We start from the raw sequence: 55257 nt of genomic DNA, 5'->3' as shown, positions 1-55257 counted from the left end.
CGCAACGGCCCTGTGCGGGTAAGCAACCTGCCGGAGTGAAGCCGTGGCAAGGTCGGGTTTGCGCCAGCCATGTATTCATGGCCTGCAGTTGGTCTGCGTGCGCAGCCGTATTGTTCCGGGCATGGCTGGCCAGCGACAAGCAGATTTACAAAATTTGATGCGTCAGCCAGCTGCCCGCGCCGGGGTGCAGCGCTCTTGTCAGTCAGCAGGCAAGACGGCAAGATCAGGCGATTGTCCCCAGTCGGAGACAGCACATGGCCTGCCGGCCATGGCTGAATACAACGATGCACCCGGAGCGGCCCGCCAGTCCTGACCCTGTTGCCCCACCCGGCCACGACAACCCTTCCAGTCGGCCGGTGTCCTTGCATGCCATTGTCACCACAGTGAATGTACTGGCCGAGCAGGGCATTGCCGCGGCCGAGGTGCTGGCCGGCAGCGGCATTCCGCCGGAGCGCCTGCTGGAACCAGCGCGACTGATCAACCACCATCAGGAACTCACCGTCTTCGACACCGCGCGTCGCCTGTCGCAGGACGATGCCCTTGGCCTGCGGCTGGGCCATGCCATGCATACCTCCAACTACGGCATTCTGGGTTACACCATGCTGGTGAGCCCCACCTTGCGGGTGGCACTGGAAACCGCCATCCGCTTTCCCTTGCTGCTGGCCAGCTATTTCACCTTGCGGCTGGAAGAGCGGGGCAAGGATGCCTGCCTGCTGGCCGAAGGCTACCGCTACCGCGAGGATCTGCTCAGCTTCAATGCCGAAATGTGCCTGTCCTCGATGTGGACCATCGCCCGCGACTGCATGGGTGTGCGCTGGTCGCCCAAGGCGGTACACATGTGCTTTGCCCCGCCCGCGCATGCCGGGCTTTATCCGGCCATTTTCGGTCAGGCGGGCAGCTTTGACATGGCGGAAAACGCGCTGCTGTTTCCGGCCAAATGGCTGGACCGGCCCCAGCCGCTGGCCGATGCGGTCAGCTTTCACATGGCGCTGGAGCAATGCCAGCGCCAGCAGCAGCAATGGGCCAGCAGTCACGGCTCGGCACTGGTGGCGCGGGTGTTGCGCCTGATGCAGTCCGACCCGGTGCGCTTTGCCCGGCTGGACGAGCTGACCGCCACCTTGCACATGTCCGAGCGCACCCTGCGGCGCAAGCTGTCAGCACTGGGAACCTCCTTCCAGGCCTTGCTGGATCAGGCGCGGCACCAGCAAGCGCTGCATCTGCTGCAGGAAAGCAGCCTGTCCATCGGCATGATTGCCGAGCGGCTGGGCTTTGCCGAATCCGCCAGTTTCCGCCACGCCTTTGCCCGCTGGACCGGCAAGCGACCCTCTGATTTGCGGCGCTGACACCGCTGCGTATTCCTGCCTTTCTACCCCTGCCGACCCTGCTGCCGGACCGTAGGGTTGCCCTGTCCTGAATGGCCTGTCCAAAGCGATAGCTGTTGTCCTGCGCGCGGTGCGCACGCCATTTTTGGCCGTATTTATCCCATAGTTGACCGCTTTGTATCTTTTCGTCGCAGCACTTGTTGGCAGAATGAATAAAAAAAAGACGGACCACTCGATGTCATTGCCAAGGCCAGTTCTCCCTCGCCAGGAGAGTGCCACGCGGCTGCCCGGCCTACAGGCAATGCCATGTCCGATCACACAACACGGAGGAGAAACCATGAGCAAGCCAGGCTTTGCCGCCCGCAAGATGGCGCAGCCCCCGGCCTCGTACCAGCCGCAATGCCCATCCGGCAGCCTGCCCGGGCGAGACCGTTTCCCGATCTGCCACGGCAGTTCCTTCCTGTGCGATGACCCGGCTGCACGGCTGATGCCGTGCGGTCATGCCCGCCCGCCCGGCGTGTAGCGCCAGGCTTTTCCAGATTCTGACAGCAACCCGACACCATCGCCGCGCGGCGTGGTGCGGGGGCGTGTTTTCACAGCATTTGCACCGGAGGACTGCCATGACCGGCAATCGTGTGGCAATTGACGTCGACCATGTCTGCAAGCGTTTTGGCCATGATGAACATGCGGTACTGGCGCTGGATCATATTGCGCTGAGCATCCGCGAGAACGAATTCTTTACCCTGCTGGGCCCGTCCGGCTGTGGCAAGACCACCTTGCTGCGCATGATTGCCGGTTTCGAGGACGTCAGCAGCGGCGACATCCGCCTGTATGGCGAATCGCTGTCCGGCAAGCTGCCCTTCCAGCGCCCGGTAAATACCGTATTCCAGAGCTATGCCTTGTTTCCACACCTGACCGTGGAAGAAAACGTGGCCTTCGGGTTGGAAATGCGCGGTGTCAAAGCCGCCGACATCAAGCCCATCGTGGCGGAAAAGCTGGAGCTGGTGAAGCTGTCCGGCTTTGCCCGCCGCCGCCCGCACCAGTTGTCCGGCGGTCAGCAGCAGCGGGTGGCGCTGGCCCGTGCGCTGGCACCGTCGCCCAAGGTCTTGCTGCTGGATGAATCCCTGTCCGCGCTGGACCTGAAACTGCGCAAGGAAATGCAGGTGGAGCTCAAGCGCCTGCAACGCGAAACCGGCATTACCTTTGTGTTTGTCACCCACGATCAGGAAGAAGCGCTCACCATGTCCGACCGCATCGCGGTGATGTCGGCGGGCAAGCTGCAACAGGTGGGCAGCCCGGAGGACATTTACGACCGTCCGGCCAACCGCTTCGTGGCGGACTTCATCGGCGAAACTTCCTTCCTGCAAGGCCGGGTGGCTGATGGCCTGCTGCACTTTGGCGATGCTGGCAGCCTGCCCGGCACCGTGCTGGACCAAAGCCACGACGGCCATGCCGCGCTGGCGGTGCGGCCCGAGCGCCTGCAACTGTCCACCAGCGGCAGCGGCCTGCACGGCGTGGTGTCCGAGGTGGTGTATCGCGGTGTGGATACCGTTTACACCGTGCAACTGGCCGACGGTCAGCCTTGCCGGGTGCGCAATACCAACGACAGCGGAGCAGTGCGGCTGGCCCGGGTGGGCGAGCGCGTGCAGCTGTCGGCGCAGCCGGGTGCCTTCCACCGTTTGCAGGAGGCCGACCATGTCGCTTGATCCGCATCGGCGCTGGCGCCGTCGCCTGCTGCTGGCACCCACCACGCTCACCCTGTTGCTGTTCATGCTGCTGCCCATGCTGCTGATGGCCTGGATGTCGGTGTTGGCCCCCGACACCTACGGCGGCGTGCGCTGGCATGAATGGAGTGTGGATGCCTATGTGCAATTCCTGTACGAGCGCGATCTGGACGACAGCCTCACGCTCAACAGCGACTACCTGCAAATCTTCGGCCGTTCGTTTTTGCTGGCCGGTTTTGCCACGGTGGTGACGTTGCTGATCGGCTTTCCCACTGCGCTCTACATCGCACTGAAAGAGGAAAAAACCCGCCAGCGGCTGATCCTGCTGATTTCCATCCCCTTCTGGACCAACCTGCTGGTACGCACCTACGCCTGGATGCTGCTGCTGCGCAACGGCGGGCTGATCGACAGCAGCCTGTCGGCGCTCGGCCTGAGTGAGGGCGCGCTGGATGTGCTGTACACCCCCACCGCGGTGGCCATCGGCTTTGTCTATTCCTTCCTGCCCTTCATGGTGCTGCCCATCTACACCAGTCTGGAAAAAATGGACTGGCGGCTGGTGGAGGCGGCCTTCGACCTGGGCGCCAACCGCTGGCAGGCGCTACGGCGGGTGATTCTGCCGCTGGCCATGCCCGGCATCGTGGCGGGCTGCCTGCTGGTGTTCATCCCGGCCATCGGCTCCTATTACATCCCGGAGCTATTGGGCGGCGGCAAGAGCCTGATGATAGGCAACCTGATCCAGAACCAGTTTGGCACTGCGCGTAACTGGCCGTTCGGTGCTGCCTTGTCCTTCATGTTGCTGGCGCTGGTGCTGCTGGCGATGTGGGTTTACACCAGGCGCTTCCAGCGCCCTCCGGGAGAATGACATGCAGGCAAGCAATAACTTGTGGCGCTTCCGTGGCGTCACCCCCACCGCCATGCTGGCCTTTGTCTACCTCTACCTGCCCATCGTGGTGCTGGTGGTGCTCTCCTTCAACGCCAACCGCATTGCCACCTTGTGGACCGGTTTTTCCTTCGACTGGTATCTGAAGGTGATGGACAACGACAACATCCTGCGGGCCACCAAAAACTCGCTGATCATCGCCTGCGGTGCCACGGTGCTGGCCACCAGCTTTGCCACCATGGCGGCGCTGGCCATGGCGGGCAGGCGCTTTCGCGGCCAGGCCTTCATCAATGCCATGCTGGGCCTGCCGCTGCTGGTGCCGGAAATCGTCACTGCCGTGGCGTCCTTGCTGTTTTTCCTCGCGCTGGGGCTGGACCTGGGGCTGATGACGGTGCTGATTGCCCATACCGTGTTCTGCATTCCCTTTGCCTACCTGCCCATCCGCGCCCGGCTGGAAGGGCTGGACCCACGGCTGGCGGAAGCCGCGGCGGACCTGTACGCCGGGCCGTTTGCCACCTTCCGCCGGGTGACCCTGCCCTTGATCCTGCCCGGTGTGCTGTCCGGCGCCATGCTGGCCTTCATCGTATCGCTGGACGATTTCGTCATCACCTTTTTTGTGGCCGGTGCCGGTGCCACCACGCTGCCGGTGTACATCTTCGGCCTGATCCGCATGGGCATCACCCCGGAAGTGAATGCGGTGTCGGCGCTGATGCTGCTGGTGTCCATTGCCTTTGTCGCGCTGTCCTACTGGATGGGCCAGCGCAAGTCCTGAACCGGGTCGGCGGCTGTTCCGCCCCTCATGTTTCGCTTGTTGCACAACATACGAAGGAGAAATGCCATGAAAGTCTGCAAACTGCATTCGCTGGCCCTGGCGGCTGGCCTGCTGGTATCCGCCTCGGCCATGGCCGGGGGCGAATTGAACCTGTACAACTGGTCCGACTACATCCCGCAGGATTTGCTCAAGCGCTTCGAGAAGGAAACCGGCATCAAGGTGAACCTGGATGTGTTTGACTCCAACGAATCCCTGCTGGCCAAGCTGAAGGCCGGGGCCAAGGGCTACGACGTGGTGGTGCCGTCCGATTACATGGTGAAGATCATGCGCGACGAAGGCCTGCTGGAGAAAATCGACGTCAGCAAGATGCCCAATTTCAAGCTGGTGCAGGCTCCGCTCAACAAGCCGGACTTCGACCCGCAACGCGAATACTCCGCGCCATACATGTGGGGGGTAACCGGCTTTACCTATGACGCCAGCCGTGTGCCGGGCGGCAAGCTGGACAATAGCTGGAAGAGCTTCTTCACCCCGCCGGCCGCGCTCAAGGGCAAGGTGGTGGCGCTCAATGACGTGGCCGAGCTGTACAAGGCCGCCGCCATCTACCTGAAAGTGGACCAGTGTACCGAGGACCCGAAGCAGGCCAAGCGTATCCAGGACCTGCTGGAAGCCCAAAAGCCCATGCTGGCCATGTATAACTCCGACGGCACCATCGAGCGCATGCAGGCGCAGGAAGTCATCATGCACCAGCAATGGAACGGTGCCGCCTACCGCACCCGCCAGAAGCTGAAGTCCGCCGTGTTTGTCTATCCGAAAGAAGGCATCCCGTTCTGGAACGACAATCTGGTCATCCCCAAGGGTGCCAAGAACCGCGATAACGCGCTCAAGTTCATCAACTGGATGATGGAGCCGAAGAATATCGCCGAGGCCTCCAACTTCACCGGCTACAACAACGCCATCAAGGGCAGCTCTGCCTATTTTGTCGCCGACCTCAAGGCCGACCCGGCCATCAACCCCACAGCCGCCATGCGCGCGCTGTTTGTGCCCAACAAGAACTGTTCGGCCAAGGCCAATGCCCTGCGCGACCGGGTGTGGACCAAGCTGAAGAAATAAGTGTCGCCGACTGAGGCCGGCTTTTCCTTGCAAACACAACACAATGCCGCCGGTTCCCCACCCGCGGCAAGGAGACCTGCATGCTGACGATTTACAGTGACGACCACCACCTGCACCACGGCAATGCCGAGCTGATCGACGGCACCCTCAAACCCTGCTTCGAGATGCCCAGCCGTGCCGACATGGTGTTGCAGCGGGTACGGCAAACCGGGCTGGGCGACATCATTGCTCCCACCGAACACGGGCTGGAGCCGCTGTTGCGCGTGCATGACGCGGGCTATGTGCGTTTTCTGGAGCAGGCCTGGAGCCTGTGGCAGGCCGAAGGCCGCAACCACGACGCGCTACCGCTGGTATGGCCGGTGCGCGGCCTGCGTACCGACCGCATTCCGCAGGACATCGACGGCCTGATGGGCTATTACTCCTTCGATGCCGGGGTGCCCATCACCGCCGGCACCTGGCAGGCCATCCGTTCCTCGGCCAATGTGGCGCTGACCGGGCTGGATGTGATGCAGTCGACCGGTCACAGCACTTTTGCGCTGTGCCGTCCGCCCGGCCACCATGCTGCGGCGGATTACATGGGCGGCTATTGCTACCTCAACAATGCCGCCATCGCCGCCCAGGCCATGCTGGACCGTGGTGCCAAGCGGGTGGCGATTCTGGATGTGGATTACCACCACGGTAACGGCACGCAGAGCATTTTCTACCAGCGCAGCGATGTGCAGTTCCTGTCCCTGCATGGCGACCCGACGGTGGAATACCCCTTCTTCCTCGGGTATGCCGATGAGCCGGGCGAGGGCGCCGGGCTGGGCTTCAATCACAACTACCCGCTGGCCCATGGCACGGACTGGTCGCACTACGGCCCGGCCCTGGCGGATGCCTGCAGCAAGATTGCCGCCTACGCACCGGACGCACTGGTGGTGTCGCTGGGGGTGGATACCTTCGAGCAGGACCCGATCTCCCGATTCCTTCTGAAAAATGCCGACTACCTGCGCATGGGCGAGGCCATTGGCGGACTGGGCCTGCCCACGCTGTTCGTGATGGAAGGCGGCTATGCAGTGGAGGACATCGGCGTGAATGCGGTGAACGTGTTGTCCGGCTTTGAAAGCGTGGCGGACTGAGGATGACGGGGAGGCCGGCTGGCCTCCCTGACTGCTGTTTCAGGCATGGGCCGGCGCAAAGCTGCCCGCCTGCGCCATACGCCACATGCGGCCATAGAACTCGGCCTTGATGTCACTGCCCAGCAGTTCGCCCGGCTGCAAAAACACATGCAGCTGCGAGAACAGGCGGATTTCGGTATCGCTTACCCTGCGTACCAGATGGTGGGCTTCCAGTTGTTCCGGATGGGTGAGGCCAGCGGCGGCCAGCATCTCGGACAGCGCATGCAGGGTGTTGCGGTGGAAGTGATACACCCGCTCGGCCTTGTCCGGCACCACCAGTGCGCGCTGGCGCAGCGGGTCCTGTGTGGCCACGCCGGTGGGGCAGCGGTTGGTGTGGCAGCTCTGGCTCTGGATGCAGCCCACGGCAAACATGAAGCCACGGGCGGAATTGGCCCAGTCGGCACCGATGGCCAGCACGCTGGCAATGTCGAAGGCGCTGATGATCTTGCCGCTGGCACCCAGCTTGATCTTGTCGCGCAGATTCAGCCCCACCAGGGTGTTGTGCACGAACAGCAGGCCCTCGCGCAGCGGCACGCCAATGTGGTCGGTAAACTCCAGCGGAGCGGCGCCGGTGCCGCCTTCCTTGCCGTCCACCACGATGAAATCCGGCAGGATGCCGCTTTCCAGCATGGCCTTGGCAATGGCCATGAATTCCCATGGATGGCCCAGGCAAAACTTGAAGCCCACCGGCTTGCCGCCGGACAGTTCACGCAGCCGGGCAATGAAGGCCATCATCTCCAGCGGAGTGGAAAACGCGCTGTGGCTGGAGGGCGACACGCAATCCTGCCCCAGCGGCACGCCACGGGTGGCGGCAATTTCCGGCGTCACCTTGTGCTTGGGCAGAATGCCGCCGTGGCCGGGCTTGGCTCCCTGGCTGAGCTTGATTTCAATCATCTTCACCTGCGGGTTTTGCGCCTGTCGGGCAAAGCGCTCCGGGTCGAAACGGCCTTGCTCGTCACGGCAGCCAAAGTAGCCGCTGCCCAGTTCCCATACCAGGTCGCCGCCGTGTTCCAGATGATAAGGGCTGATGCTGCCCTCGCCGGTATCGTGGTAGAAGCCGCCCCGGCTGGCACCCTGATTGAGGGCGCGGATGGCATTGGCGCTGAGCGCACCAAAGCTCATTGCGGAAATATTGAATACCGAGGCCGAGTAGGGCTGCGCGCATTGCGGCCCGCCAATCTGCACCCTGAAACCGGCCGGGTCGCTGCGCGGGGCCGGGCGGATGGAGTGGCTGATGAATTCGAAGCCGCTACCATATACATCCAGCAGGGTGCCGAAGGGCTTGTCAGCCTGGGTGTTCTTGGCGCGGGCGTAAACCAGCGAGCGCTGGTCACGCGAGAAGGGCAGCTGCTCGCCATCGGCTTCCAGCAGGTACTGGCGGATTTCCGGGCGGATGGCTTCCACCAGATAGCGGATATTGCCCAGCACCGGGTAGTTGCGCCGTACCGCATGGCGGGTTTGTGTGAGGTCCAGCACCCCCAGCAGGCTGAGCGCGATGGCGGAAAGGGTGAAGGGCCACAGCCATTCGATCTGGTGCAATACCAGGCCGATCAGGCTGAGCAGGATGCAGGCGGCGAAAAAAGCATAGCGGCTGAGCAGGGACAGGTTCATGCGGGCTCCGGCAGGCGTGGGCTGAATGCGATGTGGAACAGGACAAGGCTTGAGACTTGTCCTGCCTGATCGGGTTCAGCTTAGCGCCCAGGCCGGGGCAGTGCCATGGCTGATGGCAGCGCAGTGACGGTGTCAATGAAAGCGAACGATGTCGCCGTTGCGATCGAACGCCAGATAGCGCGACACATCGCCACCGGTCTGGATGGTCTGGATCATGCGCTTGAGCGCCGCTTCGATATCGGCTGCCGCGGGCGGGCTACCGGCGCTGCCGTCCAGACAGGCGACAAACACGATTTGCCACGGCTCGCCCATGCGGGCGGATTCGGCTTGCAGGCTGGCAAAGTCCACCAGCTCTCCGGCGGCGCGGTCCAGGCACATGATGGGCAGCAGGATGCCGCCCTGGCCGCGGGCAAAGCGTTCGGCCTCCTGCGGCTGGTGGTCGTCATGCAGTACTGCCTTGGCAAATACCAGTAGCAGCTGTTGCGGGACAGGCTGCTGGCGGGCGGCAGCCAGCAGGGTGTTGAAATCGTGGATATCCATGGTCAGGCACTCGACAAGGTGGGCGCACACAGTGTGGCTGCCGGCATGACAACTGGCCATTCTCCGCAGGAACTAGTCTGGCCGCGCAGTGGAATTAGACCGCAATAAAGCGGATGCGCGGGCGGGGCTGCCCCTTTATGCTGACAGCCATCACAACAAGGGAGGCGCGACGATGAATCGCGACATGGTGGGACTGGTGGTGCTGGCGGCCCTGTGGGGCGGCTCGTTTCTGTTCATGCGGGTGGCCGTGCCCGAACTGGGAGCCGTGCCATTGATCGCCTTGCGCCTGGCGCTGGCGTCCCTGGTGTTGTTACCGGTCTTGCTGCTGCGCGGTGGCCTGCCCCTGTGGCGGCAGCACTGGCTGCGCATTGCCGTGGTGGGGGTGTTTCTGTCGGCCCTGCCGTTCTGTCTGATTGCCTGGGCCAGTCATAGCCTGCCGGCGGGCGTGGCGTCGGTACTGAATGCCACCACCCCGTTGATGACTGCCTTGTGGGCCATTCCGCTGGCGGGTGAGCGCATGCGTTTTGTGCGCGCGGCGGGCTTGCTGCTGGGTTTGGCCGGGGTGCTGGTGTTGATGCTGGGGCGTGGCGCGGCATTTGACGTGCAGTCGCTGCTGCCGGTACTGGCCATGCTGGGGGCCACCGCCTGTTACGGTTGGTCCGGTCATATGGCGCGGCGCTGGCTGCCCGGCCTGCCGCCGCTGGTCACCGCCACCGGCAGCCTGTTCAGCGGTGCCGTGCTGGTGGCACCACTGGCCTTGTTCTCGCTGCCGGCACAGGCACCCTCACCCATGGTGTGGGGCGCGGTGCTGGCCCTGGCCGTGGGCTGCACCTCGCTGGCTTATCTTATCTATTACCGTCTGATTGACCGGCTGGGCGCGACACGCGCCAGCACGGTGACCTATCTGGTGCCGGTATTCGGTGTGCTGTGGGGGGCCTTGTTTCTGCAAGAGGCGGTCAGCTGGCCGATGCTGCTTGGCGGGGTGCTGATTCTGGGCGGGGTGTTGCTGCTGGGCTGGCGACCCCGGTCCTGAGTCGCCAGTCGTTTGCCGCCGGTTTCAGGCGGTAGCGGCTGCCGTGGTGAGTGGCAACAGGATGCATACCCGGAAGCCACCGTCCGCTTCATCCACAAAGCGCAGTTGTCCGTGGTGCTGCTTTACCACGCGCGAGACGATGGCCAGCCCAAGGCCGCTGCCGCCATCGGTGCCGCGGTGTTCGGCCAGTCGTTCGAACGGTGCCAGGGCCGATTCGCGCAGCGCTGCCGGAATCCCCGCACCATGGTCAATCACACTGAGCATGGCCATATTGTCCTGGCTGGCTACTTCCACCCGGATTGGCGGTTTGCCGTAACGCCGGGCATTTTCCAGCAGGTTGGACAGCAGGCGTTCCAGCGCCAGCGCATCGGCATAGAGTTCGGGTTCGGCCAGACGATCCAGGTGGACATCCAGCCCGCTGCGGCCAAAGCGTGCCACCACGCTGTCGGCCAGCTCTGCCAGGGCAACCGGCTCCAGCCGGGCCGATTCCTCGGCGCGGGCAAAGTCGATGAACTGGCGCACAATGCGCGACAGCTCGTCGATATCGGCCAGCATGTCCGGGGTGTCCGGGCTGCTGTCCTGCAGCTCCAGCATCAGTTTCAGCCGGGTCAGCGGGGTGCGCAGGTCGTGCGACAGGCCGGCCAGCATCAGCCGGCGTTCCCGCGCAGCATTGTCCAGCGCGCTGGCCATGTGGTTGAAACCGCGCGCCAGGGCAATCAGCTCGCGCGGGCCATCTTCGGCCAATGGCGACGGAAGTTTGCCACCTGCCAGTTCGCGCGAGGCCATCACCACCTTGCTGATGGGACGGGTGATGCGCCAAGCCACCACGGATGCCAGCAGGATGGCCAGCACGGTGGCCAGCAACGCAGCCTGGATCAGCGAATAAATGGGGCGATCGCTATAGCGGCCAAACGGAATCACCAGCCAGTACGGGGTGTCCAGCACATGCACGTTCACCCACAGCTCGTTGCGGTCTTCGCGGTGCACCATGTAGCCGTGCACGGTGTCTCCCAGGCCCTTGCTCAGCCGGCTGACCAGGCTGTCGGCCACGCGGGGCAGTTCCTTGTCAAACTGTTGGCGTGGGGCAGACTCCTGCGGCAGCAGGCGTGGCAGGCCGGGGCGGTTGTAGCTGGCCAGAAAAGTGGTGCGCTGGGCCGGGCTCATGTTGTCCATCGAACCCTCCAGAAACGCCAGGGTGTCCACCACCTGGGCATACAGCTGCTTGTCCATCAGCTTGTGGCGCTCGCCTGCGGCAATGTAGACCGTCACCACCTGGGTGGTGACTACCACCACCACCACCAGCACGATCAGGCGAAACAGCAGGGAACCGGCAAGGCGTCGCAGCACGGCTTACTCCCGCTCGCTGCCGTCAGGCACAAAGACATAGCCATAACCCCACACCGTCTGGATGAAGCGCAGCGGGCTGTCGCCAGCTTCCAGTGCCTTGCGCAGGCGGGAAATATGCACGTCGATGCTGCGGTCCAGCGATTCGCCATTGCCCTTGCCCAGCGCCATTTCCATCAGCTGTTCGCGGGTGAGCGGGCGGCGCGGATGGGTGGCCAGTACGGTGAGCACGGCAAATTCCGCCGTGGTCAGCGGCAGCACCTGCTGGTTTTTTTGCAGCTCGCGGCGGCCCAGATTGAGCTGGAAGTCGCCAAACTCGATGATTTCGTCGGATTCGTGCCGGGCGGCCAGCGCCGGCGTGGCATGATGGCGGCGCAATACCGACTGGATGCGGGCGGTCAGTTCGCGCGGGTTGAACGGTTTGGGCAGGTAGTCGTCCGCGCCCATTTCCAGGCCCAGGATGCGGTCCACGTCTTCACCGCGCGCGGTCAGCATGATTACCGGCACGGTTTCGCCCTGGGCACGCAGGCGGCGTACCACGGCCAGACCGTCATCACCCGGCATCATCACGTCCAGTACCATCAGGTCGGGGCGGTTACGTGCCAGTTTTCGGTCCAGTTCGCGCGCGTCCGGCAGGGTGTCCACCACATAGCCTTGCTGGCCCAGATAGCGGGTAAGCAGTTCGCGCAGCTTGGCGTCGTCGTCGACGATCAGAATCTTGTTGTGTTCCATGATATTTTCCTTGATGGCGCGGCGGAGTGTGACAGCCGTCATGCTGATGGCAAAGCTTAACGTGCCTCGGCGCTGGCGGCGATGGGGCTTCATGAATTTCTGTTAAACCCTGATGGCCATTCACATTAGTTAACATTTGGTAACATACCGCACACGGTTGGGCAAAAACGGGCTCCTACACTGCCATTGTGTCCTGCATGCCGGAGTACATCATGAGCAACAAATCCCTGATTTGCATGACAGTCATCCTGTCTGCGCTACTGGCGCCAGCACTGGCGCGTGCCGATGAACGCGGTGGCAATGGTGCGGATATCCGCGAGGCCCGCCAGCAAGCCCATGCCCAGGTCAGCCTGGCAACGCCATCTGCCACCACCGTGGGTGAGCCGGCAGTCAGTCCGCCGTACAGCATGCGCCGTCCTGCAGACGAGAAATGAATCCCGCGGCATTTGCCGTGTATCCCACCCGCCTTCTGCCCCGATTCCCAAGCATCGTCGTGGCAGGAGGCCTGATGTCAGGTTAAAATACAGCCATGAAGTACCATGCCATTTATGTCCTGCTGTTTGCTTCGGTGACGGCATTTGCCTTGCCGGCAGCTGCACAGGGCCCGGATGGCATGCAGGACGGCGCAACCGAGTTTCCGCATCAGGGCCGGCCACCGGCTGGCGAAGAGCGTCGCTTGCGTAATCTGCGCCTGAAGGAGGCCGTGCAAGCCGGTGACTTGTCGCCGGAAGATGCGCGCCGCTGGCAGCACCGGCATTATGGCCCGCCATTGCCCCCGCCAGCCGGAAACGGCATGGAGCGGTATGGCCCGGATGGTTTCTCCCGTCCGCCTCCGCCCCCGCCGGCTCAGCGCAATTTCTGGCGTGACAAGCGGCAAAAGGCGCAGGAGCAATACCAGAACGATTGACCCGGTTGCATGGTGCGCCGGGGATTGCCAGTGGCAAGGACACGGCTTTGAACACAGCTTGGGGAAAACGGATTCGTATGCGTAGCTTGTCCTGCTTGATCGGGCTGCTGCTTTTGCCGACGGCGCTGGTCCAGGCGGGAGTTCCCGACTGTGACAAGGCCATGGCACCACAGCGCTGTGCCAGTTATCGCCAGGCCTGGCTCAGCTGTAACGATATGACTGACGGTGCGGCACGCGCCTGTATCGAACAATACACGCCTGCGCTCAGTTGCAAGCGTAGTCGCGATGCACGGCAGTGCGAGGCCTTGCAGGCGGCTCAACAGGCTTGTGACGGCACGGAAGGCGCGGCACGGCGGCTGTGCGTGCGCGAACGCATGCCGGCAGCCGATTGCAGTCATGCCAGCAACAAGGCGCGTTGCGAGCAACGTGCCGCTGCCGAGTGGCAATGTGCCGAGACCGCTGGCCAGCAGGGCCGTGAATGTGTACGCAAGGCACTGATTCCGGCACCGGCCGCAGCCGGTCGTCCGGCACCACGCCGTTAACCTTGGTGTGATTTATCCGAAAAGACCCGGCGCTGCCGGGTCTTTTGCATGGTGCCTGCCACTTGCCGTGGCCCCCGTGGCATGGTTTCAGGGCAGCAGGATCAGCGAGCCGGTGGTGCGGCGGCTTTCCAGGTCGCGGTGTGCCTGTGCCGCATCGGCCAGTGCATAGCGGGCCGAAGGTGTCACCTTGATGCTGCCGTCGCCAATGCGGGCAAACAGCGCCTGGGCAGAGGCTTCCAGTTCGCTCCGGCTGGCCACATAGTCACCCAGTTTGGGGCGGGTGAAGAACAGCGAACCCTTTTGTGACAGCAGCAGCGGCTCGAAGGCCGGTACGGCACCGGAGGCATTGCCGAAGCTGACAAAAGTGCCGCGCGGCGCCAGGCTGTTGAGCGACATTTCGAAAGTACTTTTTCCCACCGAATCGTAAACCACCGGTACGCCTTGCCCGCCGGTAATCTCGCGCACGCGCGCCACCACATCTTCCTGGTTGTAATTGATGACATGCTGGCAACCCAGTTGTCGTGCCAGTTCCCCCTTGGCGGCGGAACCGACGGTACCAATCACGTTTACCCCCAGCGCATGCAGCCATTGCACGGCAATCTGGCCCACGCCTCCGGCGGCGGCATGCCACAGCACGGTCATGCCGGGCTGCACCGCAAAGGTACGGCGGATCAGGTACTCCACGGTCATGCCCTGCAGCATGACGCAGGCAGCCACCTCGTCACTGATATGGTCCGGCAGTTTCACCAGTACGGCGGCCGGAATCAGCCGTTCGCTGCTGTAGGCACCCAGCGGGCCGCCGGCATAGGCCACCCGGTCACCCACTGCCACATGACTGACGCCTTCTCCCACCGCCAGCACGGTGCCCGCGGCTTCACTGCCCAGGCCGCTGGGCAGCGAGACCGGATACAAGCCGCCACGCTGGTAGGTATCGATGAAGTTGATGCCGATGGCACTGTGGCGCAGCAGGACTTCACCAGGCCCGGGCTGGCCTGTCGTCACGTCCTCCAGTTGCAGTACTTCCGGGCCTCCATGTTGATGGAAACGGATTGCCTGGCTCATCTTGCCTCCCTTGGCTGGCCGATTGAGGAAGTGCCGAGTCTGCGCCTGCCTGCTTTGTACCGGCAAGCGTCTTGTGCTGAACAGTCTGTTTTTTAAGGGTTACTGCTTGGTATTTGGCTGTATTTGTTTCTACATTGAATCAATCCCTGACATTGTGCTGTGCGATACAGGGGCTAGGGGCGACGGGCGGGAAACAGGAAAGGGCAGGACATGAAAGGCGTGGTATTTACCGAATTCATGGAAATGGTGGAAGCGCGTTTTTCCGCCGAAATGGTGGATGACATCATCGACGATGCGCAGATCAAGTCCGGCGGTGCATATACCGCAGTGGGCAATTACCCGTTTGCCGAGCTGGTGGCGATGATCACCGCGCTGTCGCGCCGCAGTGGCATGAGTGCATCAGAGCTGATCTTTCACTTCGGCCATTACCTGTTCGGACGTTTTGCCCTGCTCTATCCGTACAGCATTCAGTCCTGTAGCAGTTCTTTCATGGTATTCGAGGGGATAGAAAAACATATTCACGTGGAAGTGCAAAAGCTGTATCCCGACGCCCAGTTGCCGGATATCCAGGTTGTGGAGCGCGACGACAGGCGGATGATACTGCTGTACCGCTCGCCACGTTGTCTGGCACCACTGGCCACCGGGCTGATCCAGGGTGCACTGGACCACTTTTCCGAACAGGGCCGCATCACCACGGAGCCATTGAATGCAGAAGGCAGTGAAGTGCGCTTTACCGTGGAGTTGCTATGAGCCAGAGCGAGCTGTCCCAGTTGCAAGAACAATTGCAGCGCTATCAAAAGCGGTATTTGCGCGAGAAGACCGCCCGCAAGGAAGCCGAAAGCCTGCTGGAGCAGCGTAGCCGAGCCTTGTATGACGCCAATTTCGAGCTGTCCACCGTGGCGGCGCAGCTGGAAAAGATTGTCGAATGGCGGATGGCGCAGCTGTCCGAGGCCTTGCTCAAGGCTGAAATGGCGGCCAAGGCCAAGTCCGAATTCCTGGCGGTGATGAGCCATGAAATCCGCACCCCGCTCAATGGCGTGCTGGGCATGGCCGAGTTGTTATCCCATAGCCAGCTGACAGCCGAGCAGGGCGATCAGGTGGCTACGCTGAAAGAATGCGGCAGTTCCCTGCTGGCCCTGATCAACGACATTCTGGACCTGTCCAAGATTGATGCCGGCAAACTCACGCTGGAGCAGCGGCCGTTCAATCTGTTCAGTTTGCTGGATAGCGTGGTCAACCTGTTTGAACCCAAGGCCATGGAGGCCGGGCTGACCGTCACCTGGCAGCGCCCGACCGGCCACGCCTGGCTGCTGGGGGACGCCACCCGTCTGCGGCAGATCACCAGCAATCTCTTGAGCAATGCCATCAAGTTCACCCATCAGGGTGGCATTACGGTGACGGTGTCGATGGCGCCGCTGGAAGATACCTTCGACATGCTGCGCTTGCAGCTGGATGTACGCGATACCGGCATCGGCATGACGCCGGAGCAGATGAACAAGGTATTCACCGCCTTTGAGCAGGCCGATTCCACCACCACCCGCCGCTATGGCGGTACCGGCCTGGGACTGGCCATTTGCCGCCGCCTGGCCGAAGCCATGGGCGGACGGATCGATGTCAGCAGCACGCCGGGCGAGGGGAGTTGTTTCAGTGTTTACTGGGTGGCCACCAAGGTGGCGGCCCCGGCGCAAGAGGCCGCGGAACAGCAGACGGTGGCCGCGCCGGTGACGGTATCATGCCAGCCGGTATCGGTGCTGGTGGCCGAGGACAATACGGTCAACCAGAAGTTGATCCTCAAGCTGCTGGACAAGCTGGGTTACCGCGATGTGCAACTGGCGGCCAATGGACGTCAGGCACTGGAGCAAGTCTGTCAGGGCGGGATAGAGCTGGTATTGATGGACATGCAAATGCCGGAAATGGATGGCCTGGATGCCACCCGTGCCATCCGTCAGGCCGCGCTGGCGCAGCAACCACACATCATTGCGCTGACAGCGAACGCCTTTGATGAAGACCGCGAGCGCTGCCAGCAGGCCGGCATGGATGACTTCCTGTCCAAACCGGTCAGCCTGGAGCGCCTGTCCGCCGCCATGCAGCGCGGGCTGGGGCGGCTCAATCCGCCTGCTGCATCCACACCAGCGTAGCCGGAAGGCACTCCGGCCAGCGTGCCAGCCGGTGATCATCACCGTTGAACACGGTCTGCCGTTGACCGCTATAACAGCGTGAAGCCTGCTGCCACGGCAGTACGGCATCGGCACTACCCAGCCACAACCAGTAACGACCCTTGGCAATTCCTTGCGGACGCATGTCGCGCAGGGCATGCATGTCGGCTGCGTCCAGCACGTATTGTTCCCCGGTGTAAGGGTTGGTTTGCGCGCCCAGATAGTGCTGCAAATCCAGATGCGGGGTGATGGCCGGGTTGATCAGCGCGGCCTTCCTGCCGTGTTTTTCCGCCAGTACCGTGGCATAGAAGCCCCCCAGCGAACTGCCGATCAAGGCGGTATTTGCCGGCAGGGACAGCAAGAGCGCTTCCGCCTCGGCAATGGCCTGGGCCGGATGGGAAGACAGGCGCGGGCAGTGCAGCTGCACCTGCGGTGCGTGCTGCAGCAGGAAACGCCGGGTTTCCTCGGCCTTGAGCGATTGTGGACCGGAATTGAATCCGTGCAGGTAAACGATATCCATGAGCTGAAATCATCATCAAAAAACGGCAAGCCCAGAGGGTTGCCGTCAAACCCCTCTCGCTTTCTGAAATGAAAGCGAGGCACCCTTGCAAGGCAAGGGCGGGGGGATTGGGAATAGATGGAAAGGCTGCGGAATCGCTAAGTTAACCGAAAGGCCCGGCTTTGCCGGGTCCAGTACCATCGCATCGGATAACTTTGTCCGCAGTCTGAAGGCAAGCCCAGAGGGTTGCCGTTTTTGTCTGGCTTGGCAAGCATTGTCTGTTTCACGTGAAACAAACTTGATGCACCGCAAGCTTGCCGGAAGCGTAAGGCTATTCGGCCTGCCAGGAGTAGGACTTGAGAATCGATTTGAGCTTGCCGCTGCGACGCATGGCGTCAATGCCCTGATTCAGGCGGTCGGTGCTGATGTGCGATTGCGGTGCAACGGCGCACATGGTGGGCATGTAGGTGACGGTAAGCGGATGTTGCTTGAACTGACGGGCTTCATCCGGATTGGTTTTGGCCCACCAGGCAATTTCCAGTTCCGATGAAATGGCTAGGTCGGTCAACTTCTTCTGCAAGGATTTCACCAGCAGGTCCAGCCGCGGTTCGTCCACCCGCGTGGTGCGCCCAACCGCCCACAGGTGCTCAAGCGTCGGGTAGCTGTAACCGCGGATGGTGCCAATGCGCTTGCCCACCATTTCGTCGGCCTGATGGATATCCGGTACGCCCTTGAGCGACAGCACCCGTTCGATCTGTGGATAGAATTCGCGCGTCCAGCCCAGCCGCGTGGCATTGCCATACCATTCCGGGTTGGCATTGCACACGATATTCACCTTGCCGGTTTCGATGGTGCTTTCCACTCGCTTGCGGGCAATCACCACATACTGTGCCTTCATGCCCAGCTCGCCGGCCAGCGCATCGCCCAGTTCCTTGATCAGCCCGCTGGCCAGGTTCTGGTTATCCGGGGTCAGCACCACGATGGGTGGTGCATCGGAGTCGGAAACGCCAATCTTCAGTATGCCCCCTGCATGGATTGGCTGACTGAGTACTGCTCCCGCAAGCAGTAACGGCCAAGTCTTATTCAAAGCAACCATAAGCTTGTACTCTCTTCTTCTTAGTTAGTTGTCTGACAGTTCCAAGTGCAATGGTAAACTGTTCGGCCGCACCATGAGTGTGCCACCTATCGTTCTTCACCATACAGCCTGTTTGCCATGACCAAAAAACCCACGCATCCGGTATTTTCCCAGCTGTCCCAGCGCATCCTGATCCTGGATGGCGGCATGGGCACCATGATCCAGCGCCATGCGCTGCAAGAAGCGGATTACCGTGGCGAGCGGTTTGCCGACTGGTCCTGTGACGTAAAAGGCAACAACGACCTGCTGGTGCTGACCCGGCCGGATGTGATTGGCGGCATTCATCAGGCGTATCTGGATGCCGGGGCCGACATCATTGAAACCAACACTTTCAATGCCACGTCGATTGCCATGGCCGACTACCGGATGGAAAGTCTGGTGTGGGAAATCAACCATGCGGCGGCCCGCTTGGTGAAGGAGCTGTGTGTTGCGCAAACCGCAAAGAACCCGGCCAGGCCGCGCTTCTGTGCCGGCGTGCTGGGGCCGACCAACCGTACCGCCAGCATCAGCCCGGATGTGAACGACCCGGGTTATCGCAATGTCAGCTTTGACGAACTGGTCACGAGCTATACCGAGGCCATTGACGGCCTGGTGGCGGGCGGGGCGGACTTCCTGCTGGTGGAGACCATTTTCGACACACTGAACGCCAAGGCGGCAGTGTTTGCCATCCACCAGTATTTTGACGATCACCCGGACATCGCCCGTCTGCCCATCATGGTGTCCGGCACCATTACCGACCAGTCCGGCCGCACCCTGACCGGTCAGACCACCGAAGCCTTCTACAACAGCCTGTCGCACGCAGATGCCCTGTCCTTCGGCCTCAACTGTGCGTTGGGGCCGGACTTGCTGCGTCCCTATGTGGAAGAACTGTCGCGCGTGTCCGCCACCTATGTGTCGGTGCATGCCAATGCCGGCCTGCCCAATGCCTTTGGCGGTTACGACCTGGAACCGGCAGCCATGGGCGAGTTCGTGCGCGAATGGGCTGAATCCGGCCTGATCAACATCGTCGGCGGCTGTTGCGGCACCACGCCGGAGCACATTGCCGCCATTGCCCGTGCCGTGGACGGCATCGCACCGCGAGCCCTGCCGCAGATTGAAGCCAAGTGCCGCCTGTCCGGGCTGGAGCCGTTCAACATTGGCGACAACGACCTGTTCGTCAACGTGGGCGAACGCACCAACGTCACCGGCAGCCGCGCCTTTGCCAAGCTGATTCTGAACGCTGACTACGCCACCGCGCTGGATGTGGCACGCCAGCAGGTGGAAAACGGCGCGCAGATCATCGACATCAATATGGACGAGGGCATGCTGGATGCGCTGGCGGCGATGGATCGCTTCCTCAAGCTGATCGCCGCCGAGCCGGACATCGCCCGCGTGCCGATCATGATCGACTCCTCCAAGTGGGAAGTGATCGAAGCCGGCCTCAAGTGCATTCAGGGCAAGGGCATCGTCAACTCCATTTCCATGAAGGAAGGGGTGGACAAGTTCAAGGAACAAGCGCGCTTGCTGCGCCGTTACGGCGCGGCGGTGATCGTGATGGCCTTCGACGAAAAAGGCCAGGCCGATACTTACGCCCGCAAGGTGGAAATCTGCGAAAAGAGCTACCGCATTCTGGTGGACGAGGTGGGTTATCCGCCGGAAGACATCATCTTCGACCCCAATATCTTTGCCGTGGCCACAGGTATCGAAGAACACGCCCGCTATGGCCTGGATTTCATCGAAGCCACCGGCTGGATTCACAATAACCTGCCGCATGCCAAGGTATCCGGCGGCGTGTCCAACGTGTCCTTCTCCTTCCGTGGCAACAACAAGGTGCGCGAGGCGATTCACGCCGTGTTCCTCTACCACGCCATCCAGCGCGGCATGACCATGGGCATCGTCAATGCCGGTGCGCTGGAAGTGTATGACGAGGTGGACAAGGAGCTGCGCGAGCGCATCGAGGACGTGGTGCTGATGCGCACACCCAAGGATGGCGGCGATGCCACCGAGCACCTGATTGCGCTGGCCGAACGCTTCAAGGGCGAAGCGGCGGGCGAGAAAAAGGGCGAGGACCTGTCCTGGCGCGAGTGGCCGGTGGAAAAGCGGCTGGAACACGCGCTGGTCAAGGGCATCACCACCTATATCGTGGAAGACACCGAAGAAGTCCGTCTCAAGAGCGCACGCCCGATCCACGTGATCGAAGGCCCGCTGATGGACGGCATGAATGTGGTGGGCGACCTGTTTGGCGCCGGCAAGATGTTCCTGCCGCAGGTAGTGAAATCCGCCCGCGTGATGAAGGCCGCCGTGGCGCACCTGGAACCCTTCATCGAGGAAGAGAAGATTGCCCTCGGTCTGGCCGATGCGCCGGCCAAGGGCGTCATCATCATGGCCACGGTGAAGGGCGATGTGCACGACATCGGCAAGAACATCGTCGGCGTGGTGCTGCGCTGTAACAACTACAAGGTGATCGACCTGGGCGTGATGGTGCCGTGCCAGACCATCCTGGACGCCGCGCGCGAGCACAAGGCCGACATCATCGGCCTCTCGGGCCTGATTACCCCGTCGCTGGAAGAAATGAGCCATGTGGCCAAGGAAATGCAGCGACAGGGCTTTGATATCCCGCTGCTGATTGGCGGTGCCACCACCTCCAAGGTGCACACGGCGGTGAAAATTGCGCCGCACTACCAGCACCCGGTGGTGTATGTGCCGGATGCCAGCCGTGCGGTAGGTGTGTGTTCCAACCTGCTGTCCGACACCCTGCGCGACGGTTTCGTGGCGGAAAACCTGGCCGAACAGGAGCGCGCACGCGAAGGACATGCCAACAAGGCCAGCCGCAAGGTAGTGAGCCTGGACGCGGCCCGCGCCAACAAGCAGGCTACCGACTGGGCCAGTTACACCCCGCCCAAGCCGCAGTGGCTGGGTGTGCGCCGCTTCGAAAACTACCCGCTGGCCGAGATTGCCACCTTCATCGACTGGACGCCCTTCTTCCAGAGCTGGGAGCTGGCCGGGCGCTTCCCGCGTATTCTGGACGATGAAATCGTTGGCGAATCGGCCCGCAGCCTGTATGCCGATGCGCAGACCATGCTCTCGCAAATCATCAGCGAAAACTGGCTTGGCGCCAATGCGGTGATCGGCCTGTTCCCGGCCGCTACGGTGAATGATGACGATATCGACATCCGCAGCGTGGACGGCAGCGCCAGCCAGATGACCTGGGTGGGCCTGCGTCAGCAGCTGCCCAAGGCGGACGGTAAGCCCAACTGGGCACTGGCCGATTACATTGCCCCGGCCGACAGCGGCGTGGAAGACTACATTGGCGCTTTTGCCGTTACCGCCGGCATTGGCATCGAGCCGCATGTGAAGCGTTTTGAAGAGGCCAATGACGACTACTCCGCCATCCTGCTCAAGGCGCTGGCCGACCGTCTGGCCGAGGCCTTTGCCGAGCTGATGCACCAGCGCGTGCGCCGCGAATTCTGGGGCTATGCCGCCGACGAGGCACTGGACAATGAAGCCTTGATCGACGAGAAATACCGTGGCATCCGCCCGGCACCGGGCTACCCGGCCTGCCCGGACCATACGGTGAAGAAAGCGCTGTTCGCCCTGCTGGACGCACCGGGCATCGGCATGACCCTGACCGAAGGCTATGCCATGCTGCCCACGGCAGCGGTGTCCGGCTTCTACTTCAGCCATCCGGAATCGCGCTATTTTGGCGTGGGCAAGGTGGAGAAGGACCAGGTTACCAGCTATGCCCAGCGCCGCGGGGTGACGCTGGAGCAGGCCGAGCGCGATCTGGCACCCAATCTGGGTTACGACGCCTGAGAGTCCGAACGCGTCACCGATAAGCCGCCTTGGGGCGGCTTTTTCTTTGCCTCTGTCCTGGCTTGTGTTGCCTGCTGAGGCAGGGCAAATTCTGCGGTCATGGCAAAGACATGGCGGTTCTTGCCATGTCGCTTGGCCTGATACAAGGCCCGGTCTGCTTCCCGCAGCGCGGCACTCAGCCCGATGCGTCCGTCCATGCTGACGATGCCGACGCTGATGGACAACTGACGTTGCTGGATGCGGCATTGATTGACCTGCCGGATGAGCTGGCAGGCCAAGGCATGCACCTGGCCATGGTCGGTCAGGCGGGTGAACAGGCCGAACTCCTCCCCGCCCAGCCGTCCGCATAGCGATACCTCCGGATGCCGGCTCAGCACGGTGGCTACTTCCTGCAATACCTGGTCGCCGACATCGTGACCAAAATCGTCATTGACGCTTTTGAAGTCATCAATATCCACCATCAGGAAATGTCCCATCTGGGCCGGGTACCAGGCTTGCAACTTCTCCAGCAGACTGCGCCGGTTGTCGATGCCGGTCAGGGCATCCTGAAAGGCCAGGGTTTCCAGTTCGCGGCGCAAGGTGAAGTCGCGCAGCCGCAGGCGGCGGAACAGGATGTTGAGCATCAGGCCGGAAGTGGTACAGATGAAGACCAGCAAGGCCAGCCAGGAGTCCTGTGCCCACAGTCGCTGATCTCCTTGCGTGCTTTGCAGCATGAGCAGCCAGATCCCGCTGCTGGCCAGCAGGAAGGCTGGTGTGCGATGGAATACCGGGGCCATGGTGAGGGTGATGCACACGGCGATGGAAATGGCCCACGGTGCAGGATCGGCCACCGTCATGATGTTAAGGCGGAACCCCAGGGTCAGGCCCGCCAGATTCAGCAACATGCCCAGCAGCAGGATGCGGTGATGGCTGGCCAGCGAGGAGAACAGGATGCCGGCCAGCATGATCAGCAAGACCAGAAAGGAATTGAGGCTGTCAACCTGCCGGTAGCGGTGACTGAACACTAGTGAGGCCAGCCAGGCAAATACGCCGAGCATTTGCAGGTATACCGCGATGGGACGCAATTCAAGAAAGGACTGATGCAGGAAATCGGCACCGTCTGCCTGGTCGTGAGGCATGGGATCTCCTTGTGAATGGGTACACGGTAATGGTGCTGGTGAAGGGCATCGCAGCATCGTGGCTGCTTGCACAGAGGTGGTCGACTGGACATAGGTGCAGGAAGTCGCACCGCGCCGACTTGCGTTGCCGGCATGGGCGGGCACAATGCAGATGTCTGCCGCGCATATGCTCTGGATCAAGAAAGCCGGCTGGCACCGGGTCTAGCATGAAATCGTAATCAGGTGGCATGACGCCACCCAGGACACCCACCAGGAGAAGCCGATGTTTCCAGAATTCCGTGAACTGATCAGCAAACTGAAAACCGAAGACGACCACTTCAGCCGCTTGTTCAACAAGCACAATGAATTGGACCAGACCATCAAGAACATCGAGGCCGGCATTGAAAAGGGCAGCCAGTTTGATGTGGAAGTGCTGAAGAAGGAAAAGCTCAAGCTCAAGGACGAGTTGTACGTGATCCTGAAAAAGGCTGATGCCTGATCACCACACAGGCAAGAAACGAAAAACCCGCCAGTTGGCGGGTTTTTGTTTGCTGCCACAAGGCGGCATCAGGCTGGGTCAAGCTCGCCGGGGCGGACATCCTCGTCGGCATCCTCACCCAGGAATCCGCCACTCTGGTGCGCCCACAGCCGGGCATACAGCCCGCCTTTGGCCAGCAGGCTGGCGTGGTCGCCTTCTTCCACCACCCGGCCCTGATCCAGCACGATCAGGCGGTCCATGGCGGCAATGGTGGACAGGCGGTGGGCAATGGCAATCACCGTCTTGCCTTCCATCAGCCGGTACAGGCTGCCCTGGATGGCGGCTTCCACTTCCGAATCCAGCGCGCTGGTGGCTTCGTCCAGCAGCAGGATGGGCGCGTCTTTCAGCATCACCCGCGCAATGGCCACCCGCTGGCGCTGGCCACCGGACAGCTTGACGCCGCGTTCACCGACATGGGCATCGAAGCCGCGCCTTCCCTTGGGGTCGGTCAGTGACTGGATGAAGTCATGCGCTTCCGCCTGGCGCGCGGCATGGATCATTTCTGCGTCGCTGGCATCCGGCCGGCCATACAGCAGGTTGTCGCGTACCGAGCGGTGCAGCAGCGAGGTGTCTTGCGTCACCATGCCGATTTGCGCCCGCAGGCTGTCCTGGGTGACGGCGGCAATATCCTGGCCATCAATCAGGATGCGGCCATGCTCGACATCGTAAAAACGCAACATCAGGTTGACGATGGTGGACTTGCCCGCGCCGCTGCGCCCGACCAGACCGATTTTCTCACCCGGGCGGATGGTCAGGTTCAGCCCGTCCACGATGGTACGCTCGCCACCATAGGAAAACCGCACCTGCTCGAAGCGTACTTCGCCGCGGGTCACCTCCAAGGCGCGGGCATCCGGGCGGTCCACAATGGCCACCGGGCGCGACAGGGTGCTGATGCCGTCATGTACGGTGCCGATGTTCTCGAACAGGCTGGACATTTCCCACATGATCCAGTGCGATACGCCATTCAGACGCAAGGCCATGGCGGTGGCGGCTGCCACCGCACCAATGCCGACTTCGCCCTGGGTCCACAGCCACAGGGTGGCACCGGCGGTGCTGGCAATCAGCCCCATGCTCAGGATGTGGTTGACGATTTCAAAGCCGCTGACCAGCCGCATCTGGCCATAGGCCGTCTGCATGAATTCCTGCATGGCGCTCTTGGTGAAGGCGGCCTCACGCTGGCCCTGGGAAAACAGCTTCACCGTGGCGATATTGGTGTAGGCATCGGTCACCCGGCCGGTCATCAAGGAACGGGCATCAGCCTGGCGCGTGGACGCCTTGCCCAGCCGTGGCACAAAAAAGGCCAGGGTGGCGACATACAGCAGCAGCCAGCCGACAAAGGGCAGCAGCAGGACACGATCGAAACTGCCCACCACGGCCACCATGGTGATGAAGTAGATCACCACGAATACCAGGATGTCGGTGATGATCAGCACGGTATCGCGTACCGCCAGCGCAGTCTGCATCACTTTGGCGGCTACCCGCCCGGCAAACTCGTCCTGATAAAAGCTCATGCTTTGCCCCAGCAGATGGCGGTGGAACTGCCAGCGCAGCCGCATGGGGAAATTGCCGAACAGGCTTTGGTATTTGAACATGGCCTGCAGCGCAATCAGTACCGGACTGGCCAGCAAAATGCCGCCCAGCAACAGCAAATGCTCGCGTTCCTGCGTCCACAGGCGGGAGGGCGCCACATGGCTTAGCCAGTCCACCACCGAGCCCAGCATGGAAAACAGCAGTGCTTCAAAGGCACCAATGGTCGCTGTCAGCAGGGTCATGCACAGGATGTAGGGGCGCATGCCACTGGTGGCGGACCAGACAAAAGGAAAGAAGCCCTTGGGAGGCTGTACGGGAGGGGTATCCGGGTAGACTTCCACCCGTTTTTCAAACCAGGAAAACATAAAGATCGTCCTTGTCCGGACATGAGGTCCGTTGAGGTTGTATGGGTGTATGACCTTAGCTTGAAGCGAAGCAATCAGCAATGCTTTTTTTGCATGGCAGATGGCGGGGCGGGTCAGCCGGGCAGCCAGATCGGCAGGAAGTAATATGTTTATGGCATGGTTGCCTGCAGGCGTGGCAAGGGTGCGGGACAAACAAAAACGCCTTGCCGGGTGGGCAAGGCGTTGTGCCTGGTCAGGCGATCAAACGTGTAGCTGCACGATCTTGAGCGGATGCTGGCCATCCAGGCTGGGGAAGTCTTCTTCCGGGGTGATCCACTCTACCGCCTGAATCGGACGGCCGGCTTTTTCTGCACTGCGTTTGAGCGCTTCCAGCCAGGCATTGCCATCCACCTGGGCCACGTTATTGCAGCAGATCAGCACCCCGCCCGGCGCGGTGCACAACAGCGCAGGCTTGAACAGGGCCTGGTAGTCGTTGATCAGGTCCACCACGCCGAAGGGGCTCTTGGCGTAGCGCGGCGGGTCGAGGAAGACCACATCGAACTGGCGCGCTTCCAGCGTGGGGAAGGGCGGCATTTTCTTGCCGCGTACCATCTTGGGCTGGCCGATGCCGGACAGCTGGCGCAGGGCAGCAAAGGCATCGCTTTGCACGCAGCGCGGACGGGTGGCCAGGCTGTTGAGCTTGGCATTGGCACGGCCCACGGCCAGGCTGGATTCGGCAAAATCCACATTCATCACGAAGCTGGCACCGCCTTTGGCTGCGGCCAGGCCCACCCCGCAGGTGTAGGCAAACAGATTGAGCACGCTCTTGCCTTCGGCCAGCTGCATCACGCGGCGGCGACCGGCGCGCAGGTCGAGGAACAGCCACGGGTCCTGGCCGCTGTGGCGGGCGCGGATGTGATAACGGATGCCCAGCTCGTGTGCCACGCGGTTTTCTTCGGCCACGGCCTGTTCCGCCAGGCTCAGGGTATTGCTGATGCGCGAGTTGGCATTGCTGCGGTCGTTGTAGACCAGTTGCAGTTCAGGCAGGCTGGCGGCGTAAAACTGGCGGATTTCGTCCAGCTCTTCGTCGCTCAGCGACTGGTGGAAGCTCTGCACCAGCAGCAAATCGCCATAGCGGTCTATGGTCAGGCCGGATACCCCTTCCACACTGCCATGAAACAGGCGGTAGCTATTGGTATCTTCTGCCAGCAGGCGACTGACAAGCTCGCTGCGGCGATCGGCGGCGGCTTGCAGCAGGGTGCTCAGGGTGTGGGACATGAGGGGCTTTCTTTCTGGAATGAGGGCAATTGTAAGCCCTCGGGGGGCATGCCTCAAAATTAGCACTAAGCTGTAAGAATTCATTGACTGGCTCGACCCATGACAGACAGCCAGATCACGGCCAGTGTGTGGCCATTTTGCGGAGCAGAGCATGCAGGCAGCGCAGGAATTACTCAAAACCCTCTACACCATGGCCATGATGGTGGAAACCCGTGACGCCTATACCGGTGGCCATTTATGGCGGGTGTCGCGTTTCTCCGGCCTGCTGGCGCAGGAAATGGGGCTGGCGCGCGGCGAGGTACTGCGTATCATGCTGGGCGGCTTTCTGCATGATCTGGGCAAGATTGGCGTACCCGATGCCATTCTCAACAAGCGCGACCGTCTGACTGACGACGAGTATGCGGTGATCAAGACCCATCCGCAGCAGGGGGCAGATTTGCTGCGCGAGCATCCGCTGGCCGCCCTGGCCATGGAAGCGGTGCTGATGCATCACGAAACCCCGGATGGCCGAGGCTATCCGGCTGGCCTCAAGGGCGATGCCATTCCCATGGTGGCGCGCATCGTCGGCATTGCCGATGCCTTTGACGCCATGACCAGCCACCGTCCCTACCGGGCAGGCATGCCGATTGCGCGGGCGCTGGACATCATTCGCGAAAATCTGGGCAGCCAGTTCGACCGCACTTGCGGCGAGCACTTCATCGCGCTGGGTGAAGCCGGCAAGCTGGAACACATCGTCGGTCACAGCGAAGCAGGCATTCCCTTGCAGCAATGCCAGGCCTGCGGTCCCATCATCGCCATCCCGCGGCGCATGCAGGATGGCGACACCGTGCATTGTCCCTCTTGCGGCGGGGGCTACCGCCTGCACCGGCAAGGGCAGGGCCTGGCACTTGCCCCCACCGGAGAGCAGGACCTCTTGCAGGTGCAACGGCCGGTGGTGGACCACGAATTGGTGGCCGAGCTGGTGCAGGAGGCATCCGCCTGCTTGCAGCCGGTGCGCCAGGCCGGCTGGCTGGCGCGGCTGTTTGCCTGAGCTGCGCCGCATGCCGTGCCGGAGGATTGTGTCAGCAAGTGTTAAGCGTGGGGTGTAAGGCTAGAGTTACAGGCGTTTAGCCGGTAGGCTTGAGTTCTTTGTCATGGCCATTCCGGCCGTCTTTACTGCTTCCATGAACGACGCGTCTGCATCCTTGCGGCATTGCCGCCCTTTCTGGCATTTCTGGTTGGCTCGTGTATTGCTGACGGCCGGTTTTCAAATTCTTACCGTCGCCATTGGCTGGCAGGTGTATGCACTGACCGGCAGTGCGCTGGACCTGGGCCTGGTGGGCCTGTTGCAGTTTTTGCCACGGGTGCTGCTGGTGCTGGTGACCGGCGCGGTGTCCGACCGCTTCGACCGGCGGCGGGTGGTGGCTGTCAGCCTGGCCATTCAGGCGGTGGCGGCAAGCGTGCTGCTGCTGGGTAATCTGGGCGCGGGCTGGCAGGTCAGTCGCGGGCTGATCTTTGCCCTGTCGGTGGTGGTGGGCTGCTGCCGTGCCTTCGACATGCCAGCCATGCAGTCCTTGTTGCCCAATATCGTGCCGCCGCGTCTGCTGGGGCAGGCCATTGCCATGGCAGCCTCGGCCAATGAGGCCGCCACCATCATCGCCCCCGCACTGGGCGGTTTTCTGTATGCGCTGGGGGCGGAACTGACTTATGGCTTGTCTGCCGCCAGCTTCCTCGCTTGCCTGCTGCTGGTCAGCCTGCTGCCTTCCAGCCGGGTGTTGCCTACCGGCCAGCGCGTGTCGCTGGACTCCCTGTTGATGGGGGTGCGTTTCATCCGCAGTCGCCCGGATATCCTGGGGGCAATATCGCTGGACCTGTTTGCCGTGCTGCTGGGTGGGGCCACGGCACTGTTGCCCATTTTTGCCCACGACATCCTGCTGACCGGCCCCTGGGGTCTGGGCCTGTTGCGCTCGGCACCGGCGGCCGGGGCCTTGCTGATGTCAGCCTGGCTGATGCGCCACCCCATCAGGCGGCGCTCCGGTCACATCATGTTTGCGGCGGTGGCGGTGTTTGGCTTCGCCACCATCCTGTTCGGCCTGTCCAGCAGTTTCCCGCTGTCCTTGCTGGCGCTGATGCTGCTGGGTTCGGCCGATGTCATCAGCGTGGTGATCCGCGGCACGCTGGTGCAGCTGGAAACACCGGATGACATGCGTGGCCGCGTCAATTCGGTGAACTCCCTGTTCATTGGTGCCTCAAACCAGCTTGGTGAATTCGAGTCCGGTGTGACGGCGGCCTGGCTGGGTGCGGTTCCGGCCGTGGTGCTGGGTGGTGTGGGGACCTTGCTGGTGGTGGTGCTGTGGATGCGCTGGTTTCCACAACTGGCACAGCGCGACCAACTGGCACCCTGACGCGTGCCGCGCATGCTGGCATCATTCATGACTTTGGTATATTAATGTCGGCCTGATGCGCTATCAGACCGACTCAGCACCCGACTCAGGAGAAGTGCCATGCATGCTGTCAGCCCAAAGCTGACTGACTGGTTGTCGCAATTGAACCAGCTTATTCGCCGTTTGCAGGAAAGCGGCTACAAACCTACCGCCATTGGTGCCCGCGAGGCCCTGGCCAATGTCACCCGTACGCTGGTGAGCCCCGGTCCGGATATTGCCTGGGTGAATGATGAAATCGTTCATGGCCGCGATTACAGCGTGCCGGTGCGCATTTATCATCCGGCACCGGACGAGGCGCGCCCGGTCTTGTTGTTCTTGCACGGCGGCGGTCATACCGCGGGCAGTGTCAGCGTGTATGACCCCATCAGCCGCAGGCTGGCAGCCGCTACCGGTTGCGTGGTGGTGGTGCCGGAATACCGGCTGGCACCGGAGAACCCTTATCCGGCGGCATTGCACGATGCTTATGCCGCTGCGCGTGGCGTGTTTGCCGCACTGGATGCCCGTGGCCTGCCCTTTGTGCGGCAACTGTCCCTGGCGGGCGACTCGGCCGGGGCGGCGCTGGCTGCCACTGTCAGTGCGCGTTCGCAGCACGATACCGCCTTGCAGATTGCTGCCCAGATACTGATTTACCCCAGTCTGGACTACAGCATGAGCCTGCCGTCGATTACCGAGAATGGCGAAGGCTATTTCCTCAACAGCGATCGCATTGCCTGGTATTTCGACAATTATTTCCAGCGTGGCGAGGACCGGCTGGCAGCGTCCCCGCTGCACATGACCGTGACGCCGCGCATGCCCGCCACCCTGGTGGTATCCGCCGGTTTCGACCCGCTGCGCGACGAAGCACTACGCTATCTGGACAAGTTGCAGGCTGCGGGCGTGGTGTGCGAGCACCTGCATTTTGATGACCTGATCCATGCCTTCCTGAACATGGAGCAGCTGGTCGCCGACGAGTGCGCCCGCACTTACCGGCACATTGCCGGCTTCCTGGCGCGCCAGCTGGCGCAGGTGGAGGCCTGAGCCGCCTTGCGGCATGCTCAGCCCTGCGGCAGTTCGCGCAGGGTGAGCCATAGCCGGGTGTCGAACTCCAGCTGGTGGTAGTCCGGTTCCATATGGCAACACAGCTGGTAGAAGGCCTTGTCGTGGTTCTTTTCGCGCAGATGGGCCAGTTCGTGCACCACGATCATGCGCAAAAACGGCTCTGGCGCGTCGCGGAACAGGCTGGCAATGCGGATTTCATGCTTGGCCTTGAGCTTGCCGCCTTGTATGCGGGAAATCTGGGTATTGGTGCCCAGCGTGCCCTTGACCGGATGCTGCTGGTTGTCGAACAGCACCTTGGTGGGCGCCGGGGCATTCTTCAGGTAGCGCTGCTTGAGCGCGCTGACATACTGGTACAGCGCATTATCGCTTTGTACCTGATGACTGGCGGGGTAACGGGCAGCCAGCCACTGGCCGAGGCTGCCGTCATCCAGACGGGCCTGAACCTGGGCAAGCAGGGCGGGCGGGTAATGCAGCAGATATTTGAGGGCAGACATGCCGCCAGTGTAGCAAAGCGCTGGCGGCTGCGGCGGATCAGGCTGCCACGCTGCCGCTGCCGGCCAGCAGTGCCGGCTGCTTCCAGCGGTAGCACAGCGCAACGGCCTTGCTGCCATCCGGAGCCAGCACACTTTCGCGGTCTACCATTTCCCCACCCATGCGGTTGTAGAAGCGGCGGGCATCGCTATTGGCTTCGTACACCCACAAGTGCATGGGGGTGCCGGATTGCAGGCGATGCGCCTCGGCGGCGGCAGCCAGTAACAGGGTGCGCCCCACGCCACGGCCTTGCTGACCGGGCAGCACATGCAGATTGTCCAGCAACAGGCCGCGCTCGGTTTCGCCATCGGGCAGCAGGCAGACAAAACCTACCGGCTCACTATCCCACAAGGCCAGTTGTACCCACAGGTGATTGTCGTAATGAAAGCGGCGGGTCCACATGGTGTGGCGTTCCGTCGGGGCGACATGGTCCAGATAGTCGTCGGACAGGATTTTGCGATAGCTGTTTTGCCAGCTTTCGGTATGTAGCCGGGCAATCAGTGCGGCGTCGTCGAAAGTGGCAGGGCGCAAGGTCAGCGAAGTCATGGAGCGTGTCAGAGGGGTGTGGATCTTGGGATTTTACGACAGGCAGATGACATTAAGGTTCGGCTTACATACAAATTAACGTGGTTGTCGCAAGGCTTGCTGGCTGATGGGGGTGGACAGGATGATGGAGGTGCGGGTTTCGCCCAGATGGTTCACCCGTGCCACCAGCGCTTCCAGATGCGCCACATCGCGCGCCAGCAGTCGGAACAGGTAGGAATCGGCACCGGTGACGTGATGACATTCCATCACTTCCGGCATGCTGCCCAGCAAATCCAGCAGTTTCTTCTTGTAGGGTTGCGGCACGGTGATGCCCACCATGGCCGACAAGGTATAGCCGGCCTTTTGCGGTGCCAGCCGCGCATGATAGCCCTGAATCACGCCGGACTCTTCCAGCCGCCGCACCCGTTCGGACACCGCCGGCACTGACATTTCCACAGCCCGCGCCAGCTCGGTGAGCGACAGCCGTGCGTCCTGTTGCAGGCACTCCAGAATCTTCCATGACTTGCTGTCTATTTCCATGCTGTGCCTCTTTTGCTGCCATCAAGGGAAATTGCCTTAATTTATCAGCTCTGATTGGTATTTGGCCTGAAAAACAGCATGTGCAGGACGGATGTGGCCGGGCAGACTATCTGCATCAAGCGGAGGAAATACCATGTTGCTTGCAGAACTGTTTGTCCAGGCCATGCTGGTGGGGGTGGCCATTGCCGCACCGGTAGGCCCCATCGGCCTGCTATGTATTGAGCGCACCTTGCAGCAAGGAGCGTGGATGGGACTGGCCACCGGACTTGGGGCCGCCACAGCGGATGGTATTTACGCCACGCTGGGGGCGATGGGGATGACGGTGTTGATCAGCCAGCTGACGGCACTGGCCCTGCCGCTGTCGCTGGCGGGCAGCCTGTTTCTGGCCTGGATGGCAGTGGGCATGCTTGGACGTTCTGTCCGGCCGGAGGCAGACACCGGCGGCAGTGTGGCTGCCAGTCTGCTACGGGCTTATGCCTCCACCCTGGCGCTGACGCTGGGCAACCCGATGACCATCTTGTCCTTCGTGGCGGTTTTTTCCAGCTTGTCCGGCCATGCCCGGCCCGGGGCGGCAGAGGCCTGGGTGATGGTGCTGGGTGTGGTGACCGGCTCGGCATTGTGGTGGTGTGTGCTGGCGTTTGGTCTGGGCAGCGTATTGCGGCGCGTGGGGCCGCGTGGCAGGCAATGGCTGGACCGTGGCTGTGGCCTGTTGTTGCTGGGCATGGCCGGCTGGATGTTGTGGCAGGCATGGCCGCACTGAAACCGACGGGTGATGCTGGCAGATTGGTTCCTTCCATATGATCACGATTGGCTCTGTGATGGAGCCGCTTATTGCCCGGATAATGAGCCGGTCCCGTTGAGGAGTTACCAATATGTCGAATTTGCGCCTGCCCTATGTCGAGCTGTCTGCCCCTGCCTTGCAGCATCTACGTGCCATCAAGCAACAGCTGGCGGAAAGCCCGCTGGGGCGTAATCTGGTGGAGCTGGTTTACCTGCGGGTCTCGCAGATCAATGGCTGTGCATTCTGCCTCGACATGCACAGCCGGGCGCTGCGCAGCGGCGGCGAAACTGCGGCGCGGCTGGACACGCTGGCCGGCTGGCGACTGAGTCCGCACTTCAGTGCGCGGGAGAGGGCTGCGCTGGCCTGGGCCGAGTCGGTGACGCTGATTGCCGGCACACAGGCGGATGACGCGGCGTATAACCCGTTGCTGGAACACTTCAACGCTCAGGAAATCTGCGACCTGACCATGGCCATCGCCAGCATGAATGCGCTGAACCGGCTGGCCATTGCCATGCGCCAGTAGCGGCACCGGGTAGTCAACCGGATTGGCCCTTGATCAATCGTGTTGATGGAGTATCGCGATGAGCCTGTATTGCCCGTCTGCATTTCGTGCCGAAGCTGGGTATGCCGCGCGCGTGTTGGCGGATAATCCGCTGGCCACCCTGATTACCCCGGCGGCAGACGAACCGTGGATCAGCCATGTGGTGCTGTTGCCCGATCCGCAACATCCTGATTGCCTGCTGGGCCATCTGGCGCGGGCCAATCCGCATGCCGGAGTGCTGTTTGCACAAGACAGCGTAGCGGTGTTTGCCGGTGCACATGGCTATGTGTCACCGCGCTGGTATGTGTCCGATGGCATGGTGCCTACCTGGAATTACCGGGTGGCACATGCCCATGGCCGGGCAGAGCCGGTGGACGGCGCGCAGCTGGGTGAACTGTTAAGCCAGCTGGCGCGTCATTTTGAAGGCCCGGATGGATGGAGTACCGACGCCATGCCGCCAGCGGCGATGGCCGCCATGCAGCGCGGCATTGTGGGTTTCCGTTTGCGGGTGGCGCGTTGGGAGGTCAAGGCCAAGCTGAGCCAGAACCGGCTGCCGCAAGACCGGCAAGGGGTGATCCAGTCGCTGGAAGAGGGTGACGAGGCGGCACGCCAGCTGGCTGCCGCCATGCCGCGGCCTTGATGGATTGAATGGTTTAGTGGGGCACTTTCAGGGCTTCCACTTCCACCAGCACATTGCGGCTTTCATCGGCCAGCCATAGTTGGCCGTCCTGTACGGTGGCAGTCAGTTGCATGCTGCGCTGGCACAGCGCGGCCAGCTCGGCCTGGGTGGCGGTGCTGATGCGGTAGACGCTGAGCTTGTCCAGCTTGGCCAGCTTGTTTTCGATTTGCGGCCACCATACCTCGCTGGAGCGGCCGCCATAGGTGTACAACACGACCTTGTCGGCGCGGCTGCAGGCTTTCTTCAGCCGCTTTTCATCCGGTTCGCCCAGTTCTATCCACAGTTCGATTTCGTCGCTGTAATTCTTCTGCCACAGTTCGGCCTCGTCGTCGGCACTCAGGCCACGGGTAAAGCTGAGGGTTTCGCTGGCATTGAGCACAAAGGCCACCAGGCGCACCATCAGGCGCTCCACGGTTTCGGACGGGTGTTGTGCCAGGGTCAGGTTATGGCTGGCGTAATAGCCGCGGTCCATGTCGGAAATCGACAGACCGGCTTTGTAAATGGTGGCGGTAAGGGCCATGAGTGATATCCGGGTTGCAATGTTGGCTGCACACGGTCCGGTGCGGCTGCCGGCCGGTGCAGGAGTATGGACTTATTGTTCAGGCTGGCTGATGCACAGCAGGCTTTCGCCTTTCCAGTTGATGCTGGCTTCCTTGCCGCGGATGGTGAATTCGACATTCTGACCGGCATAGCGGGCACCGCCGGTGACCAGTTCCTGCTGGTGCAGGATGGCCTGGCTCTTGCCACGTACCAGCCGCGCGGTGGCGGGTTTGGTACGGTAAAAGGTGGCCAGTACGTCGTTGTTGCCGCCACCACCGCACAGATAATGCAGCGGGGTCAGCGAGGGCGCCAGTTCCCAGCTGGCCTGCAGTTCGGTAATGCGCAGGATGTAGGTATCCCCCAGACACATATGGGGGTTGTCGTTCTTCATGCATTCCTTCAGGTTGTGCGCCCAGTGGCGCTGCTCCTGTTGCAGCTTGCTGACGCTCAGCGCGCCTGCCGGCGTCTGGCGGGCCTTGTCCATGGCCTGGGTGTAGACCTTGTCCAGCCGGTTGCCCAGCCGGATCAGGCCTTCATCCTGGCACAGCATGGTTTCCATGGGGTTGGCCGGCTTGTTGCAGTCAAATTCGGTGGCCGCAATGGTGGCAATCGGCGGCGTCACCGCGGCCGGTGGCGTGCGTGTGCTGCTGATGTTGCCACGGCCTCCGCTACGGTCCTGTCCGGTACCAAGCGAATGTGCACCGTTCAGGGCATGCGCCAGGCCGGGTGCAAGCAGCAGCAAGCAGATTGCAGTGGGTACGGGACGGAATTTGAGCATGCAGTATTGTGCCACGTGCAGCCCCGTCCTGCTGCATCATTCCGCAGGATGATTTCCCAGCATGGGCAATTGTCTGTAAACTCGCCCGCTTTCGCGTCTTGCCAATCGGCGCACAATGCAGGCCTCATCCCGCGGCCACCCGCATTCAATTCAATTGTTTACCGTCAGCCTAGATTGGTGTCGCTTACTGCGATCAGGCAGTCGCAGGAGTGTTGTATGTCCGATTTAAGCTTTGCTGACCTTGGCCTGGCCCAGGATTTGTTGCGTGCCGTGGCCGATACCGGTTACACCGTGCCCACACCCATCCAGGCACAAGCCATTCCGCAGGTACTCAAGGGTGGCGATTTGCTGGCTGCCGCGCAAACCGGTACCGGCAAGACCGCCGGTTTCACCCTGCCATTGCTGCAATTGCTGATGGGCAAACCGTCGCGTCAGGCGGGTAAACCGCGCGCGCTGGTGCTGACCCCCACGCGTGAACTGGCCGCCCAGGTGGAAGAGTCGGTCCGCGAATACGGCAAATACCTGCCGCTCAAATCCATGGTGATGTTTGGTGGTGTCGGCATCAACCCGCAGATTGCCGCGCTGCGCAAGCCGGTGGACATTCTGGTGGCCACGCCGGGCCGCCTGCTCGACCATGTCAGCCAGCGCACGCTGGATCTGTCTGCCGTGGAAATCCTGGTGCTGGACGAGGCCGACCGCATGCTGGACATGGGCTTCATCCACGACATCCGCAAGGTGCTGGCCCTGCTGCCGGCCAAGCGGCAGAACCTGCTGTTTTCGGCCACCTTCTCCGACGAGATCAAGGCGCTGGCCGACAAGCTGCTGGATCAACCCAAGCTGGTGGAAGTGGCGCGCCGCAACACCACCAACGAGCTGGTGGACCAGCGCGTGCATCTGGTGGACCGCGACAAGAAGACCGATCTGCTGATCAAGCTGATCCGCGATCACAACTGGTATCAGGTGCTGGTGTTCACCCGCACCAAGCACGGTGCCAACCGTCTGGCGGAAAAGCTGGACAAGATCGGCATTCCGGCCGCAGCCATTCACGGCAACAAGAGCCAGAATGCCCGTACCCGCGCCTTGGCCGACTTCAAGAATTCCACCCTGCAAGTGCTGGTGGCCACTGATATCGCCGCCCGCGGCCTGGATATCGATCAGCTGCCGCACGTGGTCAACTTTGAGTTGCCGAATGTGCCGGAAGACTATGTACACCGTATCGGCCGTACCGGCCGAGCCGGCAGTCCGGGCGAAGCGGTATCGCTGGTGTGCGTCGATGAATTCAATTTCCTGCGTGACATCGAAAAGCTGACCAAGCAATCCATCGCCCGCTTTACTGTACCCGGCTTTGAAGCCGACCTGAACGTGAAGCCGGAACCCATCCCCATGGGTGGCAATAGCGGTCGTGGCCGCGGCCAGGGTGGCGGTGGCCGTCAGGGTCAGGGCGCACGTCAGGGCCAGGGTGGCGGCAAGCCGCGCCATGAGCAGCAAGCCAAGCCTACCGGCCATGGCCATCGCAGCCCGACGGGCAACACACCGCGCAACAAGCCGGCAGCGGCTCAGCCGCAAGGCTCGCGTCAGACACAAGCCGCCAAGCCTGCCGGTGGCCAGACGCAGCAACGTCGCAGCCAGCCTGCACGCCAGGTTTCGGCCTTGCTCTCGCCGGGCAAGCGCTAAACTGACAGGACATGGCAGCGGCACCTGCTGCACGCTGCCCATGCTTGCTGTCCATGGCCCGGACTCGTATCCTCTTGGATTGGTCGCCGGGCCATTTTTCCATCATAAACAAAGGCATATCCCGGCTGACGCGGGGAAGCCCGGCACAAGGTGGCCGGTTGTCAGGCACTCCTGATTCGGAGCAGGACATGATTGCAGCATGTGCAGCACCTTGGTGGTGGATGGCCAGACGGCTGGTCTGGCTGGTCCCGTGCGCTGCCGTCTTATGCGGCCTGCCGGGGCCGGTGCATGCCCAGCGTTCAGCCCCCTTGCCATCGGGGCAGATGGCCATTGTGCTCAGTGCAGATGACTGGCCGCCTTACATCGGTGCCAATCTGCCTGATAACGGCATTTTGTCCCGCGTCGTGAGTGCTGCCTTTGCCCGCAGCAGCGTGACGGTGCGTTACCGCTTCATGCCCAATAACCGCAGCCTGCAATCGGCCCGCAACGGCATGGTGGATGGCAGCCTGGGGTGGGCGCCCAGTCCGGACCGTCTGCAGGACCTGCTGTATACCAAACCGGTTCTTTCCGCGCGCATGGTGTTTTTCCAGCAGCGCAGCCATGTGGTGAGCTGGAAACAGCTGGCCGAGCTGTCCGGCATGCGTATCGGCATCACCATTGGCAACTATTACTCGGACGAATTCGACCGGCTGGTGCGTCAGGGGGTGTTGCATACCGACGGTGCCGCCGACGACCTGAGCAACTTCCGCAAGCTGCTGGCGCGGCGTATCGACCTGTTTCCCATTGAAGAAGAAGTCGGCCTGTTTCTGCTCGGTCGTCACTTCTCCCGCGCCGACGCCGCAAAACTGCAGCATTCCCAGCCCTTCTGGCTGGCTCCGATGCATGTGGTGATCTGGAAGAAGCATCCGCATGGTGCCGAGCTGATTGACCGTTTCAACCGCGGTTTGCTGGCCATACAGCGCAGCGGTGAACTGGCGCGTCTGGTGCAGGAAACCCGTCAAGCCTGCCTGCGCAGTGCTCAACCGGCTGCTGAGCCGGAATGATGGGCGATCAGCGCTTCGGCTTCCGCCAGCAACTGGCCGGATAGTGCCGGGTCGGTTACCGCCCGTGCCAGCAGCATGGCACCCACCATCAGGCTGAGCTGGGCGCAGGGTGTCAGGGGGGTGGCATCAGAATCACCATCTTGTCCGGCGGCGCTTGCCAGGGTGGCCAGCTGTTGTTGCAGGCTGGCGGTGAAGGCCTGACGCGTGGCCGGTGTATGCCGACTGAGTTCGCCGGCCAGTGCCGCAGCCACGCAGCCGGTGTCCGGGAAGTCCCGATGCTGGATGCTCAGATAATGTTGTGCCACCGACAGGCGTTTGCTGCCAGGTGTTGCCAGCTGCATCTGTTGCTGCCATTGCTGATCGACAGATTGCATGGCCTGCTGGCAGGCTTGCGCCACCAGGTCTTCCTTGTCCTTGAAATGCCAGTAAAAGCCGCCATGGGTCAGGCCCAGATCCGCCATCAGGTTGGCAATGCCAACCGCGGCAATGCCTTCGGAACGGAAACGCAGTGTGGCCATGTCCAGAATGCGCTGGCGGATGGCGGTCTTGTGCTGTTTGTCGTAACGCATGCTGAATTCTTTAGCCGGATGATATTTATATTATGGACATAATATAAATAATTGCCATGTGAATCAGCAAGATAGCGCTTAACAATAAACATGTCCCAAGTGACAGGATGGCTTGCTTTAAGCCGGTCGGGTTTCTATTCCTAAGCGTCAGGACTCACGCACATGTCCAGGAGTGTCCAGATGGTGCTCAAGCTCAGGGATTTCCGCCTTATCGTCGAACATGCCAGCGATGCCATCATGGTGACCGAAGCAGCCCCACACCGTGCTCCCGGGCCGAAAATCGTCTACGTCAATCAGGCATTTTGCCAACTGTGCGGCTACGAAAAGTCAGAAATCCTGGGTCGCAATCCACGCTTCCTGCAAGGGCCGCAAACCGACCCGGCGATGCTGCACGATATCCGTGCGGGGCTGGAGCTGGGGCGTCCGCTACGCATGCAACTGCTCAATTATCACAAGTCCGGGCGCAGCTACTGGGTTGAAATGAGCATCATGCCGCTGCATGACGATAACGGGCTGGTCAGCCACTTTGTCGCCATCGAACGGGATGTCACGCACTGGCACAGCGTGCAGGATGCACTGTATTTGCTGGCGGTCACCGACGAGCTCACCGGCCTGCCCAATCGCCGGATGTTTGCCGAACTGGGTAACAAATACCTGCACCTGGCGCAGCGGCAGGCAACGCCGCTCAGTGTGGTGATGCTGGACCTGGATTACTTCAAGCAGGTGAACGACCGCTTTGGCCACCAGATGGGTGACAGCTTGCTCCGTGTGGTGGGCCGGGTCCTGAGTCAGGGAATACGTGAAAGTGATGTTGCCGGCAGGCTGGGTGGCGAGGAGTTTGGCCTGCTGTTACCTGAAACCAGTCAACAGGAAGCCTTGCAGGTGATACACCGGGTACAGGCCATGCTGGATGCCGCATGCCGGGCCGCCAGCTTGCCTGCGGAGGCCTGTGTCACGCTCAGCGTGGGCCTGGCCATGCTCGGCGCGAAGGACAAGGCGCTGGATGACATTTTGCATCGTGCAGACGAGGCACTTTACGCTGCCAAGAAACTTGGCCGTAACCGGGTGGAAATCAGCCTTTAGCGGTGGCATGCCGTCATTTTCCGGTCCAAGGCCCGGACTATTCCGGGCTGTAACGCCTCCTGTGTCAATTCGTTACCACACAAGGGCTTGGGCTCGCAGGAAAGCGTGGATTTATCCCGTTGTCTTGGCTATTCTTGCTGCCCATACCGCACTACAAACGACGGATAAGGTTTCGTCTTTTGCCGCGGCATGGGAGAAACCGTGTTCTCATCTGGCAAATCTGCACAGCCCTGGCTGACACGGGCGAAACAAGCCCTGTGGCAGGCCCTGTCACTGTGGCTGCTGACATGGTTGTCGGTCTGTTTGCCGTACTCGGTGGACTTTGGCAGGCTGGCCCCGCCCTTGTGGCTGCCGGCCGGTTTCTGTCTGGCGCAGGTCATGTTGCGCGGCTGGTCTTGCTGGCCCGGCTTGCTACTGGGCCTCTGTCTGGGCCAGGCATGGTTGTTGCCGCAGCATATGGTGCTCGCGGTGGGCATGGCCGCAGGGCAAACCGTGGCCGCCTTGCTGGCCGGGCAGTTCCTGCGCGTGCACAGCGGGCAGGAGCCGCCATTTCACCGCCTGAGCGGTGTGCTGCTGTTCCTGTGGTGCGGCGTGCTGGCCAACACCCTGCTGGCCAACCTGCCGGCTTATCTGCTTGTCACCCCCTCCTTGCTGCCTTCTGCCGGGTCACCCTGGCCGTGGCTGTTTTCCCGCTGGCTGGGCGAGGTCAATGGCATCCTGACGCTGACGCCTGCCTTGCTGTTTCTCAGCCATGCGTCTTACCGCAAACAGCAGCTCAATCCAGCCGGCTGGCTGGAGACCGCCTTGCTCAGCCTCAGCACCCTGAGCCTGGCACTGGTAGAGTTCATCTGGGCTGATTTCCGCCACGGGGTGGCGGCGTCGCTGTGGCCATTGTTTCTGATTGCCTTGATGTGGGTGGCGTTTCGCTGTCGTCTGGCGCTGGCTTATTGCCTGCACGCAGCGGTGGTGCTGCTGGCCTTTGTCGGTGTGCTGCTGCATAACGGTGCGGCCTATCAGGACCCCGGACTCAGCGGTATTGCCACTGCCGGCATGTTGTTGCTGGTGCAGTCGCTGGGTTTGCTGGTGTTTGGTGCACTGGTGGCTGAGCGGCGTCATGCCGAAGACTGGCTGCGCCGTTCCAACCAGACGCTGGAAGCCAAGGTGGCGGAGCGCACCCGGCAACTGGCTCAAAGCGAAGCCCGGCTGAAGCTGATGGCAGATGCATCCCCCTTCCCGCTGGTGATGAGTCATCTGGACGGCGGCACGCTGATTTATGCCAATGCGCAGGCTGAAAGCCTGTTCCAGTGTCAGCTCAATGACACGGGCTGCCGGGTGCAGGATTTCTATATCGACCAGGAAGCACGCAAGCAGGTGTCGCGGCTGCTGCATGGCGAGGGTGCGGTGCGCGATCATGAAGTCCGCTTGCACGACGCGCATGGCCGTCAGTTCTGGGCACTGATTTCCTGTTCGCTGGTACATAGCGACCAATCACTGTATGTCATCAGCGGCATCAACGACATCAGCGAGCGCAAGCGGCTGGAACACAGCCTGCACGAGGCAAACGACGCCTTGCGTCAGCATGTGGCGGAAATCGAATCCATGCACGTCGGCCTGCGCGAACAGGTGCGGCGCGACCCGCTGACCGGCCTGTTCAACCGCCGTTATCTGGATGAAATCCTGCCGCGTCTGCTGGCGCACATGCTGGCACTCAATGGCACGGTGGCGGTGATGATGGTGGATGCCGATCATTTCAAGCGCATCAATGACAATCACGGCCACCCCTGCGGCGATGCCGTATTGGCGGCACTGGGTGCCTTCCTGCGAGACCGCTTCCGCAGTGGCGACGTGGTATGCCGTTATGGTGGCGAGGAGTTCTGCATCCTGATGCCGGGAATGGCGCTGGACGTGGCCAGTGAAAAAGCGGAACAACTCTGTGCCGACGTGCGGCAATTGCCCATCCAGGCGCTGGGCCAGCGTTTGCACATTACCCTGTCCATCGGCCTGTCTGTTTGCCCGCTGCATGGAGAAGACCCGGCCAGTCTGATTCAGGCTGCGGATGCCGCGCTGTACCAGGCCAAGGCACAAGGCCGCGACCGGGTGTGTCTGGCAGGCTCCAGTCAGCCCGCCCTGTTTTGAAGCAGCTGTTGCCTGACACCCATTTCCAGCCACCAGGCCAGGCTGCCCAGCAACACACCCACCAGCAGGGTATCGGCCACCCGTTCCACCACGCCATGCTGCACCTGTGCCACCGGCATGACGGAAAGCACCAGCAGGGTCAGCCCGGCAATAAAACCGCGGAAGCTGCGTTGCATCAGCATCAGCGCCGTGGTGAGAACCAGACACATGATCAGCATGTGGATGGCCGGTGGCGGCTGCCACCAGGCCAGCAGTGCCGCCAGCACGCCGCCCAGCAAGGTGCCGTATACCCGCTCCTTCACCAGCCATAGCATGCGTTGTGGCGAGGGATCGATAATGCCGACCACCAGCACCGGCAGCCACCAGGTATGGGGCAGATGCCATCTTCCCCCGGCCAGCCAGGCCAGACATCCGCACAACAGCAAGTGCCAGGCATAGCGCCGGACATCATCGCGCGCGGCACCTGGTAATACCCGGTGCCAGTCCGCCAGACCGTATCGACCCAACAACAGGCCGTAAACCGCCCCGCAAAACGCCAGCAACGCGTGTTGCCCGGCGGGCAGTGGGGACGCGGGCATCATATTGGCCAGCAGCAGGCTGAATACCCAGAACTGCATGCCCTTGTGCAAGCCGCGCCGCGAGACCCTGGCCATGATCAGCAGCATGCCCGCCAGCACCGGCAACATCAGCCAGTCCTTGCCGATACAGGCCTGACCCAGCCATTGCATGGCCGGCAAGCCTGCGAGGGAGTACAGACTCAGGCGCTTGGCCAGCAGCACGATCATCATCGAATAGGCGGCACTCAGCGTGAACGGAAAAATCCAGCTGGCGGGTTGATCGCTGAGGGCAAACAGCATGGCCGGAACAAACAGCAGCGTGCTGGTGCTCAGCGCGTGCAGTAGCCGGAACCGAACATGGCGAATGGTGGCAAGGCCGCGCAGGGCCAGGCGTGGAAAAGTCATCAGGGCTGTCCCCGCAGGTGAGTGGGATGGCGACTGTTCCATCATAGGCAAGCCTGCGGACCGGGTCATGGCCGGGCGGTAGCCATGCCGGCGGGCGGGGGGCGTGCTAACATTTCGCCATGGAACTCTACAGATTATTGCAACAGCAGGGCTTCGGCAGCCGCAAGGAATGCCGCAAGCTGGTGGAATACGGTTTGGTGGAAATCAATGGCGAAGTGGCCGAGGACTACCGCCAGGAATACCTGCCCGCCGACATCGAAGAACTGGTGGTCGATGGCGAACCGTGGCCATTGCAGGATGGCGCCATTTATATCCTGCTGCACAAGCCGGATGGCTATGAAACCTCGCACAAGCCCATGCACCATCCCAGTGTGTATACCTTGCTGCCCTGGCAATTTGGCAATCTGGGCATATCAGCAGTCGGACGACTGGACGTCGACACGACCGGCCTGCTGCTGCTGACCAATGACGGCCAGTTTGTGCATGCCCTGAGCTCGCCCAAGCGCCATGTGCCCAAGTGCTATGAAGTAACCCTCAAGCATCCGGTGGTGGACGATCTGGTACGGCATCTGCTGGCCGGGGTGTTTCTCAAGGACGACAACGAAAAGATTGCGGCAGACCAGGTCGAGGTGGTCGATGAAATCACCATCCGCATGACCATCACCCAGGGCAAATATCATCAGGTGAAGCGCATGGTGGCTGCGGCAGGTAACCGGGTAATGGATTTGCACCGCCTGAGCGTGGGTTCAGTCGTGTTGGGTGATCTGGACGAAGGGCAGTGGCGCTACCTGGAAGCGGATGAACTGGCCAGTTTCGGCTTTGGTCCAGACAAATAGGTTCAACAACGCGCGCATTTACAACAGCTGGTGCAGCTTCTGCATGGCTTCGTGCATGCCGCTGACACTCTCGATATGGGTGTAGCCAAGGCTGCGCAAGCGGGCGGCGGCCAGCTTGGCGCGCTCGCCGGTGCGGCAATACAGGGTGAACGGGGTTTCCGGTGTCGGAATGGTGCTGGCAGCCTGTTGTTCCAGCTGCTCCAGCGGGAGTGAACGTGCGCCCGGAATATGCCCGGCATGAAACTCCTCGCTCGAGCTGACATCAATCACCAGTCTGCTGGAGCCGCTCAGCAAGCGGTGTGCGAATGCCGCAGCAGTCACGCCACCAAGCAGTGCACCAAATAGATGTTTCATGATCTTGCCTGTCTCCTGACCGTGCTATCTGAACAGCAGGCACGTTCTTGTTCCATATTGCAGTTTTGCATGCCTTTGCCATAAAGCGCATTGTGGCAATTACCTAGTCAGCACTTTATTTCAAACGCCTGTTTTTTCTGCATGCACAGGGCGTGCGTAGTGTCAGGCCCAACTCCCAAGCCAACTCCCAAGCCAACTCCCAAGCTGGCTTTTGAGCCCCTGTTCCAGTGTGTGCCAATTTTCCGGCTGGCCTGGTGTTTTTGGGCACCCGTCTTCCCGGCCAATTGCTGAGTGATACCTGTCTGATCCTGGAATTCCCTGTTTTGTTGCTACATATTCATGGCGAGTTTTTCCGTATTTTTTGGATGAAAAAATCTATCAAGATCAATTTTGTTATTTATGTAATGAAATACATTAAATATTTACGTAAATTATGATGTTTCTGGTGTCGGAGAGGAACGGATCGGGATAGGGTTTGCGCATCGCTATGGATGGCAGGTCTGCTGCCGGGGCGGCCAGGTGAAGAGGAGAAGTGGGTAGTTGGGAAAATTCGCCCGTTCAATCAGAAATGCAGGCTTGCCCGGAGGGGGTGAGAAAAATAGCTTCTCACAAGCAGCGTAAGCCACTGGATGCTGTCCCATTTTCTGAGGAGATATCCTGTCATGACCCAAGCAACACACACCCCGGCCCTGCATGCCCGTCCCGATGCCGCCTTGCATACCCCCAGCGACCTGGGTTCAACGGCTTCCCGCGACATCAGCGCCGCCTTGAACGGCTTGCTGGCAGATGCCTTTGCGCTTTACCTGAAAACAAAGAACTTTCACTGGCATGTCAGTGGGCCGCATTTCCGCGATTACCATTTGCTGCTGGATGAGCAGGGCGATCAGCTATATGCGATGACCGACCCACTGGCGGAGCGGGTGCGCAAGGTGGGTGGCACGACATTGCGCTCGATCGGCCACATTGCGCGTCAGCAACGCATCAAGGATAACGATGCTGTTTATGTCACACCGGAGGATATGCTGGCGGAACTGCGCGAGGATAATGCAGCCCTGGCTGGCAGGCTGCGTGAGGCACATGCGGTATGCGAGGAGCACCGCGATATCGCGGCGGCCAGCCTGATTGAGAACTGGCTGGATGAAACCGAGCGCCGCTGCTGGTTCCTGTTTGAGGCCGGGCGGCGTTAACCACGCAGGCAGAATGAAAAACAGCCCGTCAGGGCTGTTTTTCATTATCGGCCGGATTCCCGTGATTTCCGCCTGGCAAGCGAAGCTGACTGGTCAAAAGCCCCTCCAACTTCTGCAATCTTCATCAACTGGCAGTAGAAAGGTAGTGGCGCGCGGGGCCGCCTGTGAAATCAAACGGCGGACAGGACGGCCCGGCGTAGCCGGGCATAGTGCTATGGAAGTGGCAAGCCCCGCAGCAAGCTGGTCAGTGCAGATGCTTTTCTTCCACCATGCGGTCCAGTAACTGCAGGATCTGGGCACTATCCTGTTCCAGCACCCGCATGTGCTGGATGATGGCGTCTTCGTCCAGCGTCTGCTTGTTGCTGGCGGTGGACAGCGCCAGTTCAGCGCCTTTGCCGACACGTTCATCCGCTGGTGCCAGCTGACCGAAGGCGCGGGTCGCGCCGAAGCTGTTCCGGCCTTCGCCCTGACACCAGGATGTCAGGTCATTACCCAGTGGCAGCCCGGCACCTTCTTCAATGGCGTGGTAGGCCATTTGCTTGTACATGACGTGGCCGACTTTTTGTAGCGATACCTGCGACATGTCGCGCACGCGCTGGACTTGTCCCAGCACGGTATCGGACTGTTCCGCGAGGGTGGCAAAACGCTGGTGGAAGGTTTCTACCGAAGCCTTGACTTCTGCGGCTACCGTGCCGGCTTCACTGGCACGGGCATGCATGTCGCTGATGCGGCTGGACAGGCTGCCCAGCACCGACTGTACCCGGTGTGCGGTGTCCTTGCTGCGTTCGGCCAGTTTGCGTACTTCATCCGCCACCACGGCAAAGCCGCGTCCCATTTCGCCGGCGCGAGCCGCTTCAATGGCGGCATTCAGCGCCAGCAGATTGGTCTGGTCGGCAATGGCGGAAATGGCGGCCAGCGAGGATTCAATGCCCGTCCACTCCTGAGCAAGAGCGGTGCTGGCATCGTTCATGCTGACCACGCTGCCGGCAATCGTATCCATATGACCGGTCAGCAGGGTGGCACTCTCCAGGCTGTCACGCGAGGTACTGGCCGTGTCGCGGGTGATGCTGGAGACCTGATCCATGGCGGTGCTGATCTGGGTGAGATCGTTCTGATTGCTGGCCAGGTTGTTACGCAGATGCGGGTTGTTTAGGGCTGCCAGCTGGGAAGACAGGCGATTCTTGCGGATGTAACCATCGTTGTCCGCCATGGCCTGGATGGCGCTGTCCACATTCTGCAGCGATTCGGCAAACATGCCGGGCAGGCCCTGGCTGAGCGGACGTCGGCTGTAGTCGTTCTCGCTGACGCGACGGAAGCTGGTATTGATTTCCTTGAAATAGGTTTCCACCAGGTCAAGAAAATCGTTCAGCTCCCAGGCCACCAGGCCGACTTCACCCATGTCGCGGGTGCGCGAGGCGCGATGGTGCAATTCGCCATCACAGGCATAACCCAGTTGTTCGTGCAGGGTGTTCAGCACGGCAAAAATGCGCCCGCTGCCCAGCCAGATCATGCCCGAGAGCAGTAGCGACAACAAAACCAGGAACACTTCTACCGCCAGACGCCAGCTATCGGGCAGCAGCAAGGATGCCAGTACGGTGCAGATGGTGAGTACATTGAAGCCGATCAGCCAGAAGCCCAGCCGGGTTCGCAAAAAGGGTGAGGTGCGGCGGGCCATCAGGCAGACCTCCCGGTGGAAAGGTGGGGGTCCAGCAAGGACAGCACAAAGCTTTCATAGCTGTGGCCCTGCTTGTCCAGTTCGGCCAGCAGCCATTCCATGGAGGCGTCCGGTGCGCTTGCCTTGTTCAGTGTGCTTTCCAGCTGGCACATGCGGGCGTATATGGGAATCACGGTTTCCACTGCGCGCCGGCCGGGTGGACGCCGTACCGAGAAATAACCTTCCAGCTTGTTCTTGCTGTCGTAGTCCGGCGTGACATTGGCCAGCACCCAGTAGTAATTGCCGCTGGCGGTATAGTTTTTGACCACGCCGAAAAACTCGCGCCCAGCCTGCAGGGTTTTCCACATCAGCCGGTATACACCGCGTGGCATGTCCGGGTGGCGAATCAGATTGTGTGGCTTGCCGAGGAGCTCGCTTTCCGGATATTCGGCCAGCTGCATGAAGACGCGGTTGGCATAGGTAATGTGGCCGGTGCTGTCCGTCTTGGTGACAATCAGCTCATCTTCCTTCAATTGCACTTCCCGGCTTTGGGATGGGTGGATCTGGCTCGCCATGGTGGGCTTCCGCATAGATATCCGTGCTGGATATGTCGATTAAGTAGAGTTCTTGGTAACTTTACTTAGACATGCCGAAATTTTTCATGACAGCGATCAGGTTTTTCCAATCTTTTGACCAGAAAACAGTTGTGCGGTCAGAGATCCGCCCACATGCGCAGCAAGTTGTGATAACTGGCAGTCAGGGTCACCAGCTCCTTGGTGTCGCCGTGCTGCTGGCGCAGCTGTGAAATGGCCATGTCCATGTCAAACAGCAGGCTGCGTTTGGTGTCGTCCCGGATCATGCTTTGGGTCCAGAAAAACGAGGCAATGCGCGCACCGCGGGTAACCGGTTCAACGCGGTGCAGGCTGGTGGAGGGGTAGAGCACCATGTCGCCGGCAGGCAGCTTCACACTGTGCAGGCCATAGGTATCTTCCACCACCAGTTCCCCGCCGTCGTATTCATCCGGCTGGCTGAAGAACAGGGTGCAGGACACATCGGTGCGCACCCAGCTCTGGTCGAAGGGGTGGCTACGCACCGCATTGTCTACATGATTGCCAAAGTCCATGCCGCCCTGATAGCAGTTGAACAGGGGGGGAAATACGGTTTTGGGCAGGGCTGCCGAAAAAAACAGGGCATTGCGTTTGAGCGCTGCTTCCACCATGGCTTGCAGCTCGCGGGCAATGTCCAGGTGCTGGGGCAGTTGCAGATTGCGTTTGACCTGGGCGGACTGGCTGCCCGCGGTGATGCGGCCATCGGCCCAGTCGGCCTGGGAGAGCAGCATGCGGCCATGGGCCAGTTCTTCGGGGGTAAGGACGTCGGGGATGTGAAGCAGCATGGGTTTGACTCCGCGTGTACCGGGCGCTGGTTGACGACAAAAGCGCTGGCGCCGGTCAGGTAGAAAAGCGCCAGCCGCAGTGAGGCGCGGCCGGCGCAGAGGCTTAGTATTTCAGGCCGATGGTCAGCTGTGCTTCGCGTGGGGTACCCACGGTGGCATGGCCGGTATAGGCACCGTCGTAGTAGGTCTTGTTGCCCAGGTTGTTCAGGTTCAACTGCAGGCGGTAATGCTTGGTTTCATAACTGAGCATGGCATTGGCCACCGTGTAGGACGGCAGATACAAGGTGTTGGTCTCGTTGGCATAGCGCTTGCCCACGTAGGTGGCACCAATGCCGCCGGTAATCTGGTCGGTAAACTTGTACGTGGTCCAGATATTGCCGGTGGCACGCGGTGTGTAGCGTGGCATCTTGCCGGTGGTGCTGTTCAGGCCGGGTGCGGCTTTGTCGATCTTGGAATCCATGAAGGTGACACCGGCAAAGATTTCCCAGCGCTCGGTCAGGCGGCCGCTGCCTTCCAGTTCAATCCCGTTGGTGTGCCGCTTGCCGGACAAGGTGACCAGCGTGGTGTCGTCCGGGTCGGTATTGCGCTCGTTGGTTTTTTCAATGCGGAACAGTGCCGCACGCAGGCTGGCATCGCCATCCAGCAAGTCCCACTTGGCACCCAGCTCGATATTGCGGTTCTTTTCCGGGTCTACCTTGGCGGTAGCCTTGTCCAGCGAATAGGTTTCGCCAGAGGGGTTGAACGAGGTGCCGTAGCTGAAGTAGTAGGACTGGGCCATGTCCGGCTGCCAGATCAGGCCGCTGCGCCAGCTCCACACATTATCCGTGCGGGAAAGGTCGTAGGTGTTGCTGCTGTTCACGCTGCCGTTGGAATTGAAGCCGCGCACATTGTAATCCCCCTCGAAGCGGTCAAACCGTGCACCCAGCACCGCTTTCCACTGGCGGGTCAGTTCGATGGTGTCCATGCCGTACAGGGCAATGTCGCTGGCCTGGAACTTGGTATTGCTGCTGCGATAGCGGGCCGCGTTGTAGGCGGTGGAGGATACCGGGTTGCCAATGGTGGTGGTGGGCAGGGTATTGAGCAGGGCGTAACGGCTGGTGTCGGACAGCTCGTAAGTCAGTTCCAGCCCGGTCAGCAGGGTGTGGCGGATGTCACCCGTGGCAAAGCGGGTGGTCAGGTCGGTCTGGTTGTTGACGGACTGGTCCACACCGTCGCGCATCGGCTTGCTGCGGCGCATCAGGCCGGTGGCGCTGGTGTCGCTGCTGGCCAGGCGTGGCGCGGTGGGGCTGACATCACGCCAGAAGCGGTTATAGCGCAACTGGTTGCTCAGCTCGGTGCCATTGCCAAAATCGTGGGTGACTTTGGCGGTGACGATATCAGCGCTGGTCTTTTCGTAGTCACTGTCAAAACCGTAGAACTTGCTGCGATCCACGCTCAAGGGTTGGCGTGTGACCGAGTTGTACGGCACGCCGTAGTCCGGCACATTGTTTTCTTCCTGATGCATGTAGGACAGCACCACGGTGGTGGGCTCTCCCAGGCCAAATGCGACGGAAGGCGCAATGCCCCAGCGCTCGTTTTTGGCCGCGCCGCGGTCGCTGCCGTCGTGCGTGTCCATCAGGTTCAGCCGTACTGCAGAGTGATCGCCGGTCATCTGGTTGATGTCGGCCGTCACGCGCTGGTAGTCATTGGTGCCGATGGTGAGGTCGCCCTCCAGCTTGTTGCCCAGATACGGCGATTTGCTGACCTGATTCACCACCCCGCCGGTGGAACCACGGCCAAACAGCATGGAACTGGCACCCTTCAGGACTTCCACCTTTTCGTCGTTGAAGGCATCGCGGTTGTACTGGCCGATGTCACGCATGCCGTCGCGATAGGTATCGGTGGCGGCGGAGAAGCCGCGAATCACCACCTGGTCGCCGCTGCGGCCGCCTTCACCCGCCGCAAAGGTGATGCCCGGCACGTTGCGCAGTGCATCCTTGAGCGTGGCCACGCCCTGGTCCTGCATCAGCTGCTGGTTTACCACGGTGATGGATTGCGGAATGTCACGCAGCTGCTGCTTGGTTTTGCCAATGCTGGTGGTTTCCGTCTTGTAGGTGTCGCGTACCGGGGCTTCGCCCTCCACGGTAACCGTCTCCAGGGTCTGGCCGGTTTCTGCCGCCAGTGCCAGGCTGGGGCTCAGTGCCACCGCCAGCATGCCGACTGCCACGCGTGTGGGCAGCTTGCGCTGCGCAAGGTGAGGCGATTGTTGCAAGCTTTGTTTCATTTAATCCTCTTTTATTGTGTGCCAATCACAGAAAGCAACTGCAGAAAGCAAAGTCCCGGTCTGCGCATGGGCGTGACGCAGCCGTTCCCGCATGCTGAGTGGGCAGCATGGGGTGCAGCAGACAAGGACAGGGGAGTACAACAACCGGCCAGCCACCCCCGTGACGGGCCGGTTGTCAGAACAGCGGTAGGTGGCGGCTAGGGCGCTTCGGTCAGAAAGCCGATGCGGCTGATGCCGTTTTGCTGCGCGGTGGCCAGCGTGGTGGCCACCAGCTCGTAGCGCACGCTCTTGTCGGCGCGCAAGTTCAGTTCCACCTTGGGGTTGGATTGCACGGCAGCGGCAAAGCGGGCGGCCAGGGCACTCTGGCTGACCGGCTGGTCATTCCAGAACAAGGCCCCGGCGGCATTGATGGACAGGCGGATCTGCTCCGGCTTGTCCTGATGCGCCGCGGCGGCAGCCTGGGGCAGGTCCAGCTTCACGCTATTGGTCAGCAGCGGCGCGGTAATGATGAATACCACCAGCAGCACCAGCATCACATCCACCAGCGGGGTGGTGTTGATCTCGGCCATGGGCGCGCCGGGCCCTTTGTCGAAACTACCGAATGCCATGGCCAGACTCCGGCTGGGTCAGCAACTGGGCGTGCAGGTCATGGGCAAAATGGTCCAGCTGCTGTGACAGTACCCGTTGCGTACGGGTAAACGTGTTGTAAGCCAATACCGCAGGAATGGCGGCTGCCAGGCCTGCCGCAGTGGCAATCAGCGCTTCACCGATGGGGCCGGCCACCGTGGCAATGCTCACCTGGCCTGCCGTGCCGATATTCACCAGCGCGTGGTAAATCCCCCATACCGTGCCAAACAGGCCGATGAACGGCGCAGTCGAGCCGACGGATGCCAGCACGGTCATGCCGCTTTCCTGACGGGCAATTTCCTGTGCCAGTGCCTTGCGGATGGCGCGGGTGACAAACTCGTTCAGGTCACAAGCCTTGCCCAGAGAACGTTCGGCATGCTGCTGGTGATGGCGCAGCGCGGCCAGGCCTTCACGGGTGATATGCGCCATCGGCGCGGTGGAGTCAGCCAGTGCCTGTTCGGCGCTCGACCAGTCAGGCGCATCCCACAACGCGGCTTCCGCCTGACGGTTGGCGCGTCGCAGGCGGTAAGTCTGCACCCCGCGCTGCAAAATGAGCGACCAGGTTGCAATAGACATGAGAATGAGAATCATGAACGTCGTGCTCAGCACAACGTCCCCTTGTTGAAAGACAGTCAGTAGCTTCATGGTTTGCGCAAGTTCTTCAGGGAAAATTCGACGGGAACAATAAAGGTATAAGGAATGGCTTCATCACCACGCTTGGCCGGAATGAATTTCCAGCCGCGTACCGCAGTCTGCGCGGCGCGGTCCAGCCGGGGAAAACCGCTGCTGTGCTCCAGCTCCACCGACACCGGCAAGCCTTGGGCGCTCACCTGCACCCGCAGGCGCACCGTGCCGGTTTCTTCCATTTCAATGGATAGCGGCGGGTAGGTCGGCTTGGGGTTATTCAGATAGCCGCCGCGGTACAAGGGCTCCTGCACCTGTGGCGCCGGTGCCGCTGGCGTCGCCACCGCTGGTGCAGCAGCAGGTGCCGCCACATGGTTGCTTGTTTCCGCCGGGGCCGCCGACGGGCTTGGCGCGACGGACGAACGTGCGACAGGCTGTGCTGTGGGCTTGGCTGCCGTCTTGGCAACAGGCCGGGGCGTGGCCGGTTTCGCTACCGGCGTTGGCTTGCTTTGCTTGGGCGGTGTCACCGGAACCGCAGCAGAAGGCGCTGGCGCGCTGGGTGCTGCCAGGGTCATGGCCGGCAGGCTGGCCAGCTGCGGCAGGGTCACCGGAGGCGTGGTGGCCAACCAGCTTGCCAACAGCAGCAATGCCAGCCCGTGCAGGCTGCAGCTTCCCAGAAATGCCGCAGAAGGCAGTCTGTTTGCAGTAGTTTGGAGTCGGAGATTCATGGTAAAAAATGATAATGCAAATTATTATCATTAGCAATTATTAAGATCAGTAGCGCCTTCACCGCAATAAGCCATGTGTGCCAAAGGGTTGTCTTGTAATCGCCCTGAATGGCTGCATATTGCACATTACGCGTCAGTCTGGCGCAGACACATTCAATAGACTGGAACAGAACATGCAGCAGTTTGACGGAACCACCATCGTCTCCGTCCGTCGCGGCGAGCGCGTGGCGCTGGGCGGCGACGGCCAGGTAACCCTGGGCAATATCGTGATCAAGTCCACGGCGCGCAAAATCCGCCGCCTGTATCAGGGCAAGGTACTGGCGGGCTTTGCCGGCGGCACGGCTGATGCCTTCACCCTGTTCGAGCGTTTCGAGGCCAAGCTGGAAAAACACCAGGGCCATCTGGTGCGTTCGGCGGTGGAGCTGGCCAAGGACTGGCGCACCGACCGCATGCTGCGTCGGCTGGAAGCCATGCTGATTGTGGCTGACAAGGAAGCCACCCTCATCATTACCGGTAACGGTGACGTGCTGGAGCCGGAGCAAGGCATTGCCGCCATTGGCTCGGGCGGAGCGTTTGCCCAGTCTGCCGCGCGCGCACTGTTTGAAAATACCGAACTGGATCCGGCCGTGGTGGTGAAGAAGTCGCTGGAAATCGCTGGCGACATCTGTATCTACACCAACCAGAACCACCTTATCGAAACGCTGGGAGAAGAAACCCAGCCGGCGGCGCAATAAACCCAGCCTTCATTCCCACAGATTCACAGGCCAGCGCAGGCATGCCGGCGTGGCCGGGAGTACCGTCATGACGCAAATGACCCCGCAAGAAATCGTTCACGAACTCAACAAGCACATCATTGGCCAGGACGCCGCCAAGCGCGCCGTCGCCATTGCCTTGCGCAATCGCTGGCGTCGCCAGCAAGTGGCCGAGCCGCTGCGCAGCGAAATCACCCCCAAGAACATTCTGATGATTGGCCCCACCGGCGTCGGCAAGACCGAAATCGCCCGTCGCCTGGCCCGTCTGTCCGGCGCGCCCTTCATTAAAGTGGAAGCCACCAAGTTCACCGAAGTCGGTTATGTCGGCCGCGACGTCGACACCATCATCCGCGACCTGGTGGAAGTCGCCATCAAGGAAACCCGCGACGCCGCCATCAAGCGCAACCGCGTGCGCGCTGAAGATGCCGCCGAAGACCGCATCCTCGATGTACTGCTGCCACCGGCGCGCAGCGCCCCCGGTTTCTTTGGCGAACCGCAAGCCGAAGACAGCAAGCCCGAAGACGGCCACACCCGGCAGAAATTCCGCAAGATGCTGCGCGAGGGCAAGCTGGACGACAAGGAAATCGAAATCGAAGTGGCTGCGCCGCAGTCCAAGATGGAAATCTTTGCTCCGCCGGGCATGGAAGACTTCTCCAGCCAGTTGCAAAACATGTTCCAGGGCATGAATGCCGGCAAGAAGAAGGCCAGCAAGCTCAAAGTGGCAGAAGCCTTCAAGCTGCTGATCGACGAAGAAGCCGCCAAGCTGGTCAACGAAGACGAACTCAAGGCCGAAGCCATGAAGAACGTCGAGCAGAACGGCATTGTCTTCCTCGATGAAATCGACAAGGTCACCAGCCGCTCGGAAGGGCAGGGCGCCGATGTCTCCCGCGCCGGTGTGCAGCGCGACCTGCTGCCGCTGGTGGAGGGCACTACCGTCACCACCAAATACGGCATGGTCAAGACCGACCACATCCTGTTCATTGCCTCCGGCGCCTTCCAGCTGTCCAAGCCGTCCGACCTCATCCCGGAACTGCAAGGCCGTCTGCCCATCCGGGTAGAACTCTCCTCGCTGTCGGTGGACGACTTCGTGCAAATCCTCACCAGCACCGATGCCTGCCTCACCCGCCAATACCAGGCACTGCTGGCGACCGAAGGCGTGGAGCTGGAATTCGAGGAGTCCGGTATTCGTCGCCTGGCCGAGATAGCCTGGCAGGTGAACGAAAAAACCGAAAACATCGGTGCGCGCCGTCTGTATACCGTGATGGAAAAACTGTTGGAAGAAGTCTCCTTCGATGCGCGCAGTGGCAGCTGCAAGATCGACGCGCACTATGTGGATGGCAAGCTGGACATGCTGTCCCAGCGTGAAGACCTGGCCCGCTACGTACTGTAAGCCCCTATCTGCTTCCGCAAACAACAGCGCCCAGCGGGCGCTGTTCAGGCTGCTGACAATGTTATTCGGTGCGTTTGTACTGGACCCGGCAAAGCCGGGCCTTCCGACCAGGCATTTAATTCGGCAGCCTTCCCATCGATTCCCCTTTCCCCCGCCCTTTCCCTGAAAGAGAGCTTCGCTTTCTATCCAGAAATCGATAAGGGGTTGTTGTCAGTAAGCAGAAAAATGAAAAATGCGTATAAACAGCGAAATGATTTGCTGATTTGACCATCCTGCACGATTTTCCTGCCGGGAAATCCCGGTAGTCACCAGCAAATGGCGGGACGTTAGCATCGACATTCAATTTGTTTCAGTTTTTATTCTTTTTTGAATCAATGTCTTGCGATGAAATCTGTAAAAACAGCGCATATTTTGAAAATAAGGTGTTGACGAGGTCAGGCTGCGGGCGTATAGTTCGCCTCCTCAGCAGACAACGCAGCGACGGAAACGAAACGCAGCGAC

The 55257-nt window shown here is 61.3% G+C and carries 53 protein-coding genes and 1 pseudogene; 29 read left to right on the top strand and 25 right to left on the bottom strand.

Annotation, left to right across the window (positions count from 1 at the left end; all coding sequences use genetic code 11):
• The first annotated feature begins 254 nt into the window (after positions 1–254).
• From ACE3SE_RS06760 to ACE3SE_RS06730, 7 genes are all read left to right on the top strand, one after another.
• Positions 255–1343 carry an AraC family transcriptional regulator gene (locus ACE3SE_RS06760; protein WP_082086392.1) on the top strand — a complete coding sequence of 363 codons (1089 nt, stop codon included), beginning with the start codon at positions 255–257 and terminating at the stop codon, positions 1341–1343.
• A gap of 316 nt (positions 1344–1659) precedes the next feature.
• A complete protein-coding gene (locus tag ACE3SE_RS06755) occupies positions 1660–1845 on the top strand; it encodes a hypothetical protein (protein ID WP_045846305.1) in 186 nt (61 codons plus the stop codon).
• Positions 1846–1942: 97 nt separating this feature from the next.
• On the top strand, positions 1943–3028 hold the full coding sequence (locus ACE3SE_RS06750; protein WP_045846306.1) for an ABC transporter ATP-binding protein: 1086 nt from the start codon (positions 1943–1945) through the stop codon (positions 3026–3028).
• On the top strand, positions 3018–3908 hold the full coding sequence (locus ACE3SE_RS06745; RefSeq protein ID WP_374554319.1) for an ABC transporter permease: 891 nt from the start codon (positions 3018–3020) through the stop codon (positions 3906–3908). Before ACE3SE_RS06750 ends, ACE3SE_RS06745 begins: the two co-directional genes overlap by 11 nt.
• A 1-nt stretch (position 3909) precedes the next feature.
• Positions 3910–4698, top strand: coding sequence for an ABC transporter permease (locus ACE3SE_RS06740; protein ID WP_089082369.1), 789 nt, complete (start codon positions 3910–3912; stop codon positions 4696–4698).
• Between the two features lie 66 nt (positions 4699–4764).
• A complete protein-coding gene (locus ACE3SE_RS06735) occupies positions 4765–5808 on the top strand; it encodes an extracellular solute-binding protein (RefSeq protein WP_045846309.1) in 1044 nt (347 codons plus the stop codon).
• Between the two features lie 80 nt (positions 5809–5888).
• On the top strand, positions 5889–6926 hold the full coding sequence (locus ACE3SE_RS06730; RefSeq protein ID WP_374554318.1) for a histone deacetylase family protein: 1038 nt from the start codon (positions 5889–5891) through the stop codon (positions 6924–6926).
• A gap of 39 nt (positions 6927–6965) precedes the next feature.
• Here the strand turns inward: ACE3SE_RS06730 and ACE3SE_RS06725 are convergent, their stop codons facing one another.
• Entirely contained in the window at positions 6966–8576 is a 1611-nt protein-coding gene (locus ACE3SE_RS06725; protein ID WP_374554317.1) for an FMN-binding glutamate synthase family protein, read from the bottom strand.
• 132 nt (positions 8577–8708) lie between these two features.
• A complete protein-coding gene (locus ACE3SE_RS06720; protein WP_374554316.1) occupies positions 8709–9116 on the bottom strand; it encodes a ribonucleotide reductase subunit alpha in 408 nt (135 codons plus the stop codon).
• Positions 9117–9288: 172 nt separating this feature from the next.
• Between ACE3SE_RS06720 and ACE3SE_RS06715 the strand changes: the two genes are divergently transcribed.
• The gene (locus tag ACE3SE_RS06715) at positions 9289–10149 is read left to right on the top strand and encodes a DMT family transporter (RefSeq protein ID WP_374554315.1); all 861 of its coding nucleotides are present in this window, start codon (positions 9289–9291) and stop codon (positions 10147–10149) included.
• Between the two features lie 24 nt (positions 10150–10173).
• On the opposite strand, the gene ACE3SE_RS06710 is transcribed toward ACE3SE_RS06715, so the two are convergent.
• Complete coding sequence (locus ACE3SE_RS06710) at positions 10174–11496, bottom strand: ATP-binding protein (RefSeq protein WP_374554314.1); 1323 nt, start codon at positions 11494–11496, stop codon at positions 10174–10176.
• Positions 11497–11499: 3 nt separating this feature from the next.
• Positions 11500–12318 (bottom strand): osmolarity response regulator transcription factor OmpR, encoded by an 819-nt coding sequence (ompR, locus tag ACE3SE_RS06705; RefSeq protein ID WP_374554313.1) that lies wholly within the window; start codon positions 12316–12318, stop codon positions 11500–11502.
• Positions 12319–12437: 119 nt separating this feature from the next.
• Here ompR and ACE3SE_RS06700 point away from each other — a divergent pair, with 119 nt between their 5' ends.
• The 3 genes from ACE3SE_RS06700 to ACE3SE_RS06690 all read left to right on the top strand — a co-directional run bounded on the left by ACE3SE_RS06700 (position 12438) and on the right by ACE3SE_RS06690 (position 13674).
• Positions 12438–12659: a hypothetical protein gene (locus ACE3SE_RS06700; protein WP_131356974.1), complete on the top strand. Its 222-nt coding sequence runs from the start codon at positions 12438–12440 to the stop codon at positions 12657–12659.
• Positions 12660–12754: 95 nt separating this feature from the next.
• On the top strand, positions 12755–13132 hold the full coding sequence (locus ACE3SE_RS06695) for a hypothetical protein (protein ID WP_374554312.1): 378 nt from the start codon (positions 12755–12757) through the stop codon (positions 13130–13132).
• A gap of 161 nt (positions 13133–13293) precedes the next feature.
• Positions 13294–13674: a hypothetical protein gene (locus ACE3SE_RS06690; protein WP_374554311.1), complete on the top strand. Its 381-nt coding sequence runs from the start codon at positions 13294–13296 to the stop codon at positions 13672–13674.
• Between the two features lie 87 nt (positions 13675–13761).
• On the opposite strand, the gene ACE3SE_RS06685 is transcribed toward ACE3SE_RS06690, so the two are convergent.
• A complete protein-coding gene (locus ACE3SE_RS06685) occupies positions 13762–14736 on the bottom strand; it encodes a quinone oxidoreductase family protein (RefSeq protein WP_045846314.1) in 975 nt (324 codons plus the stop codon).
• Between the two features lie 210 nt (positions 14737–14946).
• On the opposite strand from ACE3SE_RS06685, the gene ACE3SE_RS06680 reads away from it, so the two are divergent.
• Both ACE3SE_RS06680 and ACE3SE_RS06675 read left to right on the top strand, forming a co-directional pair.
• On the top strand, positions 14947–15486 hold the full coding sequence (locus ACE3SE_RS06680) for a heme NO-binding domain-containing protein (RefSeq protein WP_374554310.1): 540 nt from the start codon (positions 14947–14949) through the stop codon (positions 15484–15486).
• Positions 15483–16874, top strand: coding sequence for an ATP-binding protein (locus tag ACE3SE_RS06675; protein ID WP_374554309.1), 1392 nt, complete (start codon positions 15483–15485; stop codon positions 16872–16874). Before ACE3SE_RS06680 ends, ACE3SE_RS06675 begins: the two co-directional genes overlap by 4 nt.
• On the opposite strand, the gene ACE3SE_RS06670 is transcribed toward ACE3SE_RS06675, so the two are convergent.
• On the bottom strand, positions 16843–17412 hold the full coding sequence (locus ACE3SE_RS06670) for a YqiA/YcfP family alpha/beta fold hydrolase (protein ID WP_374554308.1): 570 nt from the start codon (positions 17410–17412) through the stop codon (positions 16843–16845). The genes ACE3SE_RS06675 and ACE3SE_RS06670 overlap by 32 nt on opposite strands.
• A gap of 310 nt (positions 17413–17722) precedes the next feature.
• On the bottom strand, positions 17723–18487 hold the full coding sequence (locus ACE3SE_RS06665) for a substrate-binding periplasmic protein (protein WP_374554307.1): 765 nt from the start codon (positions 18485–18487) through the stop codon (positions 17723–17725).
• A gap of 117 nt (positions 18488–18604) precedes the next feature.
• Between ACE3SE_RS06665 and metH the strand changes: the two genes are divergently transcribed.
• Entirely contained in the window at positions 18605–22318 is a 3714-nt protein-coding gene (metH, locus tag ACE3SE_RS06660; protein ID WP_374554306.1) for a methionine synthase, read from the top strand.
• On the opposite strand, the gene ACE3SE_RS06655 is transcribed toward metH, so the two are convergent.
• Positions 22306–23436, bottom strand: coding sequence for a GGDEF domain-containing protein (locus ACE3SE_RS06655; protein WP_374554305.1), 1131 nt, complete (start codon positions 23434–23436; stop codon positions 22306–22308). The two genes, metH and ACE3SE_RS06655, sit on opposite strands and share 13 nt — an antisense overlap.
• Positions 23437–23698: 262 nt before the next feature.
• On the opposite strand from ACE3SE_RS06655, the gene ACE3SE_RS06650 reads away from it, so the two are divergent.
• Positions 23699–23914, top strand: a complete 216-nt coding sequence (locus tag ACE3SE_RS06650) for a YdcH family protein (RefSeq protein ID WP_045846319.1) — start codon at positions 23699–23701, stop codon at positions 23912–23914.
• Between the two features lie 68 nt (positions 23915–23982).
• On the opposite strand, the gene ACE3SE_RS06645 is transcribed toward ACE3SE_RS06650, so the two are convergent.
• Positions 23983–25848 (bottom strand): ABC transporter ATP-binding protein, encoded by a 1866-nt coding sequence (locus ACE3SE_RS06645; protein WP_374554304.1) that lies wholly within the window; start codon positions 25846–25848, stop codon positions 23983–23985.
• 240 nt (positions 25849–26088) lie between these two features.
• A complete protein-coding gene (locus tag ACE3SE_RS06640) occupies positions 26089–27105 on the bottom strand; it encodes a class I SAM-dependent rRNA methyltransferase (protein WP_374554303.1) in 1017 nt (338 codons plus the stop codon).
• A gap of 151 nt (positions 27106–27256) precedes the next feature.
• Between ACE3SE_RS06640 and ACE3SE_RS06635 the strand changes: the two genes are divergently transcribed.
• From ACE3SE_RS06635 to ACE3SE_RS06625, 3 genes are all read left to right on the top strand, one after another.
• Complete coding sequence (locus tag ACE3SE_RS06635; RefSeq protein ID WP_374554302.1) at positions 27257–28135, top strand: HD domain-containing phosphohydrolase; 879 nt, start codon at positions 27257–27259, stop codon at positions 28133–28135.
• A 103-nt stretch (positions 28136–28238) separates the two neighbouring features.
• A complete protein-coding gene (locus ACE3SE_RS06630; RefSeq protein WP_374554301.1) occupies positions 28239–29489 on the top strand; it encodes an MFS transporter in 1251 nt (416 codons plus the stop codon).
• Positions 29490–29588: 99 nt separating this feature from the next.
• A complete protein-coding gene (locus ACE3SE_RS06625) occupies positions 29589–30545 on the top strand; it encodes an alpha/beta hydrolase (protein ID WP_374554300.1) in 957 nt (318 codons plus the stop codon).
• Positions 30546–30562: 17 nt separating this feature from the next.
• Here the strand turns inward: ACE3SE_RS06625 and ACE3SE_RS06620 are convergent, their stop codons facing one another.
• From ACE3SE_RS06620 to ACE3SE_RS06610, 3 genes are all read right to left on the bottom strand, one after another.
• On the bottom strand, positions 30563–31060 hold the full coding sequence (locus ACE3SE_RS06620; RefSeq protein WP_045846323.1) for a M48 metallopeptidase family protein: 498 nt from the start codon (positions 31058–31060) through the stop codon (positions 30563–30565).
• A gap of 37 nt (positions 31061–31097) precedes the next feature.
• Positions 31098–31643: a GNAT family N-acetyltransferase gene (locus ACE3SE_RS06615; RefSeq protein ID WP_374554299.1), complete on the bottom strand. Its 546-nt coding sequence runs from the start codon at positions 31641–31643 to the stop codon at positions 31098–31100.
• Between the two features lie 75 nt (positions 31644–31718).
• The gene (locus ACE3SE_RS06610) at positions 31719–32162 is read right to left on the bottom strand and encodes an Lrp/AsnC family transcriptional regulator (RefSeq protein ID WP_045846325.1); all 444 of its coding nucleotides are present in this window, start codon (positions 32160–32162) and stop codon (positions 31719–31721) included.
• Between the two features lie 133 nt (positions 32163–32295).
• Between ACE3SE_RS06610 and ACE3SE_RS06605 the strand changes: the two genes are divergently transcribed.
• The 3 genes from ACE3SE_RS06605 to ACE3SE_RS06595 all read left to right on the top strand — a co-directional run bounded on the left by ACE3SE_RS06605 (position 32296) and on the right by ACE3SE_RS06595 (position 34124).
• On the top strand, positions 32296–32922 hold the full coding sequence (locus tag ACE3SE_RS06605; protein ID WP_045846326.1) for a LysE/ArgO family amino acid transporter: 627 nt from the start codon (positions 32296–32298) through the stop codon (positions 32920–32922).
• A gap of 112 nt (positions 32923–33034) precedes the next feature.
• On the top strand, positions 33035–33466 hold the full coding sequence (locus tag ACE3SE_RS06600; RefSeq protein WP_374554298.1) for a carboxymuconolactone decarboxylase family protein: 432 nt from the start codon (positions 33035–33037) through the stop codon (positions 33464–33466).
• A gap of 58 nt (positions 33467–33524) precedes the next feature.
• Entirely contained in the window at positions 33525–34124 is a 600-nt protein-coding gene (locus ACE3SE_RS06595; protein ID WP_374554297.1) for an FMN-binding negative transcriptional regulator, read from the top strand.
• A gap of 13 nt (positions 34125–34137) precedes the next feature.
• On the opposite strand, the gene ACE3SE_RS06590 is transcribed toward ACE3SE_RS06595, so the two are convergent.
• A complete protein-coding gene (locus ACE3SE_RS06590) occupies positions 34138–34683 on the bottom strand; it encodes a YaeQ family protein (protein ID WP_062789582.1) in 546 nt (181 codons plus the stop codon).
• A gap of 72 nt (positions 34684–34755) precedes the next feature.
• Positions 34756–35445, bottom strand: a complete 690-nt coding sequence (locus ACE3SE_RS06585) for an MliC family protein (protein WP_374554296.1) — start codon at positions 35443–35445, stop codon at positions 34756–34758.
• 252 nt (positions 35446–35697) lie between these two features.
• Between ACE3SE_RS06585 and ACE3SE_RS06580 the strand changes: the two genes are divergently transcribed.
• Together ACE3SE_RS06580 and ACE3SE_RS06575 are read left to right on the top strand one after the other, a co-directional pair.
• Entirely contained in the window at positions 35698–37155 is a 1458-nt protein-coding gene (locus tag ACE3SE_RS06580; RefSeq protein ID WP_131357035.1) for a DEAD/DEAH box helicase, read from the top strand.
• 323 nt (positions 37156–37478) lie between these two features.
• A complete protein-coding gene (locus ACE3SE_RS06575) occupies positions 37479–38198 on the top strand; it encodes a substrate-binding periplasmic protein (protein WP_374554295.1) in 720 nt (239 codons plus the stop codon).
• Here the strand turns inward: ACE3SE_RS06575 and ACE3SE_RS06570 are convergent.
• Complete coding sequence (locus tag ACE3SE_RS06570; RefSeq protein ID WP_374554294.1) at positions 38174–38767, bottom strand: TetR/AcrR family transcriptional regulator; 594 nt, start codon at positions 38765–38767, stop codon at positions 38174–38176. The two genes, ACE3SE_RS06575 and ACE3SE_RS06570, sit on opposite strands and share 25 nt — an antisense overlap.
• A gap of 162 nt (positions 38768–38929) precedes the next feature.
• Between ACE3SE_RS06570 and ACE3SE_RS06565 the strand changes: the two genes are divergently transcribed.
• Together ACE3SE_RS06565 and ACE3SE_RS06560 are read left to right on the top strand one after the other, a co-directional pair.
• Entirely contained in the window at positions 38930–39850 is a 921-nt protein-coding gene (locus ACE3SE_RS06565) for a sensor domain-containing diguanylate cyclase (RefSeq protein ID WP_374554293.1), read from the top strand.
• 201 nt (positions 39851–40051) lie between these two features.
• Positions 40052–41986, top strand: a complete 1935-nt coding sequence (locus ACE3SE_RS06560; protein ID WP_374554292.1) for a sensor domain-containing diguanylate cyclase — start codon at positions 40052–40054, stop codon at positions 41984–41986.
• Here ACE3SE_RS06560 and ACE3SE_RS06555 read toward each other — a convergent pair.
• Positions 41968–42948: an FUSC family protein gene (locus tag ACE3SE_RS06555; RefSeq protein ID WP_374554291.1), complete on the bottom strand. Its 981-nt coding sequence runs from the start codon at positions 42946–42948 to the stop codon at positions 41968–41970. The genes ACE3SE_RS06560 and ACE3SE_RS06555 overlap by 19 nt on opposite strands.
• A gap of 119 nt (positions 42949–43067) precedes the next feature.
• Here ACE3SE_RS06555 and ACE3SE_RS06550 point away from each other — a divergent pair, with 119 nt between their 5' ends.
• Positions 43068–43784, top strand: coding sequence for a pseudouridine synthase (locus ACE3SE_RS06550; protein ID WP_045846334.1), 717 nt, complete (start codon positions 43068–43070; stop codon positions 43782–43784).
• An 18-nt stretch (positions 43785–43802) separates the two neighbouring features.
• Here the strand turns inward: ACE3SE_RS06550 and ACE3SE_RS06545 are convergent, their stop codons facing one another.
• The gene (locus ACE3SE_RS06545; RefSeq protein WP_374554290.1) at positions 43803–44138 is read right to left on the bottom strand and encodes a rhodanese-like domain-containing protein; all 336 of its coding nucleotides are present in this window, start codon (positions 44136–44138) and stop codon (positions 43803–43805) included.
• Positions 44139–44800: 662 nt separating this feature from the next.
• On the opposite strand from ACE3SE_RS06545, the gene ACE3SE_RS06540 reads away from it, so the two are divergent.
• Positions 44801–45325: a Dps family protein gene (locus ACE3SE_RS06540; RefSeq protein WP_374554289.1), complete on the top strand. Its 525-nt coding sequence runs from the start codon at positions 44801–44803 to the stop codon at positions 45323–45325.
• Between the two features lie 244 nt (positions 45326–45569).
• Here ACE3SE_RS06540 and ACE3SE_RS06535 read toward each other — a convergent pair.
• The 7 genes and pseudogenes from ACE3SE_RS06535 to ACE3SE_RS06505 all read right to left on the bottom strand — a co-directional run.
• Positions 45570–46232, bottom strand: a pseudogene (locus ACE3SE_RS06535) (methyl-accepting chemotaxis protein); the annotation flags it as partial.
• A gap of 767 nt (positions 46233–46999) precedes the next feature.
• Positions 47000–47554 (bottom strand): PAS domain-containing protein, encoded by a 555-nt coding sequence (locus ACE3SE_RS06530; protein ID WP_045848458.1) that lies wholly within the window; start codon positions 47552–47554, stop codon positions 47000–47002.
• 137 nt (positions 47555–47691) lie between these two features.
• Complete coding sequence (locus ACE3SE_RS06525) at positions 47692–48372, bottom strand: Fe2+-dependent dioxygenase (protein ID WP_062789601.1); 681 nt, start codon at positions 48370–48372, stop codon at positions 47692–47694.
• Between the two features lie 103 nt (positions 48373–48475).
• Complete coding sequence (locus tag ACE3SE_RS06520; protein ID WP_374554288.1) at positions 48476–50635, bottom strand: TonB-dependent receptor; 2160 nt, start codon at positions 50633–50635, stop codon at positions 48476–48478.
• Positions 50636–50832: 197 nt separating this feature from the next.
• Positions 50833–51243 carry an ExbD/TolR family protein gene (locus ACE3SE_RS06515; protein WP_045848452.1) on the bottom strand — a complete coding sequence of 137 codons (411 nt, stop codon included), beginning with the start codon at positions 51241–51243 and terminating at the stop codon, positions 50833–50835.
• Entirely contained in the window at positions 51230–51838 is a 609-nt protein-coding gene (locus tag ACE3SE_RS06510; RefSeq protein WP_374554287.1) for a MotA/TolQ/ExbB proton channel family protein, read from the bottom strand. The genes ACE3SE_RS06515 and ACE3SE_RS06510 overlap by 14 nt, the downstream gene beginning before the upstream one ends.
• A gap of 65 nt (positions 51839–51903) precedes the next feature.
• Complete coding sequence (locus tag ACE3SE_RS06505; RefSeq protein WP_131357068.1) at positions 51904–52524, bottom strand: energy transducer TonB; 621 nt, start codon at positions 52522–52524, stop codon at positions 51904–51906.
• A 263-nt stretch (positions 52525–52787) separates the two neighbouring features.
• On the opposite strand from ACE3SE_RS06505, the gene hslV reads away from it, so the two are divergent.
• A complete protein-coding gene (gene hslV / locus ACE3SE_RS06500) occupies positions 52788–53348 on the top strand; it encodes an ATP-dependent protease subunit HslV (protein ID WP_045848450.1) in 561 nt (186 codons plus the stop codon).
• Between the two features lie 67 nt (positions 53349–53415).
• Positions 53416–54756, top strand: coding sequence for an ATP-dependent protease ATPase subunit HslU (gene hslU, locus ACE3SE_RS06495; RefSeq protein WP_045848449.1), 1341 nt, complete (start codon positions 53416–53418; stop codon positions 54754–54756).
• Positions 54757–55257 lie beyond the last annotated feature (501 nt).

It is taken from the genome of Aquitalea pelogenes (assembly GCF_041914625.1).
Lineage (GTDB): Bacteria > Pseudomonadota > Gammaproteobacteria > Burkholderiales > Chromobacteriaceae > Aquitalea > Aquitalea pelogenes.
This window is presented reverse-complemented; position numbering and strand designations above follow the sequence as displayed.

What these genes read in the sequence shown, in the direction of transcription:
- ACE3SE_RS06760 (WP_082086392.1), top strand. Translation starts at nt 255, where the DNA reads ATGGCCTGCCGGCCATGGCTGAATACAACGATGCACCCGGAGCGGCCC.
- ACE3SE_RS06755 (WP_045846305.1), top strand. Translation starts at nt 1,660, where the DNA reads ATGAGCAAGCCAGGCTTTGCCGCCCGCAAGATGGCGCAGCCCCCGGCC.
- ACE3SE_RS06750 (WP_045846306.1), top strand. Translation starts at nt 1,943, where the DNA reads ATGACCGGCAATCGTGTGGCAATTGACGTCGACCATGTCTGCAAGCGT.
- ACE3SE_RS06745 (WP_374554319.1), top strand. Translation starts at nt 3,018, where the DNA reads ATGTCGCTTGATCCGCATCGGCGCTGGCGCCGTCGCCTGCTGCTGGCA.
- ACE3SE_RS06740 (WP_089082369.1), top strand. Translation starts at nt 3,910, where the DNA reads ATGCAGGCAAGCAATAACTTGTGGCGCTTCCGTGGCGTCACCCCCACC.
- ACE3SE_RS06735 (WP_045846309.1), top strand. Translation starts at nt 4,765, where the DNA reads ATGAAAGTCTGCAAACTGCATTCGCTGGCCCTGGCGGCTGGCCTGCTG.
- ACE3SE_RS06730 (WP_374554318.1), top strand. Translation starts at nt 5,889, where the DNA reads ATGCTGACGATTTACAGTGACGACCACCACCTGCACCACGGCAATGCC.
- ACE3SE_RS06725 (WP_374554317.1), bottom strand. Translation starts at nt 8,576, where the DNA reads ATGAACCTGTCCCTGCTCAGCCGCTATGCTTTTTTCGCCGCCTGCATC.
- ACE3SE_RS06720 (WP_374554316.1), bottom strand. Translation starts at nt 9,116, where the DNA reads ATGGATATCCACGATTTCAACACCCTGCTGGCTGCCGCCCGCCAGCAG.
- ACE3SE_RS06715 (WP_374554315.1), top strand. Translation starts at nt 9,289, where the DNA reads ATGAATCGCGACATGGTGGGACTGGTGGTGCTGGCGGCCCTGTGGGGC.
- ompR (WP_374554313.1), bottom strand. Translation starts at nt 12,318, where the DNA reads ATGAAGCCCCATCGCCGCCAGCGCCGAGGCACGTTAAGCTTTGCCATC.
- ACE3SE_RS06700 (WP_131356974.1), top strand. Translation starts at nt 12,438, where the DNA reads ATGAGCAACAAATCCCTGATTTGCATGACAGTCATCCTGTCTGCGCTA.
- ACE3SE_RS06695 (WP_374554312.1), top strand. Translation starts at nt 12,755, where the DNA reads ATGAAGTACCATGCCATTTATGTCCTGCTGTTTGCTTCGGTGACGGCA.
- ACE3SE_RS06690 (WP_374554311.1), top strand. Translation starts at nt 13,294, where the DNA reads ATGGCACCACAGCGCTGTGCCAGTTATCGCCAGGCCTGGCTCAGCTGT.
- ACE3SE_RS06685 (WP_045846314.1), bottom strand. Translation starts at nt 14,736, where the DNA reads ATGAGCCAGGCAATCCGTTTCCATCAACATGGAGGCCCGGAAGTACTG.
- ACE3SE_RS06680 (WP_374554310.1), top strand. Translation starts at nt 14,947, where the DNA reads ATGAAAGGCGTGGTATTTACCGAATTCATGGAAATGGTGGAAGCGCGT.
- ACE3SE_RS06675 (WP_374554309.1), top strand. Translation starts at nt 15,483, where the DNA reads ATGAGCCAGAGCGAGCTGTCCCAGTTGCAAGAACAATTGCAGCGCTAT.
- ACE3SE_RS06670 (WP_374554308.1), bottom strand. Translation starts at nt 17,412, where the DNA reads ATGGATATCGTTTACCTGCACGGATTCAATTCCGGTCCACAATCGCTC.
- ACE3SE_RS06665 (WP_374554307.1), bottom strand. Translation starts at nt 18,487, where the DNA reads ATGGTTGCTTTGAATAAGACTTGGCCGTTACTGCTTGCGGGAGCAGTA.
- metH (WP_374554306.1), top strand. Translation starts at nt 18,605, where the DNA reads ATGACCAAAAAACCCACGCATCCGGTATTTTCCCAGCTGTCCCAGCGC.
- ACE3SE_RS06655 (WP_374554305.1), bottom strand. Translation starts at nt 23,436, where the DNA reads ATGCCTCACGACCAGGCAGACGGTGCCGATTTCCTGCATCAGTCCTTT.
- ACE3SE_RS06650 (WP_045846319.1), top strand. Translation starts at nt 23,699, where the DNA reads ATGTTTCCAGAATTCCGTGAACTGATCAGCAAACTGAAAACCGAAGAC.
- ACE3SE_RS06645 (WP_374554304.1), bottom strand. Translation starts at nt 25,848, where the DNA reads ATGTTTTCCTGGTTTGAAAAACGGGTGGAAGTCTACCCGGATACCCCT.
- ACE3SE_RS06640 (WP_374554303.1), bottom strand. Translation starts at nt 27,105, where the DNA reads ATGTCCCACACCCTGAGCACCCTGCTGCAAGCCGCCGCCGATCGCCGC.
- ACE3SE_RS06635 (WP_374554302.1), top strand. Translation starts at nt 27,257, where the DNA reads ATGCAGGCAGCGCAGGAATTACTCAAAACCCTCTACACCATGGCCATG.
- ACE3SE_RS06630 (WP_374554301.1), top strand. Translation starts at nt 28,239, where the DNA reads ATGGCCATTCCGGCCGTCTTTACTGCTTCCATGAACGACGCGTCTGCA.
- ACE3SE_RS06625 (WP_374554300.1), top strand. Translation starts at nt 29,589, where the DNA reads ATGCATGCTGTCAGCCCAAAGCTGACTGACTGGTTGTCGCAATTGAAC.
- ACE3SE_RS06620 (WP_045846323.1), bottom strand. Translation starts at nt 31,060, where the DNA reads ATGTCTGCCCTCAAATATCTGCTGCATTACCCGCCCGCCCTGCTTGCC.
- ACE3SE_RS06615 (WP_374554299.1), bottom strand. Translation starts at nt 31,643, where the DNA reads ATGACTTCGCTGACCTTGCGCCCTGCCACTTTCGACGACGCCGCACTG.
- ACE3SE_RS06610 (WP_045846325.1), bottom strand. Translation starts at nt 32,162, where the DNA reads ATGGAAATAGACAGCAAGTCATGGAAGATTCTGGAGTGCCTGCAACAG.
- ACE3SE_RS06605 (WP_045846326.1), top strand. Translation starts at nt 32,296, where the DNA reads ATGTTGCTTGCAGAACTGTTTGTCCAGGCCATGCTGGTGGGGGTGGCC.
- ACE3SE_RS06600 (WP_374554298.1), top strand. Translation starts at nt 33,035, where the DNA reads ATGTCGAATTTGCGCCTGCCCTATGTCGAGCTGTCTGCCCCTGCCTTG.
- ACE3SE_RS06595 (WP_374554297.1), top strand. Translation starts at nt 33,525, where the DNA reads ATGAGCCTGTATTGCCCGTCTGCATTTCGTGCCGAAGCTGGGTATGCC.
- ACE3SE_RS06590 (WP_062789582.1), bottom strand. Translation starts at nt 34,683, where the DNA reads ATGGCCCTTACCGCCACCATTTACAAAGCCGGTCTGTCGATTTCCGAC.
- ACE3SE_RS06580 (WP_131357035.1), top strand. Translation starts at nt 35,698, where the DNA reads ATGTCCGATTTAAGCTTTGCTGACCTTGGCCTGGCCCAGGATTTGTTG.
- ACE3SE_RS06575 (WP_374554295.1), top strand. Translation starts at nt 37,479, where the DNA reads ATGGCCATTGTGCTCAGTGCAGATGACTGGCCGCCTTACATCGGTGCC.
- ACE3SE_RS06570 (WP_374554294.1), bottom strand. Translation starts at nt 38,767, where the DNA reads ATGCGTTACGACAAACAGCACAAGACCGCCATCCGCCAGCGCATTCTG.
- ACE3SE_RS06565 (WP_374554293.1), top strand. Translation starts at nt 38,930, where the DNA reads ATGTCCAGGAGTGTCCAGATGGTGCTCAAGCTCAGGGATTTCCGCCTT.
- ACE3SE_RS06555 (WP_374554291.1), bottom strand. Translation starts at nt 42,948, where the DNA reads ATGACTTTTCCACGCCTGGCCCTGCGCGGCCTTGCCACCATTCGCCAT.
- ACE3SE_RS06550 (WP_045846334.1), top strand. Translation starts at nt 43,068, where the DNA reads ATGGAACTCTACAGATTATTGCAACAGCAGGGCTTCGGCAGCCGCAAG.
- ACE3SE_RS06545 (WP_374554290.1), bottom strand. Translation starts at nt 44,138, where the DNA reads ATGAAACATCTATTTGGTGCACTGCTTGGTGGCGTGACTGCTGCGGCA.
- ACE3SE_RS06540 (WP_374554289.1), top strand. Translation starts at nt 44,801, where the DNA reads ATGACCCAAGCAACACACACCCCGGCCCTGCATGCCCGTCCCGATGCC.
- ACE3SE_RS06530 (WP_045848458.1), bottom strand. Translation starts at nt 47,554, where the DNA reads ATGGCGAGCCAGATCCACCCATCCCAAAGCCGGGAAGTGCAATTGAAG.
- ACE3SE_RS06525 (WP_062789601.1), bottom strand. Translation starts at nt 48,372, where the DNA reads ATGCTGCTTCACATCCCCGACGTCCTTACCCCCGAAGAACTGGCCCAT.
- ACE3SE_RS06520 (WP_374554288.1), bottom strand. Translation starts at nt 50,635, where the DNA reads ATGAAACAAAGCTTGCAACAATCGCCTCACCTTGCGCAGCGCAAGCTG.
- ACE3SE_RS06515 (WP_045848452.1), bottom strand. Translation starts at nt 51,243, where the DNA reads ATGGCATTCGGTAGTTTCGACAAAGGGCCCGGCGCGCCCATGGCCGAG.
- ACE3SE_RS06510 (WP_374554287.1), bottom strand. Translation starts at nt 51,838, where the DNA reads ATGTCTATTGCAACCTGGTCGCTCATTTTGCAGCGCGGGGTGCAGACT.
- hslV (WP_045848450.1), top strand. Translation starts at nt 52,788, where the DNA reads ATGCAGCAGTTTGACGGAACCACCATCGTCTCCGTCCGTCGCGGCGAG.
- hslU (WP_045848449.1), top strand. Translation starts at nt 53,416, where the DNA reads ATGACGCAAATGACCCCGCAAGAAATCGTTCACGAACTCAACAAGCAC.